Annotated in this window: 55 protein-coding genes; 34 read left to right on the top strand and 21 right to left on the bottom strand. The window is 62.7% G+C overall.

Translation table 11 applies throughout. The features are described from left to right. The first annotated feature begins 17 nt into the window (after nucleotides 1-17). Genes BX592_RS07895 through BX592_RS07885 form a run of 3 tightly spaced genes read left to right on the top strand, consistent with a single transcriptional unit; the run spans nucleotide 18 to nucleotide 3496 of the window. Nucleotides 18-2162 (top strand): DUF802 domain-containing protein, encoded by a 2145-nt coding sequence (locus tag BX592_RS07895; protein WP_134191118.1) that lies wholly within the window; start codon nucleotides 18-20, stop codon nucleotides 2160-2162. After that, entirely contained in the window at nucleotides 2159-2806 is a 648-nt protein-coding gene (locus BX592_RS07890; protein ID WP_134191117.1) for an OmpA family protein, read from the top strand. Before BX592_RS07895 ends, BX592_RS07890 begins: the two co-directional genes overlap by 4 nt. 6 nt (nucleotides 2807-2812) lie before the next feature. Further along, a complete protein-coding gene (locus tag BX592_RS07885; RefSeq protein WP_134191116.1) occupies nucleotides 2813-3496 on the top strand; it encodes a DUF2894 domain-containing protein in 684 nt (227 codons plus the stop codon). A 14-nt stretch (nucleotides 3497-3510) separates the two neighbouring features. Here BX592_RS07885 and BX592_RS07880 read toward each other — a convergent pair whose 3' ends face one another. The 4 genes from BX592_RS07880 to BX592_RS07865 form a co-directional block, all read right to left on the bottom strand. Next, on the bottom strand, nucleotides 3511-4311 hold the full coding sequence (locus BX592_RS07880) for a MetQ/NlpA family lipoprotein (RefSeq protein WP_134191115.1): 801 nt from the start codon (nucleotides 4309-4311) through the stop codon (nucleotides 3511-3513). Beyond that, nucleotides 4308-5339, bottom strand: a complete 1032-nt coding sequence (locus tag BX592_RS07875; protein WP_134191370.1) for a formylglycine-generating enzyme family protein — start codon at nucleotides 5337-5339, stop codon at nucleotides 4308-4310. Before BX592_RS07875 ends, BX592_RS07880 begins: the two co-directional genes overlap by 4 nt. Before the next feature lie 31 nt (nucleotides 5340-5370). After that, nucleotides 5371-7335, bottom strand: a complete 1965-nt coding sequence (locus tag BX592_RS07870) for an arylsulfatase (protein WP_134191114.1) — start codon at nucleotides 7333-7335, stop codon at nucleotides 5371-5373. A 241-nt stretch (nucleotides 7336-7576) separates the two neighbouring features. Continuing rightward, complete coding sequence (locus BX592_RS07865) at nucleotides 7577-8182, bottom strand: hypothetical protein (protein ID WP_243849382.1); 606 nt, start codon at nucleotides 8180-8182, stop codon at nucleotides 7577-7579. A 479-nt stretch (nucleotides 8183-8661) separates the two neighbouring features. Between BX592_RS07865 and BX592_RS07860 the strand changes: the two genes are divergently transcribed. Beyond that, nucleotides 8662-10464, top strand: a complete 1803-nt coding sequence (locus BX592_RS07860) for an L-lactate permease (protein WP_134191113.1) — start codon at nucleotides 8662-8664, stop codon at nucleotides 10462-10464. A gap of 60 nt (nucleotides 10465-10524) precedes the next feature. Here the strand turns inward: BX592_RS07860 and BX592_RS07855 are convergent, their stop codons facing one another. Continuing rightward, on the bottom strand, nucleotides 10525-11022 hold the full coding sequence (locus BX592_RS07855) for a TIGR00645 family protein (RefSeq protein WP_243849381.1): 498 nt from the start codon (nucleotides 11020-11022) through the stop codon (nucleotides 10525-10527). 258 nt (nucleotides 11023-11280) lie between these two features. Here BX592_RS07855 and BX592_RS07850 point away from each other — a divergent pair, with 258 nt between their 5' ends. After that, nucleotides 11281-11760: a VOC family protein gene (locus BX592_RS07850; RefSeq protein WP_134191112.1), complete on the top strand. Its 480-nt coding sequence runs from the start codon at nucleotides 11281-11283 to the stop codon at nucleotides 11758-11760. Nucleotides 11761-11935: 175 nt separating this feature from the next. Further along, nucleotides 11936-12289, top strand: a complete 354-nt coding sequence (locus BX592_RS07845; protein ID WP_208327866.1) for a hypothetical protein — start codon at nucleotides 11936-11938, stop codon at nucleotides 12287-12289. 77 nt (nucleotides 12290-12366) lie between these two features. On the opposite strand, the gene BX592_RS07840 is transcribed toward BX592_RS07845, so the two are convergent. The 5 genes from BX592_RS07840 to BX592_RS07820 all read right to left on the bottom strand — a co-directional run bounded on the left by BX592_RS07840 (nucleotide 12367) and on the right by BX592_RS07820 (nucleotide 17420). Further along, entirely contained in the window at nucleotides 12367-13239 is an 873-nt protein-coding gene (locus BX592_RS07840) for a phosphoribulokinase (RefSeq protein ID WP_134191110.1), read from the bottom strand. 70 nt (nucleotides 13240-13309) lie between these two features. After that, nucleotides 13310-14413 (bottom strand): class 1 fructose-bisphosphatase, encoded by a 1104-nt coding sequence (locus BX592_RS07835; RefSeq protein WP_134191109.1) that lies wholly within the window; start codon nucleotides 14411-14413, stop codon nucleotides 13310-13312. A 9-nt stretch (nucleotides 14414-14422) separates the two neighbouring features. Beyond that, entirely contained in the window at nucleotides 14423-15430 is a 1008-nt protein-coding gene (cbbX, locus tag BX592_RS07830; protein ID WP_134191108.1) for a CbbX protein, read from the bottom strand. A gap of 46 nt (nucleotides 15431-15476) precedes the next feature. Further along, the gene (locus BX592_RS07825) at nucleotides 15477-15893 is read right to left on the bottom strand and encodes a ribulose bisphosphate carboxylase small subunit (RefSeq protein WP_134191107.1); all 417 of its coding nucleotides are present in this window, start codon (nucleotides 15891-15893) and stop codon (nucleotides 15477-15479) included. 33 nt (nucleotides 15894-15926) lie between these two features. Beyond that, the gene (locus BX592_RS07820; protein WP_134191106.1) at nucleotides 15927-17420 is read right to left on the bottom strand and encodes a form I ribulose bisphosphate carboxylase large subunit; all 1494 of its coding nucleotides are present in this window, start codon (nucleotides 17418-17420) and stop codon (nucleotides 15927-15929) included. A 363-nt stretch (nucleotides 17421-17783) separates the two neighbouring features. On the opposite strand from BX592_RS07820, the gene pqqA reads away from it, so the two are divergent. The 3 genes from pqqA to BX592_RS07805 all read left to right on the top strand — a co-directional run bounded on the left by pqqA (nucleotide 17784) and on the right by BX592_RS07805 (nucleotide 19492). Further along, nucleotides 17784-17858: a pyrroloquinoline quinone precursor peptide PqqA gene (gene pqqA, locus BX592_RS34830; protein ID WP_013342881.1), complete on the top strand. Its 75-nt coding sequence runs from the start codon at nucleotides 17784-17786 to the stop codon at nucleotides 17856-17858. Nucleotides 17859-17995: 137 nt separating this feature from the next. Beyond that, a complete protein-coding gene (locus tag BX592_RS07810) occupies nucleotides 17996-18640 on the top strand; it encodes a DUF447 domain-containing protein (protein WP_134191105.1) in 645 nt (214 codons plus the stop codon). A gap of 153 nt (nucleotides 18641-18793) precedes the next feature. After that, nucleotides 18794-19492, top strand: a complete 699-nt coding sequence (locus BX592_RS07805) for a (5-formylfuran-3-yl)methyl phosphate synthase (RefSeq protein ID WP_134191104.1) — start codon at nucleotides 18794-18796, stop codon at nucleotides 19490-19492. Between the two features lie 51 nt (nucleotides 19493-19543). Here the strand turns inward: BX592_RS07805 and BX592_RS07800 are convergent, their stop codons facing one another. From BX592_RS07800 to BX592_RS07790, 3 genes are all read right to left on the bottom strand, one after another. Beyond that, nucleotides 19544-20134 (bottom strand): amino acid kinase family protein, encoded by a 591-nt coding sequence (locus tag BX592_RS07800; protein WP_134191103.1) that lies wholly within the window; start codon nucleotides 20132-20134, stop codon nucleotides 19544-19546. Nucleotides 20135-20237: 103 nt separating this feature from the next. Next, nucleotides 20238-21416, bottom strand: coding sequence for a hydantoinase/oxoprolinase family protein (locus BX592_RS07795; protein WP_134191102.1), 1179 nt, complete (start codon nucleotides 21414-21416; stop codon nucleotides 20238-20240). Beyond that, nucleotides 21413-22507, bottom strand: coding sequence for an ATP-grasp domain-containing protein (locus BX592_RS07790; RefSeq protein ID WP_134191101.1), 1095 nt, complete (start codon nucleotides 22505-22507; stop codon nucleotides 21413-21415). The genes BX592_RS07795 and BX592_RS07790 overlap by 4 nt, the downstream gene beginning before the upstream one ends. Before the next feature lie 13 nt (nucleotides 22508-22520). Between BX592_RS07790 and BX592_RS07785 the strand changes: the two genes are divergently transcribed. The 11 genes from BX592_RS07785 (at nucleotide 22521) to BX592_RS07735 (ending at nucleotide 33418) form a co-directional block, all read left to right on the top strand. Beyond that, nucleotides 22521-23270 (top strand): HisA/HisF-related TIM barrel protein, encoded by a 750-nt coding sequence (locus tag BX592_RS07785; RefSeq protein WP_134191100.1) that lies wholly within the window; start codon nucleotides 22521-22523, stop codon nucleotides 23268-23270. Between the two features lie 301 nt (nucleotides 23271-23571). Continuing rightward, nucleotides 23572-24987 carry a molybdopterin-binding domain-containing protein gene (locus BX592_RS07780; protein ID WP_134191099.1) on the top strand — a complete coding sequence of 472 codons (1416 nt, stop codon included), beginning with the start codon at nucleotides 23572-23574 and terminating at the stop codon, nucleotides 24985-24987. Then, the gene (locus BX592_RS07775) at nucleotides 24984-26720 is read left to right on the top strand and encodes a formylmethanofuran dehydrogenase subunit A (RefSeq protein ID WP_134191098.1); all 1737 of its coding nucleotides are present in this window, start codon (nucleotides 24984-24986) and stop codon (nucleotides 26718-26720) included. The genes BX592_RS07780 and BX592_RS07775 overlap by 4 nt, the downstream gene beginning before the upstream one ends. A 17-nt stretch (nucleotides 26721-26737) precedes the next feature. Beyond that, the gene (gene fhcD, locus BX592_RS07770) at nucleotides 26738-27766 is read left to right on the top strand and encodes a formylmethanofuran--tetrahydromethanopterin N-formyltransferase (protein WP_134191097.1); all 1029 of its coding nucleotides are present in this window, start codon (nucleotides 26738-26740) and stop codon (nucleotides 27764-27766) included. Continuing rightward, on the top strand, nucleotides 27763-28662 hold the full coding sequence (locus tag BX592_RS07765) for a formylmethanofuran dehydrogenase subunit C (protein ID WP_134191096.1): 900 nt from the start codon (nucleotides 27763-27765) through the stop codon (nucleotides 28660-28662). Before fhcD ends, BX592_RS07765 begins: the two co-directional genes overlap by 4 nt. Before the next feature lie 156 nt (nucleotides 28663-28818). Further along, nucleotides 28819-29385, top strand: coding sequence for a cytochrome b (locus tag BX592_RS07760; RefSeq protein ID WP_134191095.1), 567 nt, complete (start codon nucleotides 28819-28821; stop codon nucleotides 29383-29385). A 52-nt stretch (nucleotides 29386-29437) separates the two neighbouring features. Beyond that, nucleotides 29438-30358, top strand: coding sequence for a pyrroloquinoline quinone biosynthesis protein PqqB (gene pqqB, locus BX592_RS07755; protein ID WP_134191094.1), 921 nt, complete (start codon nucleotides 29438-29440; stop codon nucleotides 30356-30358). An 87-nt stretch (nucleotides 30359-30445) separates the two neighbouring features. Beyond that, entirely contained in the window at nucleotides 30446-31183 is a 738-nt protein-coding gene (pqqC, locus tag BX592_RS07750; protein WP_243849380.1) for a pyrroloquinoline-quinone synthase PqqC, read from the top strand. Continuing rightward, a complete protein-coding gene (gene pqqD / locus BX592_RS07745) occupies nucleotides 31180-31473 on the top strand; it encodes a pyrroloquinoline quinone biosynthesis peptide chaperone PqqD (RefSeq protein ID WP_134191093.1) in 294 nt (97 codons plus the stop codon). Before pqqC ends, pqqD begins: the two co-directional genes overlap by 4 nt. Continuing rightward, nucleotides 31470-32672, top strand: a complete 1203-nt coding sequence (gene pqqE, locus BX592_RS07740) for a pyrroloquinoline quinone biosynthesis protein PqqE (RefSeq protein ID WP_134191092.1) — start codon at nucleotides 31470-31472, stop codon at nucleotides 32670-32672. The genes pqqD and pqqE overlap by 4 nt, the downstream gene beginning before the upstream one ends. A 23-nt stretch (nucleotides 32673-32695) precedes the next feature. Next, nucleotides 32696-33418, top strand: a complete 723-nt coding sequence (locus BX592_RS07735) for a response regulator (RefSeq protein WP_134191091.1) — start codon at nucleotides 32696-32698, stop codon at nucleotides 33416-33418. On the opposite strand, the gene BX592_RS07730 is transcribed toward BX592_RS07735, so the two are convergent. Beyond that, nucleotides 33328-34368, bottom strand: coding sequence for an ATP-binding protein (locus BX592_RS07730; RefSeq protein WP_134191366.1), 1041 nt, complete (start codon nucleotides 34366-34368; stop codon nucleotides 33328-33330). The genes BX592_RS07735 and BX592_RS07730 overlap by 91 nt on opposite strands. Nucleotides 34369-34629: 261 nt before the next feature. Here BX592_RS07730 and BX592_RS07725 point away from each other — a divergent pair, with 261 nt between their 5' ends. Then, the gene (locus tag BX592_RS07725) at nucleotides 34630-37038 is read left to right on the top strand and encodes a TonB-dependent receptor (RefSeq protein WP_243849379.1); all 2409 of its coding nucleotides are present in this window, start codon (nucleotides 34630-34632) and stop codon (nucleotides 37036-37038) included. Nucleotides 37039-37117: 79 nt separating this feature from the next. Here BX592_RS07725 and BX592_RS07720 read toward each other — a convergent pair whose 3' ends face one another. Then, a complete protein-coding gene (locus tag BX592_RS07720) occupies nucleotides 37118-38239 on the bottom strand; it encodes a cytochrome D1 domain-containing protein (RefSeq protein WP_134191090.1) in 1122 nt (373 codons plus the stop codon). 1064 nt (nucleotides 38240-39303) lie between these two features. Here BX592_RS07720 and BX592_RS07710 point away from each other — a divergent pair. The 6 genes from BX592_RS07710 to BX592_RS07685 all read left to right on the top strand — a co-directional run bounded on the left by BX592_RS07710 (nucleotide 39304) and on the right by BX592_RS07685 (nucleotide 45363). Then, entirely contained in the window at nucleotides 39304-41364 is a 2061-nt protein-coding gene (locus tag BX592_RS07710) for a carbon starvation CstA family protein (protein WP_134191089.1), read from the top strand. A 2-nt stretch (nucleotides 41365-41366) separates the two neighbouring features. Beyond that, nucleotides 41367-41636, top strand: coding sequence for a YbdD/YjiX family protein (locus BX592_RS07705; RefSeq protein ID WP_134191088.1), 270 nt, complete (start codon nucleotides 41367-41369; stop codon nucleotides 41634-41636). A 262-nt stretch (nucleotides 41637-41898) separates the two neighbouring features. After that, complete coding sequence (locus BX592_RS07700) at nucleotides 41899-42513, top strand: LysE family translocator (protein WP_134191087.1); 615 nt, start codon at nucleotides 41899-41901, stop codon at nucleotides 42511-42513. A gap of 213 nt (nucleotides 42514-42726) precedes the next feature. After that, nucleotides 42727-43215, top strand: coding sequence for a hypothetical protein (locus BX592_RS07695; protein ID WP_134191086.1), 489 nt, complete (start codon nucleotides 42727-42729; stop codon nucleotides 43213-43215). 198 nt (nucleotides 43216-43413) lie between these two features. Next, entirely contained in the window at nucleotides 43414-43851 is a 438-nt protein-coding gene (locus BX592_RS07690; protein WP_166676318.1) for a universal stress protein, read from the top strand. A gap of 375 nt (nucleotides 43852-44226) precedes the next feature. Further along, a complete protein-coding gene (locus BX592_RS07685) occupies nucleotides 44227-45363 on the top strand; it encodes a branched-chain amino acid ABC transporter substrate-binding protein (RefSeq protein ID WP_166676317.1) in 1137 nt (378 codons plus the stop codon). 153 nt (nucleotides 45364-45516) lie between these two features. Here BX592_RS07685 and BX592_RS07680 read toward each other — a convergent pair whose 3' ends face one another. After that, nucleotides 45517-46920, bottom strand: coding sequence for an aminotransferase-like domain-containing protein (locus BX592_RS07680; RefSeq protein WP_134191084.1), 1404 nt, complete (start codon nucleotides 46918-46920; stop codon nucleotides 45517-45519). A 150-nt stretch (nucleotides 46921-47070) separates the two neighbouring features. Here BX592_RS07680 and aptA point away from each other — a divergent pair, with 150 nt between their 5' ends. Beyond that, nucleotides 47071-48399 (top strand): omega-aminotransferase AptA, encoded by a 1329-nt coding sequence (gene aptA / locus BX592_RS07675; protein ID WP_134191083.1) that lies wholly within the window; start codon nucleotides 47071-47073, stop codon nucleotides 48397-48399. Between the two features lie 3 nt (nucleotides 48400-48402). Here the strand turns inward: aptA and BX592_RS07670 are convergent, their stop codons facing one another. Then, nucleotides 48403-48924: a DUF6496 domain-containing protein gene (locus tag BX592_RS07670; RefSeq protein ID WP_134191082.1), complete on the bottom strand. Its 522-nt coding sequence runs from the start codon at nucleotides 48922-48924 to the stop codon at nucleotides 48403-48405. A gap of 155 nt (nucleotides 48925-49079) precedes the next feature. On the opposite strand from BX592_RS07670, the gene BX592_RS07665 reads away from it, so the two are divergent. Beyond that, nucleotides 49080-49331 (top strand): hypothetical protein, encoded by a 252-nt coding sequence (locus BX592_RS07665; RefSeq protein WP_134191081.1) that lies wholly within the window; start codon nucleotides 49080-49082, stop codon nucleotides 49329-49331. Between the two features lie 81 nt (nucleotides 49332-49412). Here BX592_RS07665 and BX592_RS07660 read toward each other — a convergent pair whose 3' ends face one another. Continuing rightward, a complete protein-coding gene (locus BX592_RS07660; protein ID WP_134191080.1) occupies nucleotides 49413-50111 on the bottom strand; it encodes a 3-oxoacid CoA-transferase subunit B in 699 nt (232 codons plus the stop codon). 13 nt (nucleotides 50112-50124) lie between these two features. After that, nucleotides 50125-50811: a 3-oxoacid CoA-transferase subunit A gene (locus BX592_RS07655; protein ID WP_134191079.1), complete on the bottom strand. Its 687-nt coding sequence runs from the start codon at nucleotides 50809-50811 to the stop codon at nucleotides 50125-50127. On the opposite strand from BX592_RS07655, the gene BX592_RS07650 reads away from it, so the two are divergent. The 3 genes from BX592_RS07650 (at nucleotide 50801) to folE (ending at nucleotide 52814) form a co-directional block, all read left to right on the top strand. Then, a complete protein-coding gene (locus tag BX592_RS07650) occupies nucleotides 50801-51160 on the top strand; it encodes a hypothetical protein (RefSeq protein WP_134191078.1) in 360 nt (119 codons plus the stop codon). The two genes, BX592_RS07655 and BX592_RS07650, sit on opposite strands and share 11 nt — an antisense overlap. A 385-nt stretch (nucleotides 51161-51545) precedes the next feature. Beyond that, entirely contained in the window at nucleotides 51546-51821 is a 276-nt protein-coding gene (locus tag BX592_RS07645; RefSeq protein WP_134191077.1) for a hypothetical protein, read from the top strand. A 342-nt stretch (nucleotides 51822-52163) separates the two neighbouring features. Then, nucleotides 52164-52814: a GTP cyclohydrolase I FolE gene (gene folE, locus BX592_RS07640; protein ID WP_134191076.1), complete on the top strand. Its 651-nt coding sequence runs from the start codon at nucleotides 52164-52166 to the stop codon at nucleotides 52812-52814. 36 nt (nucleotides 52815-52850) lie between these two features. Here folE and epsC read toward each other — a convergent pair whose 3' ends face one another. Both epsC and BX592_RS07630 read right to left on the bottom strand, forming a co-directional pair. Further along, nucleotides 52851-53792, bottom strand: a complete 942-nt coding sequence (epsC, locus tag BX592_RS07635) for a serine O-acetyltransferase EpsC (protein ID WP_134191075.1) — start codon at nucleotides 53790-53792, stop codon at nucleotides 52851-52853. A 191-nt stretch (nucleotides 53793-53983) separates the two neighbouring features. Continuing rightward, the gene (locus tag BX592_RS07630) at nucleotides 53984-54217 is read right to left on the bottom strand and encodes a hypothetical protein (RefSeq protein WP_134191074.1); all 234 of its coding nucleotides are present in this window, start codon (nucleotides 54215-54217) and stop codon (nucleotides 53984-53986) included. 488 nt (nucleotides 54218-54705) lie between these two features. Between BX592_RS07630 and BX592_RS07625 the strand changes: the two genes are divergently transcribed. Together BX592_RS07625 and BX592_RS07620 are read left to right on the top strand one after the other, a co-directional pair. Beyond that, nucleotides 54706-55104: a DUF3005 domain-containing protein gene (locus tag BX592_RS07625; protein WP_243849420.1), complete on the top strand. Its 399-nt coding sequence runs from the start codon at nucleotides 54706-54708 to the stop codon at nucleotides 55102-55104. 116 nt (nucleotides 55105-55220) lie between these two features. Then, nucleotides 55221-55826: a short chain dehydrogenase gene (locus BX592_RS07620; protein WP_134191072.1), complete on the top strand. Its 606-nt coding sequence runs from the start codon at nucleotides 55221-55223 to the stop codon at nucleotides 55824-55826. Nucleotides 55827-55962: the final 136 nt, after the last annotated feature.

Genomic DNA, 55962 nt, shown 5'->3' with positions numbered 1-55962 from the left:
ACCCCTCGGGACGCCACATGTCCAGATACCGAATTCATCTTGCCGTCTTTGTGCTTGGCCTCGCCGCTGTGCTATGGGTCGCCATCAGTTATGCGACGACCAATCCGCTCGCACTCGTCGTCGCGCTGCTGATCGGCGCGTGCTACGTAACCGGCGCCGTCGAGTTGTACCGCTATCAGCAGGCCACCGACACGCTAGTCGCTGCCGTCGATTCGCTGAACGCGACACCGTCGCAGCTCGGCGCGTGGCTCGACCGTCTGCATCCGAGTCTGCGCGGCGCGGTGCGGTTACGCGTCGAAGGCGAACGCGCGGGTCTGCCCGGCCCATCGCTCACGCCGTATCTGGTCGGCCTGCTGGTTCTGCTCGGCATGCTCGGCACGCTGCTCGGCATGGCCGCGACGTTGCGCGGCACCGGCGCCGCGCTCGACGCCGCCACCGATCTGCAAGCCGTGCGTGCTTCGCTTGCCGCGCCGGTGCGCGGCCTCGGCTTCGCGTTCGGCACATCGATCGCGGGCGTCGCGACTTCCGCGATGCTCGGCCTGCTGTCCGCGCTGTGCCGCCGCGCGCGTATCAAGGCCGCGCAGCATCTCGACGCGAAGATTGCGACGGTGCTGCGCGTGTTTTCGCCCGCGCATCAACGCGAGGAATCGTTCCGGCTGATGCAGCGTCAGGCCGACGCGATGCCGGCGCTGATCAACGGCCTGCGCACGCTGATGGGCGCGCTCGAACAGCACAGCGCGACGACCAGCGAGCAGCACCTCGCGAACCAGCAGGCGTTTCACGCGAAGACCGAACTCGCGTATGCACGGCTCGCGAACTCGGTCGAGCAGTCGTTGCGGCAGAGCGTCGGCGAACATGCGCGCGCGGTCGGCGCCGCCATCCAGCCGGTCGTCGAGACGACGCTTGCGAGCGTCGCGCGCGACACGAGCGCGCTGCACGAGCGCGTCGCGCAATCGGTGCAACAGCAGATGGAAGGTTTGTCGCGCGGCTTCGCATCGACCGCCGATCAGGTTGCGAGCACATGGAGCGGCGCACTCGACGCGCAGCGCGCATCGAACGACGCACTTGCTGAGCGGATGAGCACGACGCTCGATCGTTTCGCCGCGAGCGCCGACACGCGCGCAGCGAAACTGCTCGACGATGTCGCCGCGCAACTGGCGACTTCGGCGGCGCAGCTGTCGCAGACGTGGACCGACGGACTCGCGCAGCACGCGCAAACGCACGACACACTGGCCGCGCGTCACGAAGCGGCAATGACAGCGGCCGCGGCGAGCGTCGAAGGAGCAATGACGGCGTGCGCAGCGAACTTCGAAGCGGCGACTAGCACGGCCGCGGCAAGCATCGAGTCGCGTGCGACGTCGCTGGTCGAGCGTGTCGACGCTTCGCATGCCGCGTTGCACGCGAGCCTTGTGGCGGCCGACGACAAACGCCTCGCCGCATGGGCAACGACGCTCGAACAGACCGCATCCGCGCTGACACGCGAATGGACGGAAACCGGCGCGCAACACGCGGCACGCCAGCAACAGATCTGCGACACGCTCGCCGAGACCGCGCGCCAGATCGCCGAGCGCGCGCAGGCCGAGGCGCGCGGCACGATCGACGAGATCGGCCGGCTGGTGACCGCCGCGTCGGAAGCGCCGAAGGCCGCCGCCGATGTGATCGCGGAGTTGCGCAAGAGCCTGTCGGAAAGCATGGTTCGCGATACGGCGATGCTCGAGGAACGCACGCGTCTATTGCAAACGCTAGAGACGCTACTCGATGCGGTCAATCTCGCGTCGACCGAACAGCGCGCGGCGATCGACGGACTGGTGTCGACGTCGGCGAATCTGCTCGAGCGCGTCGGCGAGCAGTTCTCGGGCAAAGTCGAAGCCGAGGCGAACAAACTCGATACCGCTGCGTCGCAGGTTGCCATCAGTGCAATTGAAATGGCGAGCATGGGTGATGCGTTCGGCGTGGCCGTCGCATCGTTTGGCGAATCGAACGGCAAACTGATCACGCATCTGGAGCGCATCGAACGCGCGCTCGACCAGTCGCTCGCGCGTAGCGACGAACAGCTGGCGTACTACGTCGCGCAGGCACGCGAGGTGATCGACCTGAGCGTGCTGTCGCAGAAGCAGATCATCGAAGACCTGCAGCAACTGGCCGGAGCGCGCGCGTCATGAGCGACGAGATCGATGTCGGCGTCGAGCCGGGCGCGCCGATCTGGGCCGCGTTCGGCGATCTGATGTCGGTGCTGGTCGGCGCGTTCGTGCTGATTCTCGTCAGCATCATCGGCGTGCAATTCGAACTGTCGAGCCGGCTGGAAAAGGAAGTGCAGCAGCACAAGGCAGACCTGCAGCGGCGTCAGGCACTCGAGCAGGCGCTGGCCGCGCCGCTCGCGGCGGGGCGCGTGACACTCGTGAACGGGCGCATCGGCATCAGCGGCAATGTGTTGTTCGCGGTGAACTCGGACCAGTTGCAGCCGCAGGGGCGCGAGTTGCTGAAGTCGCTGGCGGGACCGCTTGCCGCGTATCTGCGCGTGAACGACGAGATCCTGATGGTCAGCGGTTTCGCCGACGACCAGCAGGTGCACGCGGGCAACCGGCGTTTCGCGGATAACTGGGAACTGTCGGCGCAGCGCGCGCTGACCGTGACGCGCGCGTTTATCGACGAAGGCGTACCGGCGTCGTCGGTATTTGCGGCGGCGTTCGGCTCGCAGCAACCGGTCAGTTCGAACGCGGACGCTGATGGACGCGCGAAGAACCGCCGCGTCGAAATCGCGCCGGTGCCGCGGCAGTCGGCGAGCAATGGCGGCAAGCAGGGGTGACATGCGATGAGCGACGTGCGCGAGACCCGGCCTGTCTGTCGATCCGCATCGGATGATGCCGGTTGCGGCGATGCGCGCGCGACGCTTGAACGGTGGCGCGAAACCGGTGCGGATCGCCTCAATCCGCTGCGCTTTGCGATGATCGACGCGCTTGCGCGTCGTATCGAGAAACTGCCGACGGAGGGCGGTGAATTCCGGCGACGGCTCGTCGCGCGGCTCGCGGCGTTGATCACCGCGTATGACGGCGACGTCGGGCGGATGCGTGACGGGCAAGAAGCGGAAGCGTCGGCATCTTCGACGGTGAACGCGCCCGGCGGCAGTTCGCTCGCCGCGTTGACCGCGTCATTGAGCGAGCGCGCCGATGGCGCCGGGACACTCGCCGACATGCTGCGATACTTTGATGCAATATGGTCGAAGCTGAGCGCGGGCCGCCAGTTGCGCCAGTCGCTCGCGCAGGTGCCCGGCAATGCGGGTCCGCTGAATTCGAGCCGGCTGGTGTATCGCGCGCTGTCGCTGATGAACGAGCTATCGCCCGAGCATTTGCAGCATTTTCTGGTGTATGTGGAAACGCTGTCGGCGCTCGGTGAACTCGGTGGTGGCGGCACTCAGGCGCCGAGCGCGGAAAATGCGCCGCGCGCGAAGGACGCGAAAGGCGTGAAGCAACCGGCGAAGCGCAAATCGAAGGGGTGACGAGCTCGCCGCGCTCACCAAGGCCGCCGCACCGAATCCTGATAACGCGTCAGGATGAAATGCGCGACATCGTTCGAGTGGTACGCGGCGACCAGTTGCGCCACCCACGGCTGCGCGCGATCCGCATCGCGCACCGTCAACACGCCCGCATACGGCGAACGTGCATCCTCGATGCCAATACTGTCGCGAGCCGGATATAACCCGGCCTGCTGCGCGCTTGCGCTATCGATGACCGCGAATGTCACCGTGTTCAGCGACGCGACCAGCTGCTCGCGCGGCATGGCCCGCAGCTTCAGATGCAGACGGTTGCCTGTCACGTCGCGCAGCGTCGCGTGGAGGCCCGCATGGTCGTCAAAGGTCAGCAGGGTAAAGTTTTGCAGCAGGATCAGTGCGCGCGCCATGCCGTCGCGGTCGGCGGGAATCGCGACGCTCGCACCCGGCTGGATCTGCGCGAGGTTCGTCAGCTTGCGCGAATAAAGCGCCATCGGCAGCGTGACCGTCGTCGCCACGCTGGACACCGCATAGCCATGTCGCTTGCGCGACTTGTCGAGCGCGGGTTCGTCCTCGAAAGTTGCCGCATCGATATCGCGCGCGGCCAGCGCCGCATCGATCCGCGCGCCGTCGTCGAACTCGACGATTTCAACGCTCAAGCCTTGCGACGCCGCCACGCGTCGTACTTCGCCCATGATTTGCGCGTACGTGCCGCGCGTCACACCGACTTTCACGATCGGCGCAGCGGCCTGCACGCCCGATGACATCGCGCAGACCACCATCGACGCGAGCCACGCAGCGATGAAGCTTCGCAGTGTCATCATCCACGGTCCCGCAAGATCGTCCTGAAGCCGATATGCGATGCCGGCAAATCTGCCTCCTGCTGCTCGCGGGAAGACGCGCGGTATCGCACACAGTAATCGCGCGAGCACAGGAATGAGCCACCCTTGATCACCACCAACGTGTCGTGCTTACGCGTCGCCGGCGCAACAGCCGCTGTATCGCCGTTCGTATGCGACTGATGCGGGCCGGTGTATACGTCCCGCGTCCACTCCCATGCATTGCCGATCATGTCGTACAGCTTGAATCCGTTCGACGCATAACAACCGACCGGCGACAGTCCGGTATGCCCGTCCTCGTTCGTGTTCAGCACCGGAAACGCGCCTTGCCAGTAGTTCGCGGTGGGCTTGCCGTGTGCGTCCCGCGGCGCCGCGTCGAGGTCCGCGCCGTCTGCACCGCCCTTGCCCGCGTATTCCCATTCTGCTTCAGTCGGCAGGTCGCGGCCGAGCCACTGTGCGTACGCGAGCGCATCGGCTTGCGTGACGAGCGTCACCGGCTGGTTCATCAGGCCGTCGATACCGCTGCCTGGCCCACCCGGATGCTGCCACGATGCGCCCTTCACCCAGGTCCACCACGCGAAGTCGCGAGCGTCCATCTGTTCGCGCGTCGGCGTGCGAAAGACCGCCGCGCCATGCTGCTTCTCGGCGTCCGTCACATATCCGGTCGCGCGGACGAATGTCGCGAATTGCGCATTCGTCACGTCGGTCTGATCGATCCAGAAACCGCCGACCGTCGTTCGGCCGTCGCCGGCCGGTCGCTCATCTTCGTAACCACGCGTGCTGCCGAATATAAACGCACCGCCGTGCAGATGCACCATGCCTGCCTTCGGATCGTCGCGCCAGTTAACCGGCAAACCGCTGTAGCGCTCGCATTGCTTCTCCGAGCCGAGCGGCGCGAGAAGCCGTCCATGGTTGGCATCGTCGAATGCACGATGCCCGGCGCGCCACCCTGCCGATGCCGCCATCGCGATTCCGAACGCAGCGGCAAACAACGCGCCATAAGCGGCCAGCATTTTCACGTTGAGACTCACGACGATCGCTCGCTTAGTAGTAACCGCGCGGCCGCAGCGGTTCGACGCCGCCTACGTTCGTCATATAGGCGTTCCATTGCTGCACGAGCCCGTCGACGATCGACGGATTCTGCGCGGCCACATCCGTCGTCTCGCCACGATCCGCTGTCATGTCGTACAACTGCCAGTGACCATCTACCGGTCCGAGCGGCGGCTCGGTCCACAACGCTTTCCATTTGCCATCCGCGCTGCGCAGATAACCGCGGCCGTACGCCTCGTCGCCGAACGACGCGGTATGCACGTCGGCGCTCGACTGACCGGTCAACACCGGCAACAGCGATTGCCCTGTGACCGGATACACATAGCGGTTGTTGTAGACCACCTTTCCCTTGTTCTGATCGACGCCCGTCAGCGCGTTGATCAGCGCGGGCGCGGCTTGCGTCGGCGGTGCGATGCCCGCGACCGCGAGGAAGGTGGCGGTGTTGTCGGTGACGTGCGTGAAGACGCTCAACGTTGGCTTCTGCGCGGTCTGGCCGGGCAGGTGCACGATCAGCGGTGTCGATACGCCGCCCTCGCCCGAGTAGCCTTTCGTCAGCCGGAACGGTGTCGCGCTGACTTCGGCCCAACGCAGGCCGTACTGCAGACGCTGCGCATTCTGCTTGCCGTTGTCGGTGCCGAGCGCCGAATAGACCGGGTCGGCGGCGTTGGCCGTGTCGGTCGCGGTGGGGTCGGCGCCGGAGTCGATTGGCCAGCCTTCCGCGCCATTGTCCGACTGGAACATGATGAACGTGTTGTCGTATTCGCCGATGTCCTTCAAATGCTGGATCAGCAAGCCGATGTTGTGATCGAGGTTCTCGACCATACCGGCATAGATCTCCATATAGCGCGCCTGTGCTTTCTTCTCGTCCGCGGACAGGCTCGCCCACGACTTGTTCACGGTGCCGGGACCATAGTCCGTATAGCCCTGCACGCCGCTATGCACGGCGCTGACGTACTTCGCGTTGACGGTGCCGTTGCTGGTGGTGCCTGCTGACGCGCCTAGCGTCTCGGTCGCGCCCGGATACGGGTTGAAGTCGGCCGGGATGATGCCAAGCGTCTTCTGCCGCGCAATCCGCGCTGCGCGAATGGCATCGTAGCCGGCGTCGTACTTGCCGGCGTAGTTGTGCAGATATGGCTCCGGCACCTGCAACGGCCAGTGTGGCGAGGTGTACGCGGCGTACGCGAAGAACGGCTTGCCATCTCCCTTGTTTGAATCGATGTAGGAGATCAGGCGTTGCGTGTAGAAGTCGGTCGAGTAGAACACAGCGGGGCTACCCCCTGTGCCGCCTGGTTGACCGGGCTGGCCAGGCTGCACGTACTGGCCATCTTCCGTGTAGTTCTTCGAGCCGGCGCGTTCATGCGCGAAGTGATTGGTCGCCGCGCCGCCGAGCAGCGCATAGCTGCGCTCGAAACCCCATTGATCCGGGGTCTGGCCGCCACCGGTCGTGCTGCCGACAATCCCCGAACCGATGTGCCACTTGCCCGCCATATACGTGTGATATCCACCGTCTTTCAGCAGTTGCGCGACCGATAACGCGCGGTCGTTCAGATAGCCTTCGTAGCCTGGCAGACCTTTGCGCTCATCGGACGGCGCGCCCATCGTGCCTTCGCCGACCAGATGGTGATCGGTGCCGGAGATCAGCATCGAACGCGTGATCGCGCAGACCGTGCCGGTGTGATGGTTCGTCAGGATGCGGCCGGACTGCACAAGCGCATCGAGGTTCGGCGTGTTGATCTCGCCGCCGAATGCATGAATATCCGAGTAACCGAGGTCGTCCGCCATGATGTAGAGGATGTTCGGACGTTTCGCGGCTGCCACGGGTGCGGACGCCTGCTGCTGCGGCGTCGCGTTTTCGCCGGAACACGACACGAGTGCGATAAGACTGACGACGGCTGCGCCAAGCGCGCCAACGCGGAAACGGGAGCGGACTGCGAATAGATTCGATTCGGGCGTTTTCATTGTTCTAATGACTGTTGTCTGAGCGCGAAATGGTAGCAATCGGTCAGACGTGGCCGAACCATCGATTTGTGCAAAGCAAGTGCGTCTGCGCGATATCGCAGATGCGCTTGCTTGCGGGTGGAGCGGGGACTTACGTGGAGTTGTTGATGCGACCGGCTTTATGCAATTTGCGTCGATTGCCGTTCAGTCGGAAGCGGGCATTCGACAACGCGGTGCGAATCGTTGCCGATGGATAGACGTCTTACTCGCAAGAACGAGCTGGCGGGATGTCGAACTGTTTAGCCGACACCTCCGTGTCGCTTGTCACTAGCTCGCGAGCGAAGATCTGACTGCGGCCCTCAATAGGTTTCACGACAATTTCATAGTCGTGCCCATGCTGCGGGACGAAGGTGCTGGCCTCCTGTTGGAATTTCTTGACGTACTCCCAATTGCCCATCTCCGTTACGCTGACAATTCTCGCGCGAACAGTCAGCGGCTGTTCGGCCGGAACGATGTACTCATGGAAATAGCGGTAGGCGTCGGGTGGCACAGGCATTCCGACAGTTTTGTTGGTCAGGCTCGACAGGCCGGGCTGCGATACGGTGATCCGCTTTGCATTGCGCTTCGGTATGCAATTCGTGTTGAAGAAAAACTCAGTGGTTGCGCCCCAGTAGACGCGCACTCGCGCCTCCGTTTCCGGATGATAGATTGCCGCAGTCTGTCTGCTCGAGCTCGCACAGCCGGACAAAATGCCTACGCTTGCAATGGCAACGAGAGGCAAAAGAGCGTTACGTTTCATTGTGATTGGAGCGCTGGAACTCCCGGACAGACAGGTGCCATTCTTGCCGGCATTGAGCGCCTGCTCCATGCGAAATTCCCAACATGCAAATGACCAGAGTAAGTTCGAGTTATCGACCCTACCGGGCGAATCTTTAGCCGTCTCTGGTTACATGGTCGGGTCTTGTCACTCCCAAAGCCTCTGCCGCGCAACCGACTACAAGCGTTGGAAATCTTTCCGCATTAACTTGGTCGCGAATGTCAACCTTCAGATCAAGCTCCACCTTGCGCGAGCATGCCGCTCCTAACCACGAAAATTGCGCGAAACCCACAAAACTTGAAATCGGCGACGCCCCCCGCTATACATCAAGACACCGGTAAATTGAAAGGTGTACGTCTCATTTATGAAAGTCAGCAAGGGTGGGCCGCTTACCGCCACTAGCGCTCAAGTCCATGTGTCGATGGCGAACGGTCGTTCGAATAAATGGCGCGCGCAGCCGGCCATAGGAAAAGAAGCATCGGGAAAACGTGCACGGTAGTCCCTCATCCCAAGACTAAAAAGGAAGGGCCATGTACCACCAGATATATAACCCGCTGGGCAACGCGTTTCTTTCCACGATCGCCGCCGCCATCCCGATCCTGACGCTGCTTTATTTCATTGCGCTGCACCGGCATCGTGATTCGCAGGGCAATGTGCACCTGGGCATTTCCGCGCCCTACGCGGCATTCTTCGGGGTCGTCGCCGCATTCATCATTTCCTGTCTGGTATTCCGGATGCCGGTCGTGTCCGCCGTTTCGGCGTTCGCGCTCGGCACGCTGTCCGGATTTCTTGGCATCATCTGGATCGTGCTGGCGGCGATGTTCCTCTACACGATGAGTGTCGTGAGCGGCAAGTTCGAGATCGTGAAAGAGTCCATCGTTCACATCTCATTCGACCGGCGCCTGCAGTGCGTGCTGATCGCGTTCTCGTTCGGCGCGATTATCGAAGGCACATCGGGTTTCGGCACACCGGTGGCCATCGCGGGGGCCGTGATGGTGGGCCTCGGCTTCAGACCGTTCCAGGCCGCGGTGCTAAACCTGCTGGCGAACACCGCGCCGGTCGCGTGGGGCGCAATCGGCACGCCGATCGTGACGCTGGCCGCCGTCAGCGGGCTCGATCAGGTCACCTTGTCCGCGATGGCGGGCCGGCAACTGCCGTTCGTGTCGGTGCTCGTGCCGTTCTGGCTGGTCGCGACGTTCGTCAAGATGGAAGGCGGCACGTGGAAGCAGGTGTTCGAGGTCTGGCCGGCGATGTTGTGCGCGGGCTTGTCTTTCGCGCTGATGCAGTTTTTCGCGTCGGGAAGCAGCGCGCTGCATTTGATGACCGACGTCGTGTCGGGCGTATTTTCGGTGATCTGCACCGCGCTCTTTCTGCGCTTCGTCTGGCATCCGAAAACCCGGTTCCTGCTGCGCTCCGAGCGAGAGGCGCTCGAGCGAGCAGGGAAAAGCGCGACAAGCACCACGGACAAGAACGAATGGAAGTACCCGTACACGACCGGCGAAACGATCTACGCATGGATGCCGTGGGTCATTCTGATCGCCTGCTGCGCGTTATGGGGTGTGCCGGAGTTCAAGAAGCTGCTGAACAATCTGTTCGCGGACATCACCTTTTCGACGACGTTTCTCGGTTCGAAGTTCGCCGGCACGCTGTCGCTGCCGGTCTGGGACATGCCCGCGCTCAATAATCTTGTACAGCGGATGCCGCCGGTTGCACCCGTCGACGCGAAGGCGGAAACGGCAAAATTTACGATCAACTGGTTATCGACCGCCGGGACTGGGGTGTTCGTCGCGGCGCTGCTTTCTGGATTCATCCTCAAGTTGCGCCCCGCGCAGTGGAAGGATGCGTTCGTGCAAACCATGCGGCGGATGAAGATTCCGGTGCTGGTCATTGGTCAAGTGCTGGGGCTGGGATTTCTGACACGCTACTCGGGTACCGATGCAGTGCTTGGCCTTGCGTTCACGCATGCGGGTTTTCTTTATCCGTTCTTCGCCGCCTACCTGGGTTGGCTCGGTGTATTCCTGACCGGCTCCGATACGGCGTCCAATGCGCTATTCGGCAGCCTGCAGAGGATCACCGCGCAGCAGCTAAACCTGAACCCGATCCTGATTGTCGCGACGAATTCCACCGGCGGGGTAATGGGGAAGATGATCGACGCGCAGTCGATCATGGTCGCGTGTGCGGCTTGTTATGACAGTCCTAAAGAGCGGTCGTTTGCGTTAGGGCCGATCTTCAGGACTGTGTTTTTTCATTCGATCGCCGGCGCCGCGGTGATCGGCATCATCGCAATGCTGCAAGCGTATGTGTTCCCGGGGGTGATCCCCGTGCCCAGATAGTGACAACGCACCGCTTGGCCAGGCTTTACATCGGAAACGGTCTGACTCGCGACTTCAAGCTCAGACCGTGCGCCGTGCGCGAGACTTCGCGATGATCCAGTCCATCAAAGCGAGCAACAGCGCCGAAACGACGAACGTCATATGCACCGCCATGCCCCACATCACCGTTCGGGTGCCGACCTGTTCGATCGTCAGGAATCCCTGCAATACCTCGATCGCCGAAATGGCGACGATGGACGCCATCAATTTCAGCTTGATGTCGCTGAATCCGACGTTGCCGATCCAGTCCGGCGTGTCTACATGCCCGTCGAGTTCGAGCTTCGACACGAAATTCTGGTAACCGCCGAAGATGATCATCAGCAACAGATTCGCCATCAGTGAAAGATCGATCAGCGAAAGCACCCCAAGAATGACATCGTCCGAACTGCTAGCAACGAGGCCCGAAGCCATTTCCCAAAACTCCTGCGCAAACTTCACGAGCAACATCAGCAGACTGAGCGCGAGACCGACATAGATCGGCGCCAGGATCCATCGGCTCGCGAAAATACCTCGTTCCACGGAACGCTCGGCAAGACCGGGGGCGCGCCCGCTGGTGTGATCTGTCGGATGCATCGGTTGCATAAGAAATCCTCCGGAAGCGGGTCATCCGCTCGGCCCTGGCGCGAGTTCCGGTTTGACCCGCACGCAGGCCTTGAACAGCAGTAACACGAGACATGCCTGAACCCGACGATCGACGGTACATCTAACCTTCTGTCTTTCGTTATGACGAAAGAGAGGCCGACTGGACTCTATCTACAACCACTCAGGAGAACCGGCATGAGCAGCAAGAACACGATTTGTCTCTGGTACGACGGTGCAGCGCTGGATGCCGCGAAGTTCTACGCCGCGACGTTCCCGGACAGTGCGGTAGGAACGATCTATCACGCGCCCGGCGACTATCCGTCGGGCAAGACCGGCGATGTGTTGATGGTCGAGTTCACGGTGATGGGTATTCCGTGTCTCGGCCTGAATGGAGGCCCGGGCGTCACGCACAACGAGGCATTTTCGTTTCAGGTCGCGACCGATGATCAGGCTGAAACCGACCGCCTATGGAACGCGATTGTCGGAAACGGCGGCAAGGAAAGTGCATGCGGCTGGTGCAAGGACAAGTGGGGACTATCGTGGCAAATCACGCCGCGCGTGCTGATGGCCGCGGTCGCCGACCCTGATCGGGCCGTAGCTAAGCGCGCATTCGAAGCGATGATGAACATGGGAAAGATCGACATCGCTGCGATCGAAGCCGCACGCCGCGGATGATGCTTCTCAGCTGATCCGCGCGATTCATTAGCTGATTCCATGCCACGTCCGGCAAGCCAATTGCGGAGTTACGCGCCGTTACAAATGATCGACTGTCGTAATAGCGGTCCACGTTCCCGGGTCCTATTCTTTCAATTGCATAACGGACCGTGTGGTAGAGGGAACGGAAGGCATGATGAAACGCGCACTAATGTCGCTTGCCGCAGGCTTCGCGATGGCTTACGGATATGATGCGGCGTTCGCCTACGGCAGCATCGGCATCTACGTCGGCGGTCCGGTTTATGTCAGCCCGCCACCGGTCATTTACAGGCCATATGCGCCGCCCGTCGCCTACTACCCATCGTATCCACCCGCCTATTACGGCGGGCCGCCCGTGTTGGTCAGGCCACCACCTGTCTTCTACGGACCGCCGCCCGGCTACTACCGCCATGGCCACGGAGGCGCATGGGGACGTCCGACCTGGCGAGGCTATGGATATGGCTACGGCGGATATCGTGGTTGGCATCATCACGGATATCGTCACCGCTAGGCATCGCGCACAAAGAAAAAAGGGCTGACGCGCGCACGAGGAGGGACAGACGGCCAGCGGCGGAAACGGTTGTTCAATCACGCCCGCGCGCAACGATCCCTGAGTTGCAGGATCATCGGCGTGAAGATCAGTTGCATCGCCAGGCCCATCTTGCCGCCCGGCACGACGATCACATTCGGCCGCGACATGAACGAGTCGTGCAACATTGTCAGCAGATACGGGAAATCAATCCCTTTGGGCCGCGCAAAGCGGATCACGACAAAACTCTCGTCGGGCTGCGGAATCTCACGCGCGGTGAACGGGTTCGACGTATCCACGGTGGGAACGCGCTGAAAATTGACATGCGTGCGTGAAAACTGCGGACAGATGTAGTTCACGTAATCGGGCATGCGTCGCAGGATCGTATCGACGATCGCTTCATGAGAATAGCCGCGCATGTTCTGATCGCGATGCAGCTTCTGAATCCATTCGAGGTTGATAATCGGCACCACGCCGACCAGCAAATCCGCATGCCGCGCGACATCCACGCGGTCGGTCACCGCCGCACCGTGCAGCCCTTCATAGAACAGCAAATCCGTGCCCTGCTCGACGTCTTCCCACGGCGTGAACGTACCGGACGCCTGCTTGAACGTCGCGGCATCCGCGTCGTCGTGCACATAGCGTCGAAACTTTCCGCTGCCCGTCTTGCCGTAGCTGGCGAACAGTTGCTCGAGTTCCTCGAGCATGTTCGCATCCGGACCGAAATGACTGAAGTTATGCACGCCATCGCGCTCGGCCTGCTTCAACGCTTCACGCATCCCCAGCCGGTCATAACGATGAAACGCATCCCCTTCGACAATCTGTGCGTTGATCTTCTCACGTCTGAAGATATGCTGAAAGCTCTTCATCACGGTAGTCGTGCCGGCGCCGCTCGATCCGGTCACGGCGATAATCGGATGCTTGACTGACATGCGCGTTCTCCCTGGCGATAAGCGGTGGCAGATGACGCTGACGACTACGCGGGGCCGATCAACGCACGCTTCATGCCGGCGTTTCAGGCAAAAAGAGCGAACGCTCCCTGAACAGCGGCGACGAAAACGGCCGGTCGGTGCCGAGGTCATGCTCGCGGTGGTAGCGTGCAATGCGTGTCACTTCGTTCTTCGAACCGAGGATGACCGGCACGCGCTCATGCAAGTCGCGAGGCACGACATCGAGAATCCGTTCGCGCCCGGTCGTTGCGTCGCCACCCGCCTGTTCGATCAGAAAGCTCATCGGGTTCGCTTCGTACAGCAGGCGCAACCGCCCCTGCATCGTGGTCGCGGTGCGATAGTCGCGAGGATACATATAAACGCCGCCGCGCATCAGAATGCGGTGCACGTCGGCGACCATTGCGGCAATCCAGCGCATGTTGAAGTCACGTTCGCGGCAGCCGCTTTTGCCGTCCTTGCATTCCTGCACATAGCGGCGCACCGGCGGCTCCCAGAAGCGCTCGTTCGATGCATTAATCGCAAACTCGCTGGCGTCTTCGGGAACGCGGATGTCCGAATGCGTAAGCACGAAGTTGCCCACTTCCCGCTCAAGCGTGAAGCCGTGCGTGCCGTTGCCAATCGATAACACGAGCATGGTCGCGGGGCCGTAGATCGCGTAGCCTGCGGCGACCTGTTCATGACCTGGCCGCAAAAACGCAGCGCGTTCCGTCATCGACCCGTTGGCTGCGCCGTCCGGCACGCGCATCACCGAGAAAATCGACCCCACCGCGCCGTTGATATCGATGTTCGACGAACCATCGAGCGGATCGAACGCGAGCAGGTACTCGCCACGCGGAAAGCACGGCGGAATCTGGTACACATGCTCGATCTCCTCGGACACCATCCCCGCCAGCAAGCCGTCCCACTCGCAATGCTGAAGGAAGATATCGTTAGTCAACACGTCGAGCTTTTTCTGCTCTTCGCCATGCACATTTGCGGAGCGCGCGGAGCCATAGTTGCCGTCGAGCGCGCCGCGCGTGAGCGTCGCGGCGATCGTCTTGATCGACGCCGCGACGTCGATCAACAGCGCCGACAGCCCGCTCGCGCGCCGTGACGGGCTCTGCCGATCGAGCGCGTCGATCAGGAACTTCGAGAGTGTCGTTCGTCCGTCTCGCATCGCATGCCCCTAGGAAGCCGTGTGTTCGGCCGATGTGGGAGGAGTCGCGCGATGCGGGCCAGGCGTGAGCCTGTCGAATACGCGGCTGGCGCGGATGTCACCTGCGGTAATCAACGTCAGTGCCGCAGGGTCCGCTGGTTGCGCGCCGTCCAGCGCGGCGGCAAACAGACGATTCGCCTGACGCAGTCGCGCCCGGTCGAGCGCATTGCGCACCGAGCGCGCATTCGCGAAGCTCGGCTGCTTCACGCGACGGTCCAGATAATCTTCGAATGCGCGGCGCGAATCGCAATCGAAGCGGTAGTGCATCGTATCGAGCATCCGTTCGGCGATCGCGAGCAATTCTTCCGCGCCGTAGTCGGGAAACGTGATGTGATGCGCGATGCGCGACCGGAAGCCGGGATTGCTCTGGAAAAACGTGTCCATCTTCGACGCGTAGCCGGCGAGAATCACGACGAGGTCGTCGCGCTGGTTCTCCATCGTCTGCAGCAGAATTTCAATCGACTCCTGCCCGTAGTCGCGCTCGTTTTCCGGGCGATACAGGTAGTACGCTTCGTCGATAAACAGCACGCCACCCATCGCGCGCTTCAACACATCGCGTGTTTTCGGCGCGGTGTGGCCGATGTACTGCCCCACCAGATCGTCGCGCGTAACCGACACCAGATGATTGCGCCGGATATAACCGAGCCGGTGCAGCACGTCGGCCATGCGCAGCGCTACCGTCGTCTTGCCGGTACCGGGGTTGCCGGAAAAGCACATATGCAGCGTCGGCGCACCCGTCGCAATGCCGAGCGTTGCGCGCGCACGTTCGACCAGCAATTGCGCGGCGATCTCGCGAATGCGCGTCTTCACCGGCGCGAGCCCGACCAGATCGCGGTCCAGTTCGCTGATCACGCCCGCGATGCCGGACTCGCGGTACAGCGCGAGCAGGTTCACATGGGGGGCGTCCGGGGGGGCGCCAGATGGCGCTCCGGGCAACGCGTCGCGGCGTGCCGGCAATTCAAGCGTATCGGCAATCATGGTCGTCTCCGTTTCGATGCAATGCGGTACGGCGCGCGGCGTGCATTCACTCGTGCGCATCGGTGCGCGCACCACCGGCGCGGCACCTGAGCGCATAACGTTGCGCACGCCCTTCGCCTTCATCGCGTTCGAGCCACAGCGTCGCTTCGACATCCGGCCGGTTCACGATGAACGACAGCCGCATCGTTTCGAAGCCGCGTACGGAATCGAACGCATTGACCTTGATGTAGTGCTGCGGATAAGCGGCGCGGCACGCGCTCACTTCCTGCATGACGCCCGCCGCATCGCGCAGATCGAACATCGGCAACCCCCACATCTCCCAGTATGTGTTGCGCGGATGCGGGTCATCGGTGAATTCGACCGAGCAAGCCCAGCCTTGACCCAGCGCATAGTCGATTTGCAGGCGGATTTCATCGTCGGTCAGTTCAGGCAAAAAAGAAAACGTCCCTTGCGTGATACGCATGGCGGTACCCCTTCGTGCAAAACGAGTGATCGGTCAGGCGACGCTCGGCGTCACGGCGAAGTCAGGCGTGTCGGTCGACGCATAGTTAAACGTGACATCGCGCCAGGTATCGAGTGCCTGTTTCAACGGCAGGCAGTGGCGCGCGGCCGCTTCGAGCAGGTCAGGTCCTTCGTGCGCGAGATCGCGGCCTTCGTTGCGCGCCTTCACCATCGCTTCGAGCGCGACGCGATTGGCCGTCGCTCCGGCCTGAATGCCGGCCGGATGCCCAATCGTGCCGCCGCCGAATTGCAGGATCACATCGTCGCCGAACAGATCGAGCAGCTGATGCATCTGCCCCGCGTGAATGCCGCCGGACGCGACTGGCATCACTTTGCGCAATCCGGCCCATGGTTGATCGAAGAAAAGCCCACGCGACAGATCGACCGGATTGCGCGCTTCGCGCAGCACGTTGTAGTAGCCCTGCACCGACAGCGGATCGCCTTCGAGCTTGCCGACCGCGGTGCCCGCATGCGCATGATCGACGCCCGCCATGCGCAGCCATTTCGCGATCACGCGAAACGAAATGCCGTGATTGCGTTGACGCGTATAGGTGCCGTGCCCCGCGCGATGCAAATGCAGAATCATGTCGTGCTTGCGTGCCCAGCGCGCCATCGACTGAATCGCGGTCCAGCCGATCACGAGATCGATCATCACGATGCACGAGCCGAGCTCTTTTGCGAATTCCGCGCGCTCGTACATGTCTTCCATCGTCGCGGCCGTCACGTTCAGGTAGTGGCCTTTCACTTCGCCGGTTTCCGCTTGCGCGCGATTGACCGCTTCCATCGAGAACAGATAGCGGTCGCGCCAATGCATGAATGCCTGCGAGTTGATGTTCTCGTCGTCCTTCAGGAAGTCGAGGCCGCCTTTAAGGCCCTCGTAAACGACGCGTCCGTAGTTTTTTCCGGACAACCCAAGCTTCGGCTTCACCGTTGCGCCGAGTAACGGCCGTCCGTATTTATCGAGCCGTTCACGCTCGACGACGATGCCGGTCGCCGGTCCATGAAAAGTCTTCAGATACGCGACCGGGATGCGCATATCTTCGAGCCGCAACGCTTTCAATGGCTTGAAGCCGAACACATTGCCGATGATCGACGCGGTCAGATTCGCGACCGACCCTTCCTCGAACAGATCCAGCTCGTAAGCGATATACGCGAAGTACTGTGGCTCGTTATGGCCGATGCCCGACGCCGGCACGGGATCGACACGATACGCTTTCGCGCGGTACATGTCGCAAGCGGTGAGGCGGTCGGTCCACACCACCGTCCAGGTCGCCGTCGACGATTCGCCCGCCACCGCCGCAGCCGCTTCCTCTGGCTCGACACCCGGTTGCGGCGTGATACGGAACAGTGCGATCACGTCGGTGTCTTTCGGCTCGTAATCCGGCTGCCAGTAACCCATCTCGCGATACTTGAGCACGCCCGCGTCGTAACGCGAGCGTCGTGTCGGCGCGGCGGCGGGCGCGATCGCCTCCTGGCTGAAATCGTTCATCACTGTCCTCCTCGGATAACGGGCACTGAAGCTTGTTTGTCATGGAGGTCAATGTAGGCGTGCAACGCTGTGAAGTGAATTCACGATTTTCTTCCTCTGCCTTAAGTCATGCGTTAAGACAGGTGACGACGCAACCAAATGCGCTCACAATGAGTGACGCGGCTAATGGAACACTTTGCTGCGATATCGCGACAGTAAGACGTGTAAGCAGAAACCCTGGATTGCGCGTACGTCGTTCGTGAATCCTTCGTACACGCGTTCGGGTCTGTGGCACGCACCTTGCGTTGCGAGACGGGTCGACGCGATCGGCGCCGCAAGCGTCGCCCGCCAAGGCAAATCGCTTTCTTCTCAAGGAGGACGACTATGCAGTGGACAACACCGAGCTATACCGACATGCGTTTTGGCTTCGAAATCACGATGTACATCGCGACTCGCTAAAGCGCAGAACCCGCGGGGCTCCCTTCGGGCGGCCCCGCACTCTTTTCCGCAGCACAGCATTTCAAACGTTTTCTCCAGCGTTTTTTCACCCGCGAACCGCCGGTGTATTGCGCGTCGCACGATCAGCGTTGCTCGCCATGATTCACGAAACGATCATCACGACTGCGGCACGCGACGGCACCCCTCACGTTGCGCCGATGGGCGTGCGCTTTGAAAACGGTCTCGCGATTCTCGCGCCGTTCCGCCCGTCCACGACGCTCGACAACATTGTTGCCACGCAAGCGGCAGTCATCAATTTCACGACTGACGTCAGGGTGTTTGCCGGCTGTGTAACAGGCACGCAGCGCAACTGGCCGACGGTCAGTGCAAGCCGCGTGCCGTCTGTACGGCTTGCGCAGTCGCTCGCGCATACCGAGCTGACGCTGGCCGAAACGCTCGACGACGCGCAGCGGCCCACGCTGAAAATGCGTTGCGTGCACACCGAAACGCACGCGCCGTTCGGCGGTTTCAATCGCGCGCAGTCGGCGGTTGTTGAAGGGGCAATTCTGGTCAGCCGGCTTTTCATGCTGCCGGCCGATAAGGTCGACCGCGAAATCGCGTACCTGCAGATCGCGATCGACAAGACCGCGGGTCCGGACGAACAGACCGCATGGTCATGGATCCTCGCGGCAATCGACCGCTATCGCGCCAACGCGTCGCAGCCGCCTGGAGGCGGACATGCAGCGGGCTCCGCATCGGGCGCGCCGGATACCGCACCGCACGCGATGAATGAAACACCTTAAGCCGCCCGTTTAGGCGGCCCCTTAATGCCGCTTCTTTAAACAGGCCCTGGCTCGTCATCGCAGCGCGGCATGAATCATGCGGCACTGCGCCATACGTCGCACCAGAGCAATCGCTTTGATTTGCGCAACCCGCGCACCAATCGGGAGACCAGGATGACGGCTTTGCTAGCAAGCGTCCGTTCGGCAGAAGAAGCTTTCGATGCCGCCCAGGCAGGCGCCGAACTGATTGATCTGAAGGAACCGCGCGGCGGTGCGTTAGGCAGCGTCGCGACCGACGAAATCGCGCGCATCACGCGCGAGTTGCGCGCCCGCTACCCGGTCAAACCGATCAGCGCGGCGATCGGCGACATGCCGACCGACGCGCTCGACGCGATTACCGTGCGTGTGATCGAGACCGGCGACACGGGTGTCGATTATGTGAAGGTCGGCGTCCACGTGGGTCCGCACGCGCGTGCGTGCCTGACGCATCTGGCCGGCTTGCCCGCGCCGGTGTTGCCGGTCCTGCTGTGCGACGACGGCATCGATGCGCAACTGGTCGAGCACGCGGTCGGCCTCGGTTTCGCGGGCATAGTGTTCGACACGGCTGTGAAAGACGGCCGCACGCTATTCGATTGCGTCGACGAAGCGACGCTGACCGCATGCATCGACACGATCCGCGCGAAAGGTGCAATGGTGGGTCTTGCCGGCTCGCTCGGCTGGGCGCAGCTCGATAAAATCCGCGCGCACGCGCCGGACGTCGCCGGCTTTCGCGCCGCGCTGTGTGCCGAAGGGCGCACCGCACGGCTTGACCCGCAGCGTGTCGCTCAATGGGCGGATGCATTGCATCGGAACCCGCATGCTCAATACGCGTAAGCGCGGGCCCTTTCCTTTGCGACGCCGGCGGATATCAGGTACGTAACGAACCTACGCCGCCGGCGAATTGAGCAAGCGCTCGCGCATCAACCCGACATCGCCCTTGTTGAACAGTTCGACCACGTAATTCGCGTCATGCACGTATTCGACGAAACGCGCATCGAGCACACCGTCGGACACCAGCATGTCGAGCGGCCGGTCCGAGTCCACCGCGCACGACTTCACCACCATCAGACGTTCCGCATTCAACGACGTTGACAGCCACGCCGCCAGGCTGTCCGATGTCGTGTCCCAGTTCGTCATCGCATTCGGCGTCGCGGTAAGCAGGCCGATCGGCATCCACACCGCGACCTTGCCGTTGCGCAGCGCGCGCCGGATCATATCTTCGTTGGTCGCAAGCACGAGTTCGGGCAGCACGCCCTGCATCATCAGCGCGTACTGCGTCATCCCGAGCAGGCACATGTTATGAGCGGCCAGATCGCCGAAATGCCATTCCTTCTGATAAAGGCGGACACGGTCCGCGAAATCGCCGCCACCCGGCACGATTACGATGCGCCCGCCGCCCACTTCCCAAAGCTGCATCAGCCAATCGCGCAGCGACGGGTCGTGACTCAGGCTGCCCCCGATTTTCACCACCCACATGTCGTTCCCTCGCTCTGTTCCGACTTCACCGGCATCCGCTCGTGCTGTCCGCGGCCGGATGTGTATTGCAGGTCGCTTGTCGTTCGGCTATCTCCCTTCGTCGTCATGCGGCGCGCGCGGGTTCGACCGCAGGAGCGCCTGTTTCGCTCGCACCGCGGGCCGTATCCGCCGCCATCAGTTGCGCGACCGCCACGCTCGGCGCGCAGGTCGCGATCCATTCATTGAGTTCAAGCGTGTCAGTGTTCGTCTCTGTGTTCGCGCGTGTGTGCGCTTGCGCCGAACGTGCACCGCGGGCGAGTTCGCTGAAATCGACGTAAGCGCGTTCGATGCTGCACGCGAGGTCCACCACCAGGAAACGCCCGCAGCCTGCGCCGACCAGCGGCGCATCCGCCAGCGCGGGATGTGCCTCGAGCACTTGCGCGACGCCCGCGCCGATCGCGCGCAACTGCTCGAACCGCCAGCGCTGCGCGAACGCGCGCCATTCATCGGTGCTTGCATCGGCCGCGTCACGGCCGATCATTCGCGCAAGCCTTGCGCAACTCGCATCGACGGTTTTCGGGCCGTTGTCCGCGCTGGCATGCTGATCATGCGGCGCCCACAGTTCGCCGGTCAGCCGGTAGATATCCGCGCTGGTCGCGAACCATTCATTCATCACCGCGCTGGTTTCGCCACGAAACGCGATGCGGTGCGCGACCCCGCACAACGGCGTGCGCACAACCCCTTGATAAACGAGTTCTCCGGAGATAAGCCGGGTCGCGTCGTTCGACCCGCGCGCCGCCACGCGCGCATCGACGATCGGCACGATATCGGTGGTCGTGCTGCCGATGTCGATCAATAGCGCGTTCGGACGTTGCGTCGCGACCCACTGCGATGTCGCGAGCCAGTTCGCGGAGGCAACCGCGCGCCACTGCGTAATCGCATCGGCGGGCGACAGCCAGCGCTGCGCGCCCGCGAAAAACCGCACGGAGTCACCGAGGCGCACGGCAAGCGTCTGCACCAGCACGCGCACGCCCTGCTCGCGATCGTCGAACAGATCGACCATTTCGCCGGTCATGGTCACCGCATGATGCGAGCCTCGCATGAAGGCGTCGGGCCAACGCGCAAACACTTCGTCGACCACGCGTTCGAGATGCGCGAGCCCCTGCCATAGCGGACAAGCCCACTGCGCGACATCGACGAGCACTCCCGACGCATCGACCACCGACACTTTCACATGCGCGCCGCCGACGTCCCAGCCAAACACGGCGCACGTATCGAATGAGGAATCGCGAGAACCGCTCATGATCGCGTCCTGCCGACAAATAACGGCGCGGATGCGCTTGCCGCGCCGTGGTACGCCTGCAGCGAACTGGTGCGCACGCCATGCGCGGCGAGCACGTCCGCGGCGAGATTGCGCCCGAGCCGCGCCGACAAGCCAACATAGGCCATCGTCACGCGCGGGTTCACTTCGATCACGATTGGCCCGCGCACCGGATGCCACACCATATCGATCCCGACAAACCCGCGCAGGCCCGGCAACGCGGCCGCGGTCTGTAGCGCAAGCGTCTCCAGCATGCGGCCTTGCGGGCTGCGCCGGTCGATCTGATCGATATCGACGCCTTCGAATGCAATGACGTGCCCCGCATGCGCCGGCGACGCCGCGTCGGATACGCCAATCCGCTGCCGGTTGATACTGAGGAGCCGCGCGCCCGCCGCACCGCCGCAGATCAGCGACAGGCTCAAAGCTTCGCCGTCCACCCACTCCTGCAACACCGGGTTACGCCCGCTCGCGTCGCGCGCGCGATATTCGGCGCACGCATCGCTCAATGCGTCGTAACGCCACGTATCGAGGCCGCCCGCGCCGTCGTCGGGTTTCACCACCCATCCGGCCGCGTCATGCGAATCGGCGCGCGCGACATCGGTGTCAATCATGCGCGGATCGAGCGCGGGCGTTGTCGCAATGCCTTGCGCCGCGAGCAACGCCGACGTCGCGCGCTTGCTCGACGCGATGCTTATCGCTTCCGGCGCACAACCGAGCCAGCGGTTCGCGCCAACCGCTTCAGCTAGCTTCAGCATCAGGCCGTCGCATTCCGGCGCAACGATCCACGCGTAGTCGTGCGCGCGCGCCGCTCGCGCGACAAAGTCCATCATCGACTCGCCAGGCGCGGCACAATAGTGCGATAACGGACTGCGCGACGCGGCAGCGGCTTCGAAACGTGAACTTGCAAAGCTCACGTCGACATTCTCGAGCGCGCGCAAGTCCTGCACGATCGCATCGCGCATCGCGCGGCCTTCGACGATCAACGCACTCAGATCGGCAAGTCCGCTTTCGCCGGCGAGGTCGGGATCGATGCCGCCGCCGGTGAGATACTCGTACACAAACAGCCTGATCAAGGGGCACTCTCCGATGCGGGTAATACCAGTTCTCGATCTGCTCGACGGACACGTGGTGCGCGCAGTGCGTGGCGACCGCGCGAACTACCGCCCTATCCAGTCATCCCTGTGCGCGACGAGCGAACCGCTCGCCGTCGCGCGTGCGCTGCTCGACGCGAGCGGCGCCGACACGCTGTATGTCGCCGACCTCGGCGCAATCGTCGCGCAGCACGCCGATACGTCGACGCTCGCCGCGCTGTACGCGGGCCTGAACCCGCCTGGCTCCGCGACCCAGCCTCGCGTCACGATCTGGCTCGACGCCGGCTTCGCCGACTTCACATCGATGCACGCGCATCTCTTGCGCATCGGTGCACCGCGCGGCGCGTTCGTACCGGTGTTCGGCTCCGAGACGCTGCGCACACCCGACGCGCTGCGCGATGCCGAACGGGCCGGCTACCAGCCGATCCTGTCGCTCGACCGTCGCGCGGGCCGACCGCTGCATGCGCCGGGCGCCGCCGCCACGGTGCACGACACACCCGCATGGTGGCCGGCGCGGGTGATTGCCATGACGCTCGACCGCGTCGGCGCATATGAAGGCCCCGACCTCGATACTTTCAACGCACTGCGCGAGCGCGCCGGCAGCCAACGCACGGTGATCGGCGCGGGCGGTGTCCGCAATCGCGCCGATCTCGATGCGGCCGCGCAACGCGGCGCACAGGCATGGCTGGTCGGCTCGGCGCTGCACGATGGCAAACTCGCGGCGCCGCCGCACGCTGTCAGGTGAATCGCAAACACAATATCCATGCCAAGCGGCCGCGCACGCGCACACCGCAATCCAATCGCAAGGAACGTGCGGCGCGGCTCCTGCAAGTGACACTGTGTTCCAGCGCAACGCACATACTGTGTTGCGTGCGCTGACGTCGCCGCCGCCTGCGATCAATCCGGTCGCCACGCGTGATCGGCATTAAACGCGGCACGAAACGCGGCACGAAACGCGGCGCGAAACCGCGGAATTAAAACGCGGCATGAAACCCGGATTTAAGCCCGGTATGAAAATCGGCATGGAGCTTGCTGTACGACGCGTCATGCACGATCCAACCTCTCCCGCGCCGATTGGCGCTCAGGCGGCCGCACCGGTTGCGCGGCCGGCATCCGCTTTAGCCGCGTCCCGATCGATCACGCACGACTGGACCTGCCCCTTCTGCCCGCTGCTGTGCGACGACATCGATGCGCACGTGCGCGACGACGCGACGCTCGCCGCGCCCGCCACCGACTGCCCGCGCCTTGCCGACGCGCTCACGTATTACGGTGCGGCCGACCTGCAGTGCCCGCCTTCGATCGATGCTCAGCCGGCCGCGCCCGATGCGGCGCTCGCCTGTGCAGCCGATATCCTTGCGCACGCGCATCGGCCGCTGTTCGGCGCATGCGCGACGGATGTCGCCGGCGCACGCGCGCTGTACATGCTCGCAGCCGCGTGCGGTGCAACGCTCGATACGCTGCATGGCGATGCGCTCAGCGCGGCGACGCTCGCGCTGCAGGACCGTGGCGCGTTCTTCACAACGCTGTCGGAGGTGCGCTCGCGCGCGGACCTGTTGATCGTGTTCGGCTGTGTGCCCGCGCAACGTCACCCGCGCTTTTACGAGCGCGCGCTGGCGGGTCCGGCAGGCGACCACGGCAACGGCAGGCCGCGCACGATCTGTTTCGTCGGCTGCCCGGTCGATCCCGCGGCGAGCCGCGTTGCGCACACAAGCTGCGAATCGATCCTCGCCGACGCCGCACCGCACGATCTGCTGGCGCTGTGGTCCGCGATCGCCGAGGGCCGTACCGCCAGCACATTCGAAACAGGCCCGGCTCATACCGCCTATATCGCGACGCAACTCGCGGCGCTGGCCACACGCATCGCGGCCGCGCAATACACCGCGTTCGTCTACGAACCCGCGGCGTTGCCGCAACCGCACGCGGCGCTGCTGATCGAAGCGCTGCACCGCATCGTCAAGGCAATCAACCGGACCAGCCGCGCGGGCGCGCTGGCGCTTGGCGGCGCGGACGGCGCGCTGACCGCGAACCAGACGGTGACGTGGCTATCCGGCCTGCCGCTGCGCACACGCGTGTCCCGCCCCGATCGGCTGGAAGGCACGCCACCGCTTGAGCACGACCCGTATCGCTACCGCACCGAACGTCTGCTGCAGGCGCGCGAGGTCGATGCGCTGCTGTGGGTGACGAGCTTTGCGCCGCACCCGCTGCCCGCCGCGCTCGACCCGCAGGTGCCGGCCATCGTGCTCGGACCGCCGGCGCTGGCGAAGACGCTCGCGCCGCGCGCCGCGCCCACCGTGTTTCTGCCCGTCGCGACACCGGGTGTCGATAGCGACGGTCATCTGTTCCGGCTCGACACGTCGGTCGTCACGCCACTGCGTCCAGCGCGTCAAAGCGGGTTGCGCAGCGTCGCGGAGTTCGCCGCGGAGCTTGCAGAACGCATCGTCGTCGCCGGGAGGCCGTCATGAGCCTCGCGCGGCTAACCGGCGGCATCGTCTACGATCCAGCCAATGGCGTGAATGGCGAGCGCCGGGACCTCTACTTCCGCGACGGCCGCATCGTCGACGCGCCCGATCACGCAGCCGTCGACCATGACTACGATGCGCACGGGATGGTTGTGATGGCGGGCGGGATCGACCTGCATTCGCATATCGGCGGCGGCAAGACGAATCTGTCGCGCCTGCTGCTGCCGGAAGACCATCGCGCAGACCCGCCGCGCGGCGCTGCGTATGAAGGGGTACGCGACGCCAACGGCCGCTACCTGCGCATGCCGTCTTGCGGCGTTTGCGCGCCTGGCACGCTTGCCACCGGTTATCGCTACGCTGAAATGGGCTACACGGCGGCATTCGAGCCCGCGATGATCGCGTCGAACGCGCGCCATGCGCATCTGGAGATGGGCGATACGCCGATCATCGATCACGGCGCGTACGTGATGCTTGGCAACGACGAACTGCTGCTACAGATGCTCGCCGCGCACGAAGACTTCGAGCAGTTGCGCGACTACGTCGGCTGGACGATGCATGCGAGCCGCGCGCTAGGCGTCAAGGTGGTGAACCCGGGCGGCATCTCGGCATTCAAGTTCAACCAGCGCGCACTCGACGTCGACGAAGCGCACGCGCACTACGGCATTACACCGCGCGACATTCTGCGCACGCTGACACGCGCGCTGACCGAATTGCGCGTGCCGCATCCGCTGCATGTGCATTCGAGCAATCTCGGTGTGCCCGGCAATATCGCGTCGACGATCGCAACGATGGACGCCGCCGAAGGCCTGCCGATCCATCTGACGCATATCCAGTTCCACAGCTATGGCACTGAAGGACCGCGCAAGTTTTCGTCGGGCGCGCGCGCGATTGCGGAGGCGGTGAACGCGCGGCCCAATGTATCGATCGACGTCGGGCAGATCATTTTCGGGCAGACCGTCACCGCGTCCGGCGACACGATGATGCAGTTCAGGAATGCGCCGCTCGCGAACCCGCGCAAATGGATTCTCGGCGACATCGAATGCGATGCGGGCTGCGGCATCGTGCCGTTCCGCTATCGCGAGCAAAGCTATGTGAACGCGCTGCAGTGGATCATCGGCCTCGAAATATTTCTGCTGGTGGACGACCCGTGGCGCGTGTCGATGACCACCGATCATCCTAACGGCGGTCCGTTCACCAGCTATCCGCATCTGATTCGCCTGCTGATGGACAAGCCGTTTCGCGACGCGCAACTCGACCGCTTGCATCCGGAAGCGAAAGTCGCGAGCGCCTTGCCGGAATTAAAGCGTGAGTTGTCGCTGTACGAGATCGCGATCATCACGCGCGCGGGGCCGGCGCGGCTGCTCGGCCTCGCTGATCGCGGCCAGCTGGGTGTCGGCGCGGCCGCCGATATCGCCGTCTATCGCGACGAGATGGACCGCGAGCGGATGTTCACGTCGCCTGCGTACGTGTTCAAGGATGGCGCACTCGTCGCGCGCGACGGAAACCTCGTTTCGACACCGACCGGTGGCATTCACTACGTATCGCCCGATTTTGACCTCGGCATCGTGCAGACTGTGCGCGCGTTCAGCGATGCGAATCTGGTCGGCGGCTTTGCGCACGCGGCGATCAGCGACGATGAAATCTGCGCGTGCTGCCGCGGCGGCCGGCTATTGCCGGTCGAATGTTTCGCGCACAGCCCGTCGGCGCCGCCGCCATCGTCCAACAGCCAGCCTTGAGCGCGAGCGAACGAACGATGCAGATCAACGGCACGCAAATCGACGACACCTTCGCGGAAGCCTTCCCGATGAAGGCGACGCGGCTGGTGATTACCGCGCACACGCCCGCATGGGCGCGCGCGGCCGCGCAATCGCTGTCCGGCTTCGCGACGTCGGTGATCGACTGCGGCTGCGAAGCGGGCATCGAGCGCGAGATCGATGCGGCCGATACGCCCGACGGCCGGCCCGGCATTGCGGTGCTGATGTTTGCGGTGTCGTCGAAAGAGCTCGCGAAGCAGATCATGCGGCGCGTCGGCCAATGCGTGCTGACCTGCCCGACCACCGCCGTCTACAGTGGCATCGATCCGCACACGAGCCGCGCGCCATTGTCGGACCTCGCGCCGCTCGGCGGCGCGCTGCGCTTTTTCGGCGACGGCTGGCAGATCGCCAAGATGCTCGGCGAAACGCGCTACTGGCGCGTGCCGGTGATGGACGGCGAGTTCGTCTGCGAGGAGTCGGCGGTGACGGTCAAGGCGGTCGGCGGCGGCAATCTGCTGCTGCTCGCGCGCGACATCGACCATGCGCTCGCGGCTGCCCAAGCGGCTGTTGCCGCCATGCATCAATTGCCGAACGTGATTACGCCGTTTCCGGGCGGCGTGGTGCGCTCGGGATCGAAGATCGGCTCGAAGTACGCGGGCGCGGTTGCGTCGACGAACGATCCGTTCTGTCCGACGCTGGTGGGCGTCGCGAAACGCACCGAACTGACCGCCGAAGTCGGCTGCGTGCTCGAGATCGTGATTGACGGGCTTACCGACGCCGACGTCGGCGCCGCGATGACCGCGGGCATCGCGGCCGCGTCGCGCGCGGGCAGCGGCGTGCTACGCATCTCTGCGGGCAACTATGGCGGCAAGCTCGGCCCGTATCACTTTCATTTGCGCGAGCTCGCGGCGTCGATCGGCGCGGCGGGCGGGGCGAGCGCTAGCCCGGCGCCGGGCGCGTCGCTGGGACCGCAGGCGGGCAGCGGCACCGCGGGTCTTGCGCGCGGCAGCGGCGGGGACACTCCATGAGCACGACGACGCTGCGCGTCAAAGCGGCGCCGGACTTTCGCGTCGACGGTTCGGTGTTGCAGCCGGCTGAACTCGTTACGCAATCGACTGACGAATTGGCCCGAATCGTGCTCCATGCAGGCAATGACCGGTGCGTGCTCGGCGATCTTTTCGACGTGTCGCGTAGCGAACCTCAAACAGACAATGACGCGCAACATGAACTGATCATCGACGGCGATGTGCAGTGGCTTGACCGCGTCGGCGCGCACCTGGCCGGTGGACGTTTGCACGTGACCGGCACAACAGGCGACTACGCCGGGTTGCGAATGACCGGCGGCACATTGCATATCGGTGGCCATGCGGGCGCATTCACCGGCTGCGAAATGGGCGGTGGACAGCTAACCGTCGCCGGCAACACCGGCGACTTTGTCGCTGGGGCCCTGCCTGGCGACATCGAAGGAATGACCGGCGGCACGCTGGCGATCGGCGGCGATGCCGGCGCACGCGCCGGCGACCGGATGCGGCGCGGCGTCGTACTGATTGGCGGTAACGCGGGCGATTTTGCCGCATCGCGTGTGGTCGCCGGAACAATCTGCATTGCAGGCGTGATCGGCGCTCACCACGCTTATGGAATGCGCCGCGGCACGCTGCTGCTATTGCGTGAGCCCGAGCGTATCCCGCCGACTTTCGCCGACGGCGGCCGCGGCTACGACGTGTTCTGGAGGCTGTTCACGCGCGCGCTCGCCGCACTGCGCGAGCCGATCGCGGCAAGCGGTGCGGCCGCGTTGAGTACGGCGCTTGCGCCGTTTTTCACGCTCGATGCGCGCGCGCTGCCACGCCGACTGTCAGGCGATCTCGCGGTCGACGGACGCGGGGAATTGCTGATCGCAAGTGCAAGCGGCTTGGGCGCACACTGAACCCGCCTCGAAGCCGACCGCGAATGGATGACGAACTGGACCGCCCTTTCACACGAACCGCATATCCGGACGAATTGCAGCCACATTGAAATGAACTCTAGCGCCCCGCGATGCGCCAAAAGAGCAAAGAACAACGATGTAACGCTGGGAGACAGAATGAACGCAACGCATACGAGCGACGCCGCCCGTACCAACCACGCCGCGAGCGAACGATACTCGCCACTGATGATCGCACTGCACTGGCTGATCGGCCTCGCGATCATCGCGATGATCGCCATTGGCCTCTATATGGTCGGCTTACCGCGCGGCCTGCCTTTCAAAGCGTCGCTAATCAACTTTCACAAGTCGCTGGGCTTGACGATTTTCCTGCTTGTGCTGATCCGCATCGTGGTCCGTACGGTCTACGGCAGGCCGCCGCCGCCGCCGATGCGAGCGTGGCAACGCGCCGCCGCGAGCGCTACGCAGGGTCTTTTATACGTCGCAATGGTGGTGATGCCGGTCACCGGCTATCTGGGTTCGTCGTTCAACACGTACGGCACGCGTTTCTGGGGCATTTTGCTGCCGAAGTGGGGCTGGGACGACAAAGGACTGCGCCACTTCTGGTTCACCATTCATGAGATTGCCGCATGGGTGCTGATTGCGCTGGTCGTGCTGCATATCGCCGGCGCGCTCAAGCATCAATTGATCGACAGAGACGGACTACTGCGGAGAATGCTACCTTGATACCTATGAAGGTTGGAGTGGCCAGTTCACAAAACCAACGGTGGAACGGACGATGAAAATCAGGGTTCTCGGTTCATCGGCAGGCGGCGGCTTTCCGCAATGGAATTGCAATTGCCGCAACTGCAACGGGGTACGCAATCGCACGATTGCCGCTGAACCGCGCACGCAATCGTCGCTTGCGGTCAGCGTGGATGGTGTCGCGTGGCTATTGATCAATGCATCGCCCGACATTCTCGCGCAGCTTGCCGCCAATCCCGAGTTGCAGCCAGCTCGCCATGCGCGCGACACCGGCATCGCCGCGGTGCTGCTGATGGACGCGCAAATCGACCACGTGACCGGTCTGCTGATGCTGCGCGAACACAACGCGCCGCTGCCTGTCTATGCGACCGATCCGGTCTGGCAAGACCTGTCGACCGGCTTTCCGCTTGCATCGATTCTGTCGCATTACTGCGGCGTCGAACGGCATGTGATCGCCCTCGATGCCGCACCGCTCGAAATCGCCGCGCTGCCCGGCGTACGCATCGAAGCGCTGCCGCTGTCGAGCAAAGCGCCGCCGTATTCGCCGCATCGTACCGCTCCTGAACGCGGCGACAACATCGGGCTGCTCCTAACCTCGGTCGAATCCGGCAAGCGCGCGTTCTACGCGCCGGGCCTCGGCGCGGTCGAAGCGCACATCCGCGACGCGATGCGCCGCGCAGATCTGCTACTCGTCGACGGCACGACGTGGACCGACGACGAGATGATCCGGCTTGGCCTGTCGAAGAAAACCGCGGCGGATATGGGCCACCTCGCTCAATCCGGCCGGGGCGGCATGATCGACGTGCTCGATGCGCTCGATCGCCCCGGCGCCCGCAAGGTGCTGATCCACATCAACAACACGAACCCGATTCTTATCGACGATGGGCCCGAACGGCGCACGCTCGCGCAGCACGGTATCGAAGTCGCGCGCGACGGGATGACCTTCGAGCTTTGACGCAGGTTTTGAACCGGCCTTTAAAGCCGGGTTTGAATCATTCAACGGCGTGTTCGCCGTGAAGCAGCGATACAAAGGGAACTCTCGATGAACAGTACAAGCGCAACACGCGCTACCGTCATGCAAACGCCGGATAGCGGCACCGCATGGAAGCGCGACGAATTCGAAGCGCAATTGCGGGCGAAAGGCCGCGCGTATCACATCCATCATCCGTTCAACGTGAAGATGAATAGCGGCGGCTGCTCGCGCGAGCAGATCCGCGGCTGGGTCGCAAACCGCTTCTACTACCAGATCAATATCCCGCTGAAGGACGCGGCGATTCTGTCGAACTGCCCGGACCGCGAAACGCGCCGCCGCTGGGTGCTGCGCATCCTCGATCACGACGGTTATGGCGAAGATGAAGGCGGAATCGAAACGTGGGCGCGTCTCGGCGACGCAGTCGGCCTGACGCGTGACGAACTGTGGTCGCTTGAGCATGTGACACCCGGCGTGCGCTTTGCGGTCGACGCGTATGTGAATTTCGCGCGCCGCGCGCCGTGGCAGGAAGCGGTGTGCTCGTCGCTGACCGAAATCTTCGCGCCGCAGATTCACAAGGACCGTCTGTCGACATGGCCGACGTATTACCCGTGGATCGAGCCCGCCGGTCTCAACTATTTCCGCTCGCGCATTTCGCTCGCGCAGCGTGATGTCGAACATGGGCTCGCGGTCACGCTCGACTATTTCCGCACGCGCGAGCAGCAGCAGCGCGCGCTCGATATTCTGCAATTCAAGCTGGACATCCTGTGGACCATGCTCGACGCGATCGAAAAGGCTTATCCGGTATGAACGATACGAACCGCGATGTTTTATCCCACACGATGCGCCCGAAACTGAACAAGCTGTTCCGGATGCAGTGGGAACCCGCCCAGGACGCGCACGTATTGCTATATCCGGAAGGCATGGTGAAACTGAACCAGAGTGCGGCCGAGATTCTGAAGCGGTGCGACGGCACCCGCGATGTCGCGGCGCTGATCGCCGATCTCGAAAGCACCTTCAATGCGACGGGTATTGCGCCCGAGGTCGAGGCGTTTATCGCGCACGCGATCGAGCGCGGCTGGTTGGAGCCATCAGCATGACTGATCTTTCGGTTGCAGCGCAACATACTCCCGAGGATTCCGCGCGGTCCGGCATTGCGCCGCCGCTGTGGCTGCTCGCGGAGCTGACGTACCGTTGCCCGCTGCACTGCGCGTTCTGCTACAACCCGGTGGATTACGCGGCGCAAAAAGATGAGCTGGATACCGCGCAGTGGCTTAACGTGTTGCGCGAAGCGCGCGCGCTCGGTGCCGCGCAACTCGGTTTTTCAGGCGGCGAGCCGCTGATGCGCGACGACCTCGAAGAACTGGTCGCCGAAGCACGCAAGCTTGGGTTCTATACGAATCTGATCACGTCCGGCGTCGGCCTCACCGACCAGCGCCTGGGCGTGCTGAAGGAAAATGGGCTCGACCATATCCAACTGTCGTTCCAGGACTCGACACAGCAGCTGAACGACTTCCTCAGCAGCACGCGCACGTTCGACCTGAAGAACCGCGTCGCACGCTCGATCAAGGCACATGGCTTTCCGATGGTGCTCAACTGTGTGCTGCACCGCTACAACCTGCCGCACGTCGACAAGATCATCGAGATGGCGCTCGAGATGGGCGCCGAATACCTCGAGCTCGCGAATACGCAGTACTACGGCTGGGCGCATGCGAACCGCGCGCAGCTGATGCCGACTGCCGAGCAACTGCACGAAGCTGAAGCGGTCGTCGAACGGTATCGGAAGGCAATCGGCAACCGCTGCAAGATCTTCTTTGTCGTGCCTGACTACTACGAAACCCGGCCGAAACGCTGCATGAACGGCTGGGGTTCGGTATTCCTCGGCATCGCGCCGGACGGCGCCGCGCTGCCGTGCCATTCGGCACGCTCGCTGCCGGGGCTCGCATTCCCGAATGTGCGCGACATGTCGCTTGCCGACATCTGGTACGAAAGCGACGCGTTCAACCGCTTCCGCGGCTTCGACTGGATGAAGGAACCGTGCCGCAGCTGCGAAGAGAAAACCCGCGATCTCGGCGGCTGCCGCTGCCAGGCGTATCTGTTGACGCAAGACCCGGCGAACGCGGACCCGGTATGCGACAAGTCTCCACATCACGAAGCGGTCGTGCGCGTGGTGCGCGAAGCGGCGCAACGCGGCGCGGCGCTCGCGCCGGATGAGCAGCCGGTGGTTTTCCGCAACGACGCGAATTCGCGGCAAATGAGTGAGCAAAAGAGCGGGCCAGGCAACGCTCGCCAACGATAAAACAACGAACAGGGAGCGCGCAGATGACCACCACCGATATCTCCGTGTTGCTCGTCGACGATCACGCGGTCGTGCGTGAAGGCTATCGACGCCTGCTCGAACTGAGCCCCGATGTGCGCGTCGCCGGCGAAGCAGCGGACGCGGCGCAGGCGTACCAGCGTTTCTGCGCGCTGCAACCCGATGTGGTGGTCATGGACCTGGCGCTACCCGGCGCGAGCGGAATCGAAGCAATGCGGCGCATGCTCGCGCGCACGGCGGACGCACGCGTGCTGATTTTCAGCGTACATGAGGAGAGTCTGTTTGTGCGCCGCGCGCTCGACGCCGGCGCAAGCGGCTATGTGACAAAAGCGAGTGCGCCGGACGTGCTGGTCGAAGCGGTGCGCGCGGTCGCCCGACACGTGCGCTATCTGAGCGCCGACGTGTCGCAGACGCTCGCGCTGCGCACGATGATCAGCGAAGGGCCGCCCGGACGCCAGCTGTCCGCGCGCGAATTCGAGGTGCTGCGCCTGCTCGTGCAAGGCTATACGCTGCCGGTCATCGCCGAACGGCTTGGACTGAGCCAAAAGACTGTCGCAAATCATCAGTCGGTGATTCGCCAGAAGTTCGGCGCTAACAACGGCGTGCAACTCGCGCAAATGGCGAACCGCCTCGGCCTTCAGTTTGCCGATCTGACCGCGCCGGGCGGCTCAACGGGCACACTGGCATCGACGCTCGGTGCGCCGCTCGGCTCCGGCTCGCCCGCGTGACACGGCAAGCGCGCGCATAGCATGAAACCGTCGCCGCGACGGCTCGCGATATGAAACTCGCCGCCTAGCGACTCAACGCGCTCGCGCATACCGACCAGACCCAGCCCGGTGCGAGGCTGCCATAAATCGGTGCCCGGACCATTGTCGGCAACCGTCACGACAATTTCTCCGTGTCGCTGATCATCGGCCGAGGTGCGCACGAGATAGATCTCGACACGCGCGTCGCGCGCGAACTTCGACACGTTTGTCAAAGCCTCCTGCACGAGCCGGTATAGCGTGATGTTCAGCGCGTCGGCAATGCCGGTGAAGTCGCCATCGACGGTTAAAGCGAACGAAGCGTGCGGCAGCCGCTCGCGCCAGCCGTCGACGCAGTGTTCGAGCGCGCTCGGCAAACCGAGTTCGTCGAGGCCGATCGGCCGCAGCCGGCGAATCATCCCGCCAATCTGCTTGTAAACGAAGCTTGCGCTTTGCATCACCGCGAGCGACGCGCGGTGAATATCCGGCTCGCGCGCGGCCGACAGATCGCGAATATGCGCGGCATCGAGCGTGATCGCATTCAGGTATTGCCCGAGCTCGTCGTGCAGCTCGCGGGCAAGATAGCGGCGCTCCGCTTCCTGCGCTTCGATGGCCTGGCTCGCGAGCCGCCGGTTCTCGGCGAGCAGCTGCTCCGCCTGTTCTTCCAGCATCCGCCGGGTTGCCAATTCCCGCTGCGATTCCCGGTAGCGACGCCATGCGAACCAGGCGAGGCCTACGGCCAGCACGCAGAGGGTGACCGGCAGTTCGTCGAGCTGAAAGCGCTCGGCGTTGCGCGTCCAGCGATACGCGAGCTCGCTGACGTCGAAGGTCGAGCACAGCACCCAGGCAACCGCTGTCAGCACGAGCACGCACGCGAAATCCCGCCACATGACAAAGCGGAACGAGGACGACCGTGACACGCGCGAGCGAACCATTTTCACGGGATGCATGACTGTGCCGGGTAAGTTGGAACGCATTCTACTCATCGTACGCGGTGCTGCGAATCGGAATCTGGCGTTCAGGAAGGCTTCCTGAAAGTTTCGGGAAATCTTCCCGTGGGCAGCCACGTATCGCTGTGCGACGCTTGCTTTAATGGAGCGCCGCAGGTGGGGCGAGGCGTTTCGATGCGGCCGCAACCGATCTTCGTGACGCATGCGGTACCTGCTGACAAGAAGAACCAGATGGAGACAGCAACGATGACCACCTTGCCACGCAAACCGCGGCGCGTGCAGACGTTAAAACCCCGAGTTGCGTTGCGGCTGTCCGTCGGCGCGGTACTGGCCGCGTTGGCCGCTGCGTCCTGGGCGCAGACCGACGCTACGCCGGCCGCGACTGCGCCTGCTGCGAATGCGCCAGCGCCGCAACCCGAGGACGCGCCGCAACAGGCAGACGCGCAAGAGAATACATCGCAGCAGACGGCGCAAACCGAGCCGCAGACCGAGCAGGAAACCGTGCTCCCCAATATTCTCGTGATCGGCACCACACCGCTTATCGGCATCGGCACACCGTTCCAGCTGGTGCCGGCCAACGTGCAGACGGTCCGTGGCAGCCAGATCGTCCAGCAGAATTCGCATACGCTGACCGATTACTTTTCGAACAACCTGCAGAGCGTCGATATCAACGATGCGCAGGGCAACCCGTGGCAGGTCGACGTCAACTATCGCGGCTTTACCGCGTCGCCGGTGCTCGGTACGCCGCAGGGGCTGTCGGTGTTTCTCGACGGCGTGCGGATCAACGAACCGTTCGGCGATGTCGTGAACTGGGACCTGATTCCGCAAGCGGCCATCCAGACGATTCAGGTTATCCCGGGCTCCAACCCGACCTTCGGCCTGAACACACTCGGCGGCGCAATTGCGGTGACTACGAAGAACGGCCGCTCGAATCCCGGCGGCGAAGCGGAGATCCAGGGCGGTTCGTGGGGCCGCAAGCTCGCACAGATCCAGCAAGGCGGCGTAATCGGCGATTCGCCGCTGGATTACTACTTCACCGCTAACATCACGAACGACGACGGCTGGGCCGATCACAATTCGAGCCGCTTGCGTCAGGCATTCGGCAAGCTGCGCTACATGGATTCGTCGACGACCATTTCGGTTTCGATGGGCGGCGCCGACAACACACTGAACGGCACGCAGACCATCCCGCGTTCATTTCTCGACAACCGTTCGCAGGCATACACGTTTCCGGATACGAATGAAAACCAGCTCGGCTATCTGACCATCAACGGTTCGCACTATTTCACGCCGGACATTGAAATAACCGGCAACGCGTACTATCGGCACTTCCGGAATGTGAACACGAGCAGTAACGTCAACGACGACTTCGATCCGAACGACGATGACGAACCGCCGGCCACCAATGCGCAGTCGGTGATCGTCACCGACAGCTACGGCGCGAGCCTCCAGGCGACGTTCCTGCAAAAGCTTTTCGGCAAGAACAACCAGTTCACGGTCGGCGCGGCCGCTGATCTCGCGAACACGCACTTCACGCAGTCCGCACAGAACGCTTTCTTCACCGAGACTCGCGCGACGGTCGGCGACGGGCCATTCGTACAGCAGACCGATGCGAAGACGCGCAACGAGAACTACGGCATCTACTTCACCGACACACTTTCGTTCACCGACGAATGGTCGATGACGTTCGCCGGCCGCTACAACTGGGCACGCACGGTAATCGGCGACGAAAGCGGCATCCAGCCGCTGCTCGATGGCCGGCATACGTTCTCGCGCTTCAACCCGGCGGTCGGCATCAACTGGAATCCGACTTCGGCTTTTACCGCTTACTTCACGTATAACGAGGGGATGCGCACGCCGACATCGATCGAACTCGCCTGCGCGGACCCGAATGCACCATGCTCGCTGCCGAACGATTTCATCGCGGACCCGTCGCTAAAGCCGGTGGTTTCGAAGACATTTGAAGTCGGCGCGCGCGGCCGCATCGGCAGCAATACATCGTGGAGCGCGGCCGCGTACAGCACGACGCTCGACGACGACATCCAGTTCATCAGTAGCGAAGGCGCGTCGAGCACACTCGGCTTTTTCCAGAACGTCGGCAAAACGCGCAGACAGGGCTTCGAACTGGCGGGCCGCACGCAATGGGGCCCACTCGGCGTGAGCGCGAGCTATAGCTATGTGAACGCGACTTACCGGTCGACATGGACCGAAACGAGTTCAAGCAACTCGAGCGCCGACGCCAACGGTACTATCACCGTGCATTCCGGCGATCGCATTCCCGGTATTCCCGCGAACACAGTCAAGGTGCGGCTCGACTATGCGGCGACCGCGCAATGGAACATCGGCACTAACCTGATTTACCGCAGCAATATCTTCGCGCGCGGCGACGAGAACAATCAGGATATCAACGGCACACTGTCCGGCTATTTCCTCGTCAATCTCGACACGACGTACAACGTGACAAAGCACTTCCAGATATTCGGTTCGGTGCAGAACCTGCTGAACAAACGCTATGCGACTTTCGCGGTGCTCGGCCAGAACTTCTTCAATGGCCCGAACCATACGTTCAGCCCGACCGACATCACCAACGAGCAATTCCTCGGACTGGGCGCGCCGCGCGGGTTCTGGGTGGGAATGCGATATCAGTGGGACTGAACCGCGCGCTCATCGAAGGTTGACGCGCAAACGCGACGGGCGGCGCTCGCCGCCCGCCTGATCGACTGATTGCTCGCGGTTACTTTGCCGATTCAATCGAACCCGGGCTCGGCGGCGATGTGACGATGCCCCACGCAAGCGGCAGATTGCCGATCTGAGAGATCGTCTGATAGTTCGACGCGTCGAGCACATAGACCGCGTTCGAGCGGCCGCATGCAAGCATCAGCTTCGAGCCGTCCGGCGTGAAGCTGAAATGCCAGCAACGCTGGCCGACTGGTACATCGGCGACGTGCTCGTACGTCTTCGCATCGAACACCTGCAGCGTCTTGTCGCGCGCCGCGGCCACCAGCAGATGCTTGCCGCTCGGATCGAACGCGACGCCATAGGGGCCCAGCTTCGTATCGACGGTTTTCACCGGTTTCAGGCTTGCCGCATCGAGCACGACAAATTTGCTGGTGTTCTCGAGCGTAACGACATACTGCTTGCCGTCCGGCGACGCCCTGATGCCGCGCGGCCGCGAACCCGCGTCGAGCTTCAGCGTGCGCAGCGGTTGGCCGGTGCCGGTGCGATAGACCGACACCGTGTCGTCGCCTTCGTTGGTCACGAGCATTTCGCGGCCATCCGGTGAAAATTCGACGCCTTCGGTTTCGTGTCCGCTTTTCACCGAGCGCAGCACCTTCATCGTCTTCAGATCGACAATCGCGATTTCAGCCGGTGGGCTGTTCGCGTCGTCGTCATCGTCGTGGCCCTTGCCGGCCTGTTTTTCGCCTGGCTTCTCAGCCTGCTGATCGGTTTTCTGTTCGGGCTTCGCGCCTTGCTTTGCCTCGGGCGGCGCACCGCTTTCGCCCGGTTCGTACGTCACGTACGCATAGCCGCCGTGCACGCGAACGAACTCAGGGTTTTTGCCGATCGTCACGCGTTTGACCACTTCTCCGGTCGAGGTATCGATCGCGATCAGTTCGCCGGTTTTGCCGGCGACCAGCAGGCGCTTGCCGTCTGACGTGAGGCTGAGGCCGCGTGGGCCGCTGGTGCCCAGTGATATGGTCTTTTCGAGCGCCATGCTGCTCAGATCGATCACGCCGACACCGTTTGTCTCGCTCGTCACGTAGGCGATCGGCGCAGCGGAGGCGTATGCGGTGGCTGCGGCAAACGCGGTCACCGCGAATAGCGCGGCACGCGCGCTTTTTGTTGTGCGATGCATTCAGATGTCTCCAGCAGTTGTTCTTGGAGCGGGACGTCGAGCTCCACGCATCGCCGGATTGCCGCGCAGCAGCATGCCGGCGTCGAGACGCCCCAAATCAAGTGTGCGCATTGTGTACGCCGTTGACAACGATACCGGACGGGAGTTTTTCCCGAATTGCGCGCGAGACACGTCTTGCGCTGGAGCAACGTCGCGATCCGGACGACGCCGCTCGCGCGCGACGAAGCTGATAATGAAAGCGTGGCGGGCTAAGATCAACGCATCATTCGATGTCGGCCTGCGAGCAAAGCAACCATGGCGAACGACAATCCGCACCACTCGCGCGCTTTGGGCGATCCTTTTCCGCAGAACAGGCGCGGACCGCCGCGCGCGATAAGGTTGCTGCTAACCGCTGGAGTGTTGCTGCAAGTCTGCGCATGCAGCACGCCAGCTGCCCCACCCGCACCGTCTGCGCAACGCTCGACGTGGGAGCCCGGGTGCACCGGTCCACCCAGTTTTTGCGTGCCATTCTTCGGACCTTGAGGCCGCAGGCCAACGACCACCCTGGTCCTGCAACCCCCGCACGTTGCGATACGAGATATCGCCCGACACGCCTGAACATCGAAGTCGGCGCGCCGGTACTGCGCGTTGAACGGACCGCTTATACGTTCAAGGACACGCCAGTCGAATACCGCGTGCGCATCGGTCGGCACCAACCGGCAGATGCTCAACACGCTGATTCAGCATCATCCGAAAACCGGGCTCCAGGGCAAGTTCCCCGATCCGCCACGGCCCGAAGATGACTGGAAACATAGTCGGGAAATACGCGCGTTGCTTGCGGCATTGACAGCGTGACTTCAGCGTGCCGACACACAGGTTTTCGTAGGGACGTGTGGAAACCATCGGTACATGCAGGCGCGGAACCGCGCCTTGCAGCGCTCTGGGGGCGGGTGTAGCCTGTCGGTGCCCGCCGCGCCGCGAAACCGGTTTGGCGCCCGTTGGTGGACGGCGGAACCCGGAAGAAATCCCGGTACTGACAACGCGCACGGTTGCTCGTGCCACACGTTGTTCGGAGCGGAGGGGCCATGAAAAAGCTTGCATCCATTCTTCTGTGGGGCGTGCTGGCCGCCGTCGGCGCGCTCGCCTTCGCGAGACTCGCGCTTGAACGCGGCGAGAGCGTGAATGCCGTATGGCTTGTGACGGCAGCCCTCATCGTTTATTTCATCGCGTATCGCTTCTACAGCAAGTTCATCGCCGAGCGCGTATTAGGCCTGGACGACACGCGACAGACTCCCGCGGAACGCCACAACGACGGCATGGACTATGTGCCGACCAATAAGTTTGTGTTGTTCGGCCACCATTTCGCGGCAATCGCCGGCGCGGGTCCTCTGGTCGGTCCGGTGCTGGCCGCGCAGATGGGCTTTCTTCCCGGCACGCTGTGGATTCTCGCGGGTGTCGTGCTAGCCGGCGCGGTTCAGGATTTCATCGTGCTTTTCGCGTCCGTGCGCCGCGATGGCAAATCACTGGGCGAGATGATCAAGATCGAACTGGGCCCGATTCCAGGATCGCTCGCGCTCGTCGGCGTGCTGGCGATCATGATCATCATCCTTGCGGTCCTGAGCCTCGTGGTGGTCAAGGCGTTAACGGCGAGCCCCTGGGGACTGTTCACCATCGCGGCAACGATACCGATCGCGCTGCTGATGGGTGCCTATATGCGCTTCATCCGCCCGGGGCGAGTGGGAGAAGCGTCCGTGGTCGGTATCGTCCTTCTGCTTGTGTCGATCGTGCTCGGCAGGACCGTCGCGAACGATCCCACCTTGGGGCCGGCCTTCACGCTAAGCGGCCCGCAACTCGCGTGGGCGCTCATCGCATACGGTGCCGTTGCTTCCAGCCTGCCAGTGTGGCTGATGCTCGCCCCACGCGACTACCTGAGCACCTTCCTGAAGATCGGTACCGTCGTCGCACTTGCGGTCGGCATCTACGTGGTCGCGCCCACGCTTTCGATGCCGCGGACCACGCGCTTTATCGACGGCAGTGGCCCGGTGTTTTCGGGCAGCCTGTTCCCGTTCCTGTTCATTACGATTGCCTGCGGCGCGGTCTCCGGCTTCCATGCGCTGATTTCCTCCGGCACCACGCCGAAGATGGTCGAACGCGAATCGCATATGCGCCTGATCGGGTTCGGCGGCATGCTCGCCGAATCGTTTGTCGCGATGATGGCGCTGACCGCAGCCTGCGTGTTGCATCCGGGCATTTACTTCGCGATGAACGCGCCGGCGGCAATCATCGGCACGACCGCCGCCGAGGCCGCGCAAGCCGTGTCGAACTGGGGATTCGTCATCACGCCCGAGCTGATCCACCAGACCGCCGTCAACATCGGCGAAACCAGCATCCTCTCGCGTGCCGGAGGCGCACCGACGCTCGCGGTAGGCATGGCGCAGATTCTCGGCCAGGCGCTCGGCGGTCAGGCGATGGAGGCCTTCTGGTATCACTTTGCGATCCTGTTCGAGGCACTGTTCATTCTGACCGCCGTCGACGCGGGCACACGGGTCGGCCGGTTCATGATTCAGGACATGCTGGGCCACGTCTACAGGCCGTTCGGCGACACCGGGTTCCTGCCCGCGAACCTGCTCGGCACCGGCCTATGCGTGGCGGCCTGGGGATACTTTCTCTATCAGGGTGTGGTGGACCCATTGGGCGGCATCAATACCCTTTGGCAGCTCTTTGGCGTGGGTAACCAGATGCTCGCCGGCATCGCGCTGCTACTGTGCACCAGCATGCTGGTGAAGATGAAGCGAACACGCTATGTGTGGGTGACGTTGGTGCCGACGGTATGGCTCCTGATCACCACGCTGACTGCCGGCGTCCAGAAGATATTCCATAGCGATCCTCGCATCGGCTTTCTCGCATTGGCACAAAAGTTTAGCGACGCCGCCGGGCAGGGCATCGTCCTCGCGCCCGCGAAGTCGGTTGCGGAAATGCAGCGGGTCGCTTTCAACAACTATCTGGATGCGATCGTCTGCGGCTTCTTTGTGCTACTCGTGGTGGCGATGTTCGTGTTCGCGATCGTGATTTGCCTGCGAGCGCTTCGCCAGGCGCAGCCGACGGTCAACGAGACACCGGCTGTCGTGCGCACTCAGGGAACGTGATCATGAAACGCATCTTCAACGGAAAACTTGCGGCGGTGCCGGCCCGACGCTCGAATGCCGATGTCGTGACCGATGCACCTGGAACACGGCTATCCGAGTTCGCGCGCACGATGCGCTCAGCCTGCATGCAGATGTTCGGCATCCCGGACTATGAACGCTATGTCGAGCACATGGCGCTTCGCCATCCTGGCGATCCGCTGCTATCGCGACGCGAATTCTTCATTTGGTCTATCGACCGGAAATACAGTCGCAATGGGCCACGGTGCTGCTGAGTTGACCGCCGGCATGCGTCGCCGTCGTCGTCCAGGTTCGGACGCGTAGACCTTCCCCCTTTAACGCGCGGGACAGCCTCATTGTTGAGGCACGCGCGTCATTTTCGTTGTCGTTTTACGCGAAGCGCTCGACTGACCCAAGCGCGGGCCGGTTGTCTGTACCGGATTTCATCTCCGCATCTGTACCGGTACTGTACCGGCCCACGCCGATACACTACGACCTCGGCTTTCGAAATCACTTCAGCTACCCGCGGAGTCCACCATGCCCGTCGAGCTTCTGAGCGCATTGCCCGCCGGCATCCTGTTCGCCCTCGTGACGAGCATCACACCCGGCCCCAATAACACGATGCTGCTGGCGTCGGGCGTCAACTTTGGCTTCAGGCGCACCGTGCCGCATATTTTCGGCATCAGCGTCGGTGTCGTCGTGCTGATGCTGTCGGTCGGATTCGGCTTGGGCGCCGTGTTCCAACGGTTCCCGCTGGTCTACTCGGTGCTCGAAACGGCGAGCGTGCTGTATCTGCTGTATCTGGCGTGGAAAATCGGCACGTCTGGTGAAGTTCGTGTGCGCGAAGGCGAGCGCCGGCCGATGCGCTTTTATGAAGCGCTGATATTTCAATGGATCAACCCGAAGGCGTGGATGATGGTGCTCACAGCTGCCACCACCATTCATCTGAGCGCGGACTTCGATGTCAATGCGTCGATCATGGCAGCCGTGTTCTACGTGATCGGCTTGCCGTGCATCGCGTTGTGGGCGGCGTTCGGCACCGCGATGCGGGGTTTGCTATCGAAGCCCGGACCGCTGCGCGCATTCAATATATCCATGGCGCTGCTGCTCGTGCTGTCGCTCTATCCAATTGCTTTGCGCATGTTCGGCTAACCCTTCGGCTTGCACGGTAGCTGTCAAACAACGAAGCGCAATCGCATCCACCGCTCCGCCCTATGCGCGACTGAACATCGTTCGGTCGCGCGCATCCGTATTTACGGGCGGATGCATACGCCGGTCAGGCATGCTACTGTAAGTGCTGTGCGGTGCTGCAACCTGGCACCGCCATTTCATGCTCCCCGTATTGCACTTCGTGTTTGGCAAGCCATGCTAGGTATACGACATCACTCGCCGCACGACACCGTCACGGTGTTGCTACGGCGCCTGAGCCGCCAGCATCACCTCGCGGAAAATCAGGGGTTGTTTCTTGAGCGCATTGCGGACCAGGATCACCCCGCGTCGGACATGTCCGATCGCGTGCGGGCCGCGCGAGCCACGGTCGAATTGGTCGACCGTCTCGACGAGCAGTCCCAGCTCACCGAATCCGATAAAGAAATCCTGAAGTTCTGGCTACTTGCGCATACCGCGCTCGAACTTCGCGAGACGATGCACGCATTCGGCGTAGTAGGCCGTGATGCCGCGACCAAGATCACCGCCGCCGCGTTGCTGCTGCCGAACTATCTGGTCGAACTCGCCTACTCGGAAAACGGCAATCTGCAGCGCGCCGGCCTGCTGGTCACGCATTACACGGCGGGCACGCTGTTCGAAGTCGTGCAACTCAGTGACCGGCTGGTTGCTCGCGTTCAGCAGTCATAGCACGACGCATTTGCATCCCGATCACGGCGCCGGCCAACGGCGCCGTTTTTCTTTGCGCTTCAGTTTATCTGCCGGCCATTCGTCCTTCACTCGCCATGTCCGAAAGTTTTGCTATGCAGGCACGCGGCCGGAATAAACTGATATCAGCGGGCGTCTCAACTGCATTGTCCCTGATCGAGGATCGCGATGAGATACGTGATGGCCGTATACGATGGCTCCGAGCATTCATATAGCGGTGTTCTATTGGCTGCGGAACTCGCGTCACGCAATGGCGTACGGCTTCATGTACTGTCTGTCGTGCCGCTGCCGAAAATCGGACTCGACATCGCCACCGACAGCGCAATCGCGGCGAGCGTGGATTCACGCCAGCAGCTGATGGAAGCACTCAGAGCGGACTTCGCGTCGCGCGGACAGCAAGTGCATCTGGCGTTGAAGGTTGGCAACCATGTCGATGAGATCGTTCGATACGCGATCGAATACAACGTCGGACAGATCGTGATCGGCTGCACATTCAAGTCATGGTTCGACCGCCTGTCGGCGCAGGCTGTGCTGCACCGGCTGATCCGTCTTGCGCCTTGTCCGGTCACGCTGGTCAAGAAAGAAGTCACGCGAGGTAGCCGTTTCGCGCTTGGTTGATAAGCGTCCGCATTTTTTCGCTACCGTTCTCGTCCATCGTTTGCATCCCTATTTGAATCGGCTGCTGTGCATCCGGATTGCGATGCATCGCGATGCATCCGAAATTGCGTCACCGTACGCGCCGAAATAGCACGCATTGGCGCAGTTCCTCCGTTTTTCGCCGTCACGCCAACCGTTCTGTGCCACGACACTTTCCTACGCAAATTAAAGAAAATCACCCGCGGAATAAGTGTCCGGATGAAGCGTCCTGAGTATGCGGGCAAGTGCCATCCCCGGACGCACATTGAGAGTCCCCGCGCGACCGTTCCTCTTTCCAGGACCGACGGCGATTCCCATAAGAAGTCTTTATTTATCCCTTTAGTCGGAAAAAGACAAATGAACTATATGTATTCCAAGGTATCAACGGCCACCCTTATTGCGTTTGCTTTGTGCACCAATGCGCACGCGGACCAGACGGTCAAGATCGGCGAAGTCGCTCCGACGACGGGTCAGATTGCACACCTCGGCAAAGACATCGAGAACGGCGCTCGCCTCGCGATCGACGAATCCAATGCGAAGGGGCTCACGATCGATGGCCAGAAGATCACGCTGGTGCTCGACGCGCAAGATGATGCAGCTGACCCGCGTACGGCCACGCAGGTTGCGCAGAAAGTCGTCGACGATAAGGTCGTCGCGGTGGTGGGTCACCTGAACTCCGGCACTTCGATCCCGGCTTCGAAGATCTATAGCGATGCGGGCATCGTGCAGATCTCGCCGGCGGCGTCGAACCCCGCTTACACGCAGCAAGGCTTCAAGACCACGTATCGCGTGGTTGCCACCGATGCGCAGCAAGGCCCGGCGCTCGCGAACTATGCAGCGAAGTCGCTGAAGGTCAAACGCGTCGCGATCGTCGACGATTCGACCGCGTACGGCCAGGGCCTCGCGAACGAATTCGAAAAGACCGCGAAATCGTTGGGTCTGAACGTGCTGTCGCACGATGCGACGAACGACAAGGCCGTCGACTTCCGCGCGATTCTGACGAAGATCAAGGGTGAGAATCCGGACGCGATCATGTACGGCGGCATGGACGCGACCGCTGGCCCGTTCGCGAAGCAGGCCAAGCAGCTCGGCTTGCGCGCGAAGGTGCTGGGCGGCGACGGCGCATGTAGCGAGAAGCTCGCTGAGCTCGCGGGCGACGCGGCCGACAACATCGTGTGTTCGGATATCGGCATGGCGTTGCAGAAGATGCCGGGCGGCAAGGCATTCGCGGCGAAGTACGAGAAGCAATACGGCCAGCCGGTCCAGATCTACGCACCGTTCGCGTATGACGCGGTGAACATCGTGATCGACGCGATGAAGCGCGCGAACTCGACCGATCCGGGGAAGATCCTCGCCGTGATGCCGAACACCGACTACAAGGGTGTGATCGGCGAAACCACGTTTGACTCGAAGGGCGACCTCAAGCACGGCGTGATTTCGCTGTATGACTATAAGGCGGGCAAGCGGACGCTGATCGAGTCCGTTCAGATGTAAGTGCGATGTCGCGTTCGTACGGCGTAAATCGAAAATCTCGATGCACTGATCCACTAACGCACTGATGCGCGATTTTCATCCGGGCGACACGCTGCGCGCAGTGTGTCGCCCGATGACGTTTATCGTGTGCGAGAAGGCCGCTTTATCTTGGCGTTATCTGATCCGTTCGATGAAGCGCCACAGCGCATCACCGGTCGAATGCGGTACGTTAAAGCGAAACCAGGCGCTCGGCGCATCGTCCGGACGAAAGTACGAGCCGGGTGCAAGCCAGATGCCGTCGGCGAGCGCCGCGGTCGCGACCGCACTCGCGCGCTCCGGCTCGACCGGTAAGCGTGCCCAAAGGAACAGCCCGGCGCGCGGCCGGTGAAACAGCTCGAGGCCGCATGCGTCGATGCGCTCCTCGACCGTCGCGTGCGCAGCCCGCAATTTCTCGTTGACGGCTTCGACATGGCGCGCATGGCGGCCCTCATGCAGCACCTTGTCGACGACCCGCTCGACCGCCTCCGACGACGTCAGCCCGACCGCCATCTTCGTACGCGCGAGTTCGCGCACCACATCGCGTTCGGCCACGACATACCCGCAGCGCAGCGACGGCGTCACCGTCTTCGAGAAGCCGCCGATATACAGCACGCGCTGCAACCCCTCCATCGCGGCGAGCAATGGCGCACCGGGCGGCGCGAGCTCGCGGCTCACATCGTCTTCGACCACCCACATCCGGTGCCGCTCGGCGATCTGCAGCAGCCGGAACGCCGCTGCCATGCCAAACGTCGAGCCGGTCGGATTTTGCAGCGTCGTGTTGACGAAGATCGCCTTCGGCCGATGCATGTCGACGAGCGTTTCGAGCGCATCGGTATCGATGCCAGCCGGTGTGCGCGGCACCCCATACACGGTCAAACCCGCCAGCTTCAGAATTTGCAGCAGATTGCAGTAGCCCGGATCTTCGACCACCACGGCATCGCCCGCGCGCAGCAGCGTGCGCACGGCCAGATCGAGCGCCTGCGTCGCGCCTTGCGTGAGCAGCACATTCGGCACATCGACCGGCAAGCCGAGCCGGTCGACGTACTGCGCGACGCGTGCGCGCAGCGGCGCGAAACCATACGGGTGACCGTAGTCGCCCAGCCGTGCCGCCGGCACGCGGCTCAAGCCGCGTAGCGCGTGCTGCAAGCCCGTTTCGTTGATCCACTCGTTCGGCAGCCAGCCGCCGCCCGCCTTGATCGGCACCGAATGGTCGGCGAACACGTCCGAGAGCAGCCACGTCGCAGTCAGGCTGGGCGGCTGCCATTCCGTCGCGCGCACCCGACCCGCCTGCGCGCGCGCTGCGACGCGATAGCCGGAGCCGCGCCGCGCCACCACCAACCCCATCGATACCAGCCGGCTGTACGCCTCCGTGACAGTAAACGTGCTGAGCCCATGCATATGTGCAAGCTGCCGCACCGACGGCAGTTGCGCGCCGGCGCGCAACGCCTGCGCGTCAATCGCGCGCGCGAAGCCTTGCACCACCTGCTCGACGAGGGTGGGCGCGCCGCGGCGGTCGCGGTTCAAATCGAGTTCGATCATCGGGACACCAGCACAGTTTCCGGCATTCTGCCAGCACAGTTACCAGATCAGTAGCTTAACTGTTTATGTGCGCGGCCGGACCGGTAACGCTACATTGACAGCTCCGATATTCCGAGTCGGACGTCCGATATTCCAAAGGAAACCACCACTATGACTTCGCGCCCGACCATCGATGATCTGTCGTCGTTCTGGATGCCGTTCACGGCCAACCGCCAGTTCAAGGACGCGCCGCGGCTGCTCGAATCGGCGAAAGGGATGTACTACCGTACGACCGACGGCCGCGAAGTGCTCGACGGCTGCGCGGGCTTGTGGTGCGTGAACGCCGGACACAGCCGCGACGAGATTGTCGCAGCCATCACGAAGCAGCTGTCGACGCTCGATTTCGCGCCGACTTTCCAGATGGGTCATCCGCTCGCGTTCGAAGCGGCGTCGAAAGTCGCGGAGCTGATGCCGGCCGGTCTCGACCGGATCTTCTTCACGAACTCGGGCTCGGAATCGGTCGATACCGCGTTGAAGATCGCGCTCGCGTATCACCGCGCGCGCGGCGAAGGACAGCGCACACGGCTCATCGGACGCGAGCGCGGCTACCACGGCGTCGGTTTCGGCGGCACGTCGGTGGGCGGCATTCCGGCGAACCGCAAAGCGTATTCGGGTGCGCTGCTGCCTGCTGTCGACCATCTGCCGCATACGCACGATCTCGCACACAACGCGTTTTCGAAGGGCCAACCGGCATGGGGCGCGCATCTGGCCGACGAACTCGAACGGCTCATCGCTCTGCACGACGCGTCGACGATCGCCGCGGTGATCGTCGAGCCGGTAGCAGGTTCGACCGGTGTGCTGATTCCGCCGCAAGGTTATCTGCAGCGACTGCGCGAAATCTGCACGAAGCACGGCATTCTGCTGATCTTCGACGAGGTGATCACCGGCTTCGGACGTCTCGGCAAGGCCACCGCGAGCGAATACTTCGGCGTGACGCCGGACCTGCTAACGATGGCGAAGGCGATCAACAACGCAGCCATTCCAATGGGCGCGGTGGCGGCAAGCCGCACCGTGCATGACACGATTGTCGGCAACGGTGCGCCGGGCGCGATCGAACTGTTCCACGGCTACACGTATTCCGCGCATCCGGCCGCGGCCGCCGCGGCAATCGCCACGCTTGATCTGTATCGGCGCGACGCGCTGTTCGAGCGGGCCGCGTCGCTCGCGCCGGGGTTCGAAAAGGCGGTGCACGCGCTGCGCGATGCAACGCACGTGAAGGACATCCGCAACCTCGGGCTCGTCGCCGGCGTCGAACTCGAGCCGCGCGTAGGCGCGCCAGGCGCGCGCGCCTACGAAGCGTTCGTCAAATGCTTCGAGGCCGGCGTGCTGGTCCGCTTTACCGGCGATATCCTTGCGTTCTCGCCGCCGTTGATCATCGACGAAGCGCAAATCGCGCGCATCTTCGACACCGTGCGCAACGTGCTCGCCACCGTCGCCTGACGATCAATGATGCGCGCGCGCCGCTCTCGTGTGGGCGGCCTTCTTCGCAGCCGCGGAGCGGCCGGCTGCGCCCTTGGTGGCCGCGCCCTTCTTCGCGGCCGCCGAGCGGCTCGCCGCGGACCGGCGGCCAGCGGCGGACTTCGTCTGCTTCGACAGCGCCGCACTTGACGCACCGCGCCCGCTTTCGCGTTTGAGCACCGATGAACTCACGCGCGAGCGCCTGGACGTTGATTCCGTACTTGCGCTCTTTTTCGCCGTGGATTTTCTGCCCGCGGCCGTGTCCTGCTGTGCCTTCTTGCGCGTAGCCGCGCTCGTCTTGCCGGGCTTCGGCGGCTTTAGCGCAACGCCCGCGCGCCGTGCTTTTGACAACCCGATCGCAACCGCCTGCTTCGCCGACCGCACACCGTGCTTTCCTTCGCGCACGTGATCGATTTCTTCCTTCACGAACTCGCCGGCCTGAGTGCTCGGCGCCTTACCCGCGCGTTTATCGGCTTGCGCGCGGCTGAGTGTTTTCTTTTCAGGCATGACAGTCCTCCAGAGTGGCTGTTGGCCTGAATCGTTGAGCAACGCGTGTGCCTCGTTCGCCGCGGCGCATACGCAAGTCCGGATGCGGGACGCGCCGCGACAGCGTATGGTTATAGGGAGCGCCGCTCGATATGCCGGCGCGCCGGGAGAGCCTCATGAAGATACCGCCAGTCAGGGCAGGCGCCCACATCGAAGGAATTCACTGGGTCGCCGAATACACGGAGAACGTCCACGAGATCCGGATCTTCCGGGAGGGACAGGAGGTCGACGTTCACGATGCGCCAGCCACGTTATTCGGCGACGAACAGAACGCCGGCTCGAAAAGCTGCGCCGATCATCGCGCGGCTGAAGCGGCTGTGCTCGCGTATCTGCGCCGCTTTGTGGCCGAACATGACGCGGAAGAGTGAGCGCCGCATGATGGGGATGCGGCGATCTTTGCGGTCAATGCGGTTATCGCAACCGCAGCCGTTTGACCACCCGTTTTCGCGTTACACGACGCGTGATGCCGCGCTACCGCCAGGCGTATCCGCGTTTGTGCTGTGCGCGTTTGTGCCGTCCTTCAGCGGCACACCGGATAACTGCTGCAACGTCGCAAAGTCGATGTCGGAAAAGATCTCGCGCACGACGAGCCCATCGCGCGTCACATCGATCATCGCAAGATCTGTGTAGATTCGATCGACACAGTTGACGCCCGTCACAGGGTAACAGCAGTGGTTGACGATCTTGCTCTCGCCCTGCTTGGTCAGGTGCTCCATCATCACGAACACCTGTTTCGCGCCGATTGCGAGATCCATCGCGCCGCCGACCGCCGGAATCGCATCGGGCGCGCCGGTGTGCCAGTTCGCGAGATCGCCTTCCACCGACACCTGAAACGCGCCCAACACGCAGTAGTCCAGATGACCGCCACGCATCATCGCGAACGAATCAGCGTGGTGAAAGAATGCGCCGCCGGTCAGCAGCGTCACGTGCTGTTTGCCGGCGTTGATCAGTTCGTCGTCTTCTTCGCCGGGCGCAGGCGCGGGCCCCATGCCCAACACACCGTTCTCGCTGTGCAGGAAGATTTCCTTGTCGGCCGCGAGATGGTTCGCAACCAGCGTCGGCACACCGATGCCAAGATTCACATACGCGCCTTCCGGAATATCGCGCGCAACGCGCTTGGCCATTTCATCGCGAGTCAGTCGTTTCATCGTTCTCTCCTCGTCAGGCGGCGGCGGCTTGCGACGCTTGCGGCACTTCAATAACCCGCTGCACGAAAATGCCGGGCGTGACGATTTCTTCCGGGTCGAGCGCGCCGAGCGGCACGATTTCCGACACCTGCACGATCGCGGTCTTTGCAGCCGTGGCCATGATCGGGCCGAAATTGCGTGCGGTTTTCCGATAGATCAGGTTGCCCCAGCGGTCGCCCTTGTACGCCTTGATCAACGCGAAATCGGCATGCAGAGGCGCTTCAAGCACGTACGGCTTACCGTCGATCACGCGTGCTTCCTTACCTTTTGAAAGCTCCGTACCGTAACCGGTCGGCGTGAAGAAACCGCCAATGCCGGCGCCCGCGGCGCGAATGCGCTCCGCGAGATTGCCCTGCGGCACGAGTTCGAGTTCGATGTCGCCGGCGCGGTACAGCGCGTCGAACACATGCGAGTCGGTCTGGCGCGGAAACGAGCAAATGATTTTGCGCACGCGCTTGGCCTTCAACAGCGCGGCAAGCCCGATTTCGCCATTGCCCGCGTTGTTGTTCACGATCGTCAGATCTCGCGCGCCCTGCGCGATCAACGCGTCAATCAATTCGGACGGCATGCCGGCCGTGCCGAAGCCGCCGATCATGACGGTCGCGCCGTCATGCACATCGGCGACGGCTGACGGAAGGGAGTCGAAAATCTTGTTGATCATCAGAAGTTCCTCGGGCAACTCGCGTGGTCACGCACACGTCGCCAACAAAACGTCGCAAACAAGCGCTGCAAACAGACGCTGCAAAGACGTCTCAAAGACGCTGCAAAGACGCCTCAAAAAAGTTCGCCATAAGAACATCGATTCGTTTAGCGAACGCATCGAGGCATTATCCGAGGCCGCCGGACGGCTTGTCAAGGACGCCGCATCGCGACCATCGAAGCGCCGTCCCGTCCCCGGCGAACGCAACGCGACAGATGACCTTGAAACGGACGAACGGTTAGGCCGATACGATTGCGGCAATGCGATTTTCTTGTTAATAAAAAACTGTTCGGATCGCTATCTGATTTGACTACCCGACTCATCCGTAATTGAATCACCAAGCATTTTGCATAAATATGGCGGCGCATTTCCGATATCAGGCAGCATCGGACTAGCCTATGTGTTGCTTACTTCGCATTGAACCGCGGCCATTCCGACAACGTCGCTGCCAAGCCGCCTTCTTTTTGATATAAATAACGCCAGGCGTATTTCACTGCAATTTCGACTCACCACATATCGGATTGCTTACTATCCTGAAGAGGCGTAAGAAGCTTGTTATGAGTCTGATTTATCCGGAATAGATTATGACGTACTCGTGTGCCGACTTTACTGCTGATGTGATGCAGTGTCTCGTTCATTCCCAGGCGATCCGCGCGACCGACATACCCGATGACGATCCCGGCCGATCAGCCGACATGGCCGTCGAGGCCATCGTGTCAATGCATCGCGCGAGCCTCTCGTCGCGCTTCGTGCGCGAACTGCTCGACGAAGTCGATTCGCTCGATGTGGTGGCCAGCCGATACGGTGGCGGCGCGTTGATGTTTCTTTTCTATTTGCAGTCCGCGATTCTCAACGAGAGTTGCATTGCCGCGCAGGGCGACAGCGCCGCGCGAGCGGTGGCGCTGGTGTCGCATCTACCATCGGGCGAGGAATGGTTGAAACACGTGCGGATGGACCCCGCGCACGCATAACGCCGTTTTGCCCGCATGCGATTCTCACAAAATAATAAGAGCCGGCAACCACTCGTGCACGAGATGACTGCGTTCAAATCCCGCCTGACGCGACCCAGTGCTTCGCGTCGTCCCACCTTCTGAACACCGCCCCGACCGTTGCGCGCTACGCGGCCGCCTCCACCGATGCAGCCCGCATCGTCGGTCCGCAAACGTCCGATACAATCGACTCAGGTCTCGCGTCGCAGGCTGGCACGAAACCTTCAACGAGACAAAGGGCCATCCACGACAACCACGACAATCAGATGACAAAACGAAGCGCACGCGTTGTTGCGTTTCGCGATACGTGAACCAGGAGGAAAGATGACCACAAGCAAGAAGAAAATGAAGCCGGCTACGCTAAAACAACGCGCATCCGCCTCCCGCCCGAGTCGCGAAGAAGCCGAAGATGCAGTGCGCGTGCTATTGCGTTGGGCCGGCGACGACCCTCGGCGCGAAGGGCTGATCGATACACCGGCGCGCGTCGTGCGCGCCTACGAAGAATTCTTCGCGGGCTATCACGTCGAACCGCGCGACATCCTCGCTCGCACATTCTCGGAAGTAGACGGTTACGACGAAATGATCGTGCTGAAGGACATTCGCTTCGAGAGCTATTGCGAACACCATATGGTGCCGATCATCGGCCGCGCACATGTCGCTTATTTGCCTGAACATCGCGTAGTCGGCATCTCGAAGCTCGCGCGGCTCGTCGATGCGTTCGCGAAGCGCCTGCAGATTCAGGAGAAGATGACCGTTCAGATTGCCGACACGCTAAACGAAGTGCTGCAACCGAAAGGCGTGGGCGTGATTCTCGAAGCGGCACACCAGTGCATGTCGACGCGCGGCGTACACAAGGCCGGCGTCGAAATGGTCACATCGCGGATGCTTGGCACGTTCCGTACCGACCCTTCGACGCGCCGCGAGTTTCTGTCGATTGTCGGCAGCCCGTCGTCGGTGATCGTCGCGAACACGTAGACGTAGCCATGCGCGAACGCGCGGCACGGCGCTGATTTACCGCGCGCCGTCGTCGTTGCCGCGCTCGCGGCTGCGTTCACCTTCGCGCACCTTGCCCTGCGACACGCTGCTGCCCGGCGGCACACTATGTGTCAACCACACGTTGCCGCCGATCACCGAGCCGCGCCCGATCGTCACGCGTCCGAGAATCGTCGCGCCTGCATAGATCACGACGTCGTCCTCGACAATCGGGTGCCGCGCGTTGCCCTTGATCAGCGCGCCGTCGATGTCGGCCGCGAAGCTTTTCGCACCGAGCGTCACCGCCTGATAAACGCGAACGTTCTTGCCGATGATCGCGGTCTCGCCAATCACGACGCCCGTGCCGTGATCGATAAAGAAACTCGAATCGATCTGCGCGCCAGGGTGAATATCGATGCCCGTCGCCGAATGCGCGATCTCGTTGATGAAACGCGCGAGCAGCGGCACGCCGAGCCGATGCAGCGCATGCGCGAGACGATGATGCGTCATCGCCCATACGCCGGGGTAGCACAACAGGATCTCAGTGATGTGCTGCGCGGCAGGGTCGCCCGTGTACGCCGCCTGAATATCGCTGACGAGTAGCGCGCGAATGGCCGGCAGCTGCGTGCCGAATTCGCGCGCGACTTCGAACGCACGAGCGTTGAGATCCGCGTCCGGCGTTTGCGCGTGCTCAGGCAAAAAACGCAGCGCACGGCGGATCTGTTCGGCAAGCAGACGCAACGTGCTTTCGAGTGTGTGTCCGACGTAATAGTCGACGCTCTCATCGGTCAGGTCGGGCGCACCCCAATGCGTCGGAAAGAGAGCGGCACGCAAGCCGGCGACGATGTTGATCACCGCTTCGCGCGATGGCAACTCGCGAATACCCAGCGGATGACGTGTGCGATGCAGCTGTTCGCGTGAGGCGCGCAAGTCCGCGACGATCTGTTCGAGACCCCACTGATTCGGCGAAACGTTTGACATGGCGAGGACAGCAGCCGCGTGGCGAGCGCGGCAAAAAGTGAATTGTCCCCAGAGATTACCGCGTTTTCCGCAGACTCGTGCGCTACCGCCTTGCGGGTTCGGACGGTCAATGCGGCACGCGCCGCACGCGCGGGACCCCTACGCTGCGGGTCGTGGCAGTTGCGTGCGGCCGCGAAGTTACGTCAGATCGATCAGATGGTCATGCTGCTGGCGTCGATCCAGCGCACGGCCCAGTCGCGCGCGTGCGCGATGGCGGAGGCTTCGTCGTTGAAGCGAAGTTCGGTGGGAAAGAACCGGTTGGCAACCAGTTCGCCGTCGCTCGAACGGGATACGACGACATACGCTTGCCAGGTTCCGTCGCCCGCGCGGGCCGGCGAGCAATTCAACAAATAGCCGCGATGAGTGAATGCAGCATCGACATGCATGAGTCATCAGCTCCTGACTGCCTCATTGACGGTTCGAGAAAGTGCATTACCGTACAACCACATCGGCCATTAGTGTATGCGACAACAGTTAGGATTATTACTAACCGCCGACGCCTGGTCGAATAACGATCATACTCTGTAGAAAATTCGCGTCCATTAAAAAAACACAAAAAAATGACGGCGACGGTTGGCCGACGCATTAAGCAGGACCGCATGCTGATGCTTTCCGTTTTCGCTCGCGCTGTCCGGAACGGGTCTTGCTGAACGACACATAAAGACGTGTCGAACGTTCGGTTAGACGCCTCGCATCGATACGACTTGCAAGATCACGCTCAACGCTTGCAGATGCGCGAAGCGATTCCCTCGCGTACTCATGCAGCGCTCACGAAGCCAATTCGTAAGGAGGAACATCGATGAACCCGTTGAAATCTGATCAGCTCGCCCCAGCCGACAAGCACGCGCAAACACCCGGGCAATCCACTCTCAGCATGGAGACGCACAACGATCGCACACACGACAGCACGGTCGATACGGACGGCAAGAATCGCGAAGCTGCGCGCCTCGCGGGATACGGCGCGATCGGTCCGGACGAGGTCACGACCAGCAATGCGACCCTCGACAACAGCATGCCCGAAGCCGACGACGGGCTCGCGGGTTTCGACAGCCGACCGGGCGGCAATCGTTTGCTTCTGGCGGTGGAACCCGGCTACACGGTGATCGAGAAAGGCATGATGGCGCCTGAAGAACCCAGGCGTCCGGCCCAGCGGCTGTCCGCGCAGACGGATGTCGAGCGTGCGCAGAAAGATCCGCAATTTCGCGGCCGCGTGCACTATGCGCTCAATCATCAACGGCCCGCGCGCATCATTGAAATCAAGCGGAACAAGTAGCGACAGGTAAATTCGTATCGCGCGTACTTTCCCTCACGGGTGCGCAATGTACTTGTTTCCGTGCAATTGCACTGTGACAATCTGCTCCACCATCGTTACTCGTGGCGGAGCGCAAGATGAAAAAAATCGTTGTGATCGGTGCCACCGGCACGCTAGGCCAAGCTGTCGTGCGCGAGTTGAAGGCGCGGCACGAGGTCATCGAAGTCGGTGCGAGGCGTGGCGCGCATCGCGTCGATAGCACGGACCCTGCGAGTGTCGAACAGCTGTTCAGCCAGATCGGTCAGGTGGATGGCGTCGTCACGGCAACCGGCAAAGTCTACTTCGGCCCGCTGCCGGAAATGACTATCGAGCAGTTCCGCAAGGGGCTAGACGACAAGCTGATGGGTCAGGTTAATGTGGTGATGGCTGCGCTGCGCTATGTGAACGATGGCGGCTCGTTCACGTTGACGAGCGGCATTCTCGCCGACGAGCCGATTCGCGAGGGCGTCAGCGCAACCACAGTCAATCTCGCGCTAGAAGGCTTCGTGCGCGGCGCGGCCATCGAGTTGCCGCGCGGCATCCGGATCAATCTCGTGAGCCCGACCGTGCTGAGCGAAGCGATGGACAGTTACGCGCCGTATTTCCGCGGCTTCGAGCCGGTCAGCGCACAACGTGCGGCGCTCGCGTATCTGCGCAGCGTCGAAGGCGCGCAAACGGGTCGCGTTTATCGCGTCGGCTACTGAGCGATTTCCGTTCAGTGAATCTCGGGCTCGCCGTTCGGTGCGGCGCCGCCGCGCTGCAGGAAATCGAAGTCGCAGCCCTTGTCGGCCTGCATCACGTGAATCTGGTGCATCGCGCCGTAGCCGCGCGTGAAACGCG

This window comes from Paraburkholderia rhizosphaerae (genome assembly GCF_004366595.1).
Taxonomy (GTDB): Bacteria; Pseudomonadota; Gammaproteobacteria; order Burkholderiales; family Burkholderiaceae; genus Paraburkholderia; species Paraburkholderia rhizosphaerae.
The sequence above is the reverse complement of the archived record's forward strand: the minus strand, read 5'-3'. Positions and strand labels throughout refer to the sequence as shown.

Excerpts from the sequence above, each read along its gene's own strand:
- BX592_RS07690 (WP_166676318.1), top strand. The coding sequence starts at position 43,414 with ATGGCCGTATACGATGGCTCCGAGCATTCATATAGCGGTGTTCTATTG.
- BX592_RS07800 (WP_134191103.1), bottom strand. The coding sequence starts at position 20,134 with ATGTGGGTGGTGAAAATCGGGGGCAGCCTGAGTCACGACCCGTCGCTG.
- BX592_RS07775 (WP_134191098.1), top strand. The coding sequence starts at position 24,984 with ATGAGCCTCGCGCGGCTAACCGGCGGCATCGTCTACGATCCAGCCAAT.
- BX592_RS07630 (WP_134191074.1), bottom strand. The coding sequence starts at position 54,217 with ATGCATGTCGATGCTGCATTCACTCATCGCGGCTATTTGTTGAATTGC.
- BX592_RS07850 (WP_134191112.1), top strand. The coding sequence starts at position 11,281 with ATGAGCAGCAAGAACACGATTTGTCTCTGGTACGACGGTGCAGCGCTG.
- BX592_RS07835 (WP_134191109.1), bottom strand. The coding sequence starts at position 14,413 with ATGCGAGACGGACGAACGACACTCTCGAAGTTCCTGATCGACGCGCTC.
- fhcD (WP_134191097.1), top strand. The coding sequence starts at position 26,738 with ATGCAGATCAACGGCACGCAAATCGACGACACCTTCGCGGAAGCCTTC.
- pqqC (WP_243849380.1), top strand. The coding sequence starts at position 30,446 with ATGAACAGTACAAGCGCAACACGCGCTACCGTCATGCAAACGCCGGAT.
- BX592_RS07730 (WP_134191366.1), bottom strand. The coding sequence starts at position 34,368 with ATGGTTCGCTCGCGCGTGTCACGGTCGTCCTCGTTCCGCTTTGTCATG.
- BX592_RS07720 (WP_134191090.1), bottom strand. The coding sequence starts at position 38,239 with ATGCATCGCACAACAAAAAGCGCGCGTGCCGCGCTATTCGCGGTGACC.
- epsC (WP_134191075.1), bottom strand. The coding sequence starts at position 53,792 with ATGTCAAACGTTTCGCCGAATCAGTGGGGTCTCGAACAGATCGTCGCG.
- folE (WP_134191076.1), top strand. The coding sequence starts at position 52,164 with ATGACCACAAGCAAGAAGAAAATGAAGCCGGCTACGCTAAAACAACGC.
- BX592_RS07885 (WP_134191116.1), top strand. The coding sequence starts at position 2,813 with ATGAGCGACGTGCGCGAGACCCGGCCTGTCTGTCGATCCGCATCGGAT.
- aptA (WP_134191083.1), top strand. The coding sequence starts at position 47,071 with ATGACTTCGCGCCCGACCATCGATGATCTGTCGTCGTTCTGGATGCCG.
- BX592_RS07645 (WP_134191077.1), top strand. The coding sequence starts at position 51,546 with ATGGCCGTCGAGGCCATCGTGTCAATGCATCGCGCGAGCCTCTCGTCG.
- BX592_RS07795 (WP_134191102.1), bottom strand. The coding sequence starts at position 21,416 with ATGAGCGGTTCTCGCGATTCCTCATTCGATACGTGCGCCGTGTTTGGC.
- BX592_RS07695 (WP_134191086.1), top strand. The coding sequence starts at position 42,727 with ATGCTAGGTATACGACATCACTCGCCGCACGACACCGTCACGGTGTTG.
- BX592_RS07685 (WP_166676317.1), top strand. The coding sequence starts at position 44,227 with ATGAACTATATGTATTCCAAGGTATCAACGGCCACCCTTATTGCGTTT.
- BX592_RS07660 (WP_134191080.1), bottom strand. The coding sequence starts at position 50,111 with ATGAAACGACTGACTCGCGATGAAATGGCCAAGCGCGTTGCGCGCGAT.
- BX592_RS07890 (WP_134191117.1), top strand. The coding sequence starts at position 2,159 with ATGAGCGACGAGATCGATGTCGGCGTCGAGCCGGGCGCGCCGATCTGG.
- pqqE (WP_134191092.1), top strand. The coding sequence starts at position 31,470 with ATGACTGATCTTTCGGTTGCAGCGCAACATACTCCCGAGGATTCCGCG.
- BX592_RS07805 (WP_134191104.1), top strand. The coding sequence starts at position 18,794 with ATGACGGCTTTGCTAGCAAGCGTCCGTTCGGCAGAAGAAGCTTTCGAT.
- BX592_RS07680 (WP_134191084.1), bottom strand. The coding sequence starts at position 46,920 with ATGATCGAACTCGATTTGAACCGCGACCGCCGCGGCGCGCCCACCCTC.
- BX592_RS07865 (WP_243849382.1), bottom strand. The coding sequence starts at position 8,182 with ATGGAGCAGGCGCTCAATGCCGGCAAGAATGGCACCTGTCTGTCCGGG.
- BX592_RS07700 (WP_134191087.1), top strand. The coding sequence starts at position 41,899 with ATGCCCGTCGAGCTTCTGAGCGCATTGCCCGCCGGCATCCTGTTCGCC.
- BX592_RS07620 (WP_134191072.1), top strand. The coding sequence starts at position 55,221 with ATGAAAAAAATCGTTGTGATCGGTGCCACCGGCACGCTAGGCCAAGCT.
- BX592_RS07820 (WP_134191106.1), bottom strand. The coding sequence starts at position 17,420 with ATGAACGATTTCAGCCAGGAGGCGATCGCGCCCGCCGCCGCGCCGACA.
- BX592_RS07845 (WP_208327866.1), top strand. The coding sequence starts at position 11,936 with ATGAAACGCGCACTAATGTCGCTTGCCGCAGGCTTCGCGATGGCTTAC.
- pqqD (WP_134191093.1), top strand. The coding sequence starts at position 31,180 with ATGAACGATACGAACCGCGATGTTTTATCCCACACGATGCGCCCGAAA.
- pqqB (WP_134191094.1), top strand. The coding sequence starts at position 29,438 with ATGAAAATCAGGGTTCTCGGTTCATCGGCAGGCGGCGGCTTTCCGCAA.
- BX592_RS07785 (WP_134191100.1), top strand. The coding sequence starts at position 22,521 with ATGCGGGTAATACCAGTTCTCGATCTGCTCGACGGACACGTGGTGCGC.
- BX592_RS07705 (WP_134191088.1), top strand. The coding sequence starts at position 41,367 with ATGAAACGCATCTTCAACGGAAAACTTGCGGCGGTGCCGGCCCGACGC.
- BX592_RS07895 (WP_134191118.1), top strand. The coding sequence starts at position 18 with ATGTCCAGATACCGAATTCATCTTGCCGTCTTTGTGCTTGGCCTCGCC.
- BX592_RS07880 (WP_134191115.1), bottom strand. The coding sequence starts at position 4,311 with ATGATGACACTGCGAAGCTTCATCGCTGCGTGGCTCGCGTCGATGGTG.
- BX592_RS07725 (WP_243849379.1), top strand. The coding sequence starts at position 34,630 with ATGACCACCTTGCCACGCAAACCGCGGCGCGTGCAGACGTTAAAACCC.
- cbbX (WP_134191108.1), bottom strand. The coding sequence starts at position 15,430 with ATGATTGCCGATACGCTTGAATTGCCGGCACGCCGCGACGCGTTGCCC.
- BX592_RS07735 (WP_134191091.1), top strand. The coding sequence starts at position 32,696 with ATGACCACCACCGATATCTCCGTGTTGCTCGTCGACGATCACGCGGTC.
- BX592_RS07710 (WP_134191089.1), top strand. The coding sequence starts at position 39,304 with ATGAAAAAGCTTGCATCCATTCTTCTGTGGGGCGTGCTGGCCGCCGTC.
- BX592_RS07870 (WP_134191114.1), bottom strand. The coding sequence starts at position 7,335 with ATGAAAACGCCCGAATCGAATCTATTCGCAGTCCGCTCCCGTTTCCGC.
- BX592_RS07760 (WP_134191095.1), top strand. The coding sequence starts at position 28,819 with ATGAACGCAACGCATACGAGCGACGCCGCCCGTACCAACCACGCCGCG.
- BX592_RS07810 (WP_134191105.1), top strand. The coding sequence starts at position 17,996 with ATGATTCACGAAACGATCATCACGACTGCGGCACGCGACGGCACCCCT.
- BX592_RS07780 (WP_134191099.1), top strand. The coding sequence starts at position 23,572 with ATGCACGATCCAACCTCTCCCGCGCCGATTGGCGCTCAGGCGGCCGCA.
- BX592_RS07840 (WP_134191110.1), bottom strand. The coding sequence starts at position 13,239 with ATGTCAGTCAAGCATCCGATTATCGCCGTGACCGGATCGAGCGGCGCC.
- BX592_RS07765 (WP_134191096.1), top strand. The coding sequence starts at position 27,763 with ATGAGCACGACGACGCTGCGCGTCAAAGCGGCGCCGGACTTTCGCGTC.
- BX592_RS07825 (WP_134191107.1), bottom strand. The coding sequence starts at position 15,893 with ATGCGTATCACGCAAGGGACGTTTTCTTTTTTGCCTGAACTGACCGAC.
- BX592_RS07665 (WP_134191081.1), top strand. The coding sequence starts at position 49,080 with ATGAAGATACCGCCAGTCAGGGCAGGCGCCCACATCGAAGGAATTCAC.
- BX592_RS07670 (WP_134191082.1), bottom strand. The coding sequence starts at position 48,924 with ATGCCTGAAAAGAAAACACTCAGCCGCGCGCAAGCCGATAAACGCGCG.
- BX592_RS07625 (WP_243849420.1), top strand. The coding sequence starts at position 54,706 with ATGGAGACGCACAACGATCGCACACACGACAGCACGGTCGATACGGAC.
- BX592_RS07655 (WP_134191079.1), bottom strand. The coding sequence starts at position 50,811 with ATGATCAACAAGATTTTCGACTCCCTTCCGTCAGCCGTCGCCGATGTG.
- BX592_RS07860 (WP_134191113.1), top strand. The coding sequence starts at position 8,662 with ATGTACCACCAGATATATAACCCGCTGGGCAACGCGTTTCTTTCCACG.
- BX592_RS07875 (WP_134191370.1), bottom strand. The coding sequence starts at position 5,339 with ATGCTGGCCGCTTATGGCGCGTTGTTTGCCGCTGCGTTCGGAATCGCG.